55 protein-coding genes and 1 tRNA gene (1 of these 56 only partly in view) are annotated in these 55,711 nt (G+C 72.0%); 20 read left to right on the top strand and 36 right to left on the bottom strand.

Annotated elements, in window-relative coordinates:
* Positions 1-87: 87 nt before the first annotated feature.
* Complete coding sequence (locus ACIA3K_RS10480) at positions 88-627, bottom strand: type 1 glutamine amidotransferase domain-containing protein (protein ID WP_396800395.1); 540 nt, start codon at positions 625-627, stop codon at positions 88-90.
* A 124-nt stretch (positions 628-751) separates the two neighbouring features.
* Here ACIA3K_RS10480 and rfaE2 point away from each other — a divergent pair, with 124 nt between their 5' ends.
* Both rfaE2 and ACIA3K_RS10490 read left to right on the top strand, forming a co-directional pair.
* Complete coding sequence (gene rfaE2, locus ACIA3K_RS10485; RefSeq protein WP_396800397.1) at positions 752-2,548, top strand: D-glycero-beta-D-manno-heptose 1-phosphate adenylyltransferase; 1,797 nt, start codon at positions 752-754, stop codon at positions 2,546-2,548.
* The gene (locus ACIA3K_RS10490) at positions 2,545-3,420 is read left to right on the top strand and encodes a glycosyltransferase (RefSeq protein WP_396800399.1); all 876 of its coding nucleotides are present in this window, start codon (positions 2,545-2,547) and stop codon (positions 3,418-3,420) included. The genes rfaE2 and ACIA3K_RS10490 overlap by 4 nt, the downstream gene beginning before the upstream one ends.
* Here the strand turns inward: ACIA3K_RS10490 and ACIA3K_RS10495 are convergent.
* From ACIA3K_RS10495 to ACIA3K_RS10505, 3 genes are read right to left on the bottom strand one after another with little or no spacing between them, the layout of a single operon-like run.
* On the bottom strand, positions 3,410-4,516 hold the full coding sequence (locus tag ACIA3K_RS10495) for a glycosyltransferase family 9 protein (protein WP_396800400.1): 1,107 nt from the start codon (positions 4,514-4,516) through the stop codon (positions 3,410-3,412). The genes ACIA3K_RS10490 and ACIA3K_RS10495 overlap by 11 nt on opposite strands.
* An 8-nt stretch (positions 4,517-4,524) precedes the next feature.
* On the bottom strand, positions 4,525-5,073 hold the full coding sequence (locus tag ACIA3K_RS10500; protein WP_396800402.1) for an Hsp20/alpha crystallin family protein: 549 nt from the start codon (positions 5,071-5,073) through the stop codon (positions 4,525-4,527).
* Positions 5,070-5,570 carry a DUF2231 domain-containing protein gene (locus ACIA3K_RS10505; RefSeq protein WP_396800404.1) on the bottom strand — a complete coding sequence of 167 codons (501 nt, stop codon included), beginning with the start codon at positions 5,568-5,570 and terminating at the stop codon, positions 5,070-5,072. The genes ACIA3K_RS10500 and ACIA3K_RS10505 overlap by 4 nt, the downstream gene beginning before the upstream one ends.
* 163 nt (positions 5,571-5,733) lie before the next feature.
* Between ACIA3K_RS10505 and ACIA3K_RS10510 the strand changes: the two genes are divergently transcribed.
* From ACIA3K_RS10510 to ACIA3K_RS10550, 9 genes are all read left to right on the top strand, one after another.
* Positions 5,734-6,351 carry a pyridoxamine 5'-phosphate oxidase family protein gene (locus tag ACIA3K_RS10510; RefSeq protein WP_396800406.1) on the top strand — a complete coding sequence of 206 codons (618 nt, stop codon included), beginning with the start codon at positions 5,734-5,736 and terminating at the stop codon, positions 6,349-6,351.
* Positions 6,352-6,360: 9 nt separating this feature from the next.
* Positions 6,361-7,005, top strand: a complete 645-nt coding sequence (locus tag ACIA3K_RS10515) for a class I SAM-dependent methyltransferase (RefSeq protein ID WP_396800407.1) — start codon at positions 6,361-6,363, stop codon at positions 7,003-7,005.
* Between the two features lie 91 nt (positions 7,006-7,096).
* Positions 7,097-7,954, top strand: coding sequence for a patatin-like phospholipase family protein (locus ACIA3K_RS10520; protein ID WP_396800409.1), 858 nt, complete (start codon positions 7,097-7,099; stop codon positions 7,952-7,954).
* Between the two features lie 94 nt (positions 7,955-8,048).
* Positions 8,049-8,303 (top strand): hypothetical protein, encoded by a 255-nt coding sequence (locus ACIA3K_RS10525; protein WP_396800411.1) that lies wholly within the window; start codon positions 8,049-8,051, stop codon positions 8,301-8,303.
* Positions 8,300-9,628: a type VII secretion integral membrane protein EccD gene (gene eccD / locus ACIA3K_RS10530; RefSeq protein ID WP_396800413.1), complete on the top strand. Its 1,329-nt coding sequence runs from the start codon at positions 8,300-8,302 to the stop codon at positions 9,626-9,628. The genes ACIA3K_RS10525 and eccD overlap by 4 nt, the downstream gene beginning before the upstream one ends.
* A 13-nt stretch (positions 9,629-9,641) precedes the next feature.
* A complete protein-coding gene (locus ACIA3K_RS10535) occupies positions 9,642-10,580 on the top strand; it encodes a hypothetical protein (protein ID WP_396800414.1) in 939 nt (312 codons plus the stop codon).
* Positions 10,581-10,592: 12 nt separating this feature from the next.
* Positions 10,593-14,549 (top strand): type VII secretion protein EccCa, encoded by a 3,957-nt coding sequence (gene eccCa, locus ACIA3K_RS10540; RefSeq protein WP_396800416.1) that lies wholly within the window; start codon positions 10,593-10,595, stop codon positions 14,547-14,549.
* Entirely contained in the window at positions 14,549-14,908 is a 360-nt protein-coding gene (locus ACIA3K_RS10545; RefSeq protein ID WP_396800418.1) for a hypothetical protein, read from the top strand. Before eccCa ends, ACIA3K_RS10545 begins: the two co-directional genes overlap by 1 nt.
* The gene (locus ACIA3K_RS10550; protein WP_396800419.1) at positions 14,905-15,858 is read left to right on the top strand and encodes a DUF6177 family protein; all 954 of its coding nucleotides are present in this window, start codon (positions 14,905-14,907) and stop codon (positions 15,856-15,858) included. Before ACIA3K_RS10545 ends, ACIA3K_RS10550 begins: the two co-directional genes overlap by 4 nt.
* Positions 15,859-15,866: 8 nt before the next feature.
* Here ACIA3K_RS10550 and ACIA3K_RS10555 read toward each other — a convergent pair whose 3' ends face one another.
* From ACIA3K_RS10555 to ACIA3K_RS10590, 8 genes are all read right to left on the bottom strand, one after another.
* On the bottom strand, positions 15,867-16,235 hold the full coding sequence (locus ACIA3K_RS10555) for a hypothetical protein (RefSeq protein WP_396800421.1): 369 nt from the start codon (positions 16,233-16,235) through the stop codon (positions 15,867-15,869).
* A gap of 30 nt (positions 16,236-16,265) precedes the next feature.
* On the bottom strand, positions 16,266-16,562 hold the full coding sequence (locus tag ACIA3K_RS10560) for a hypothetical protein (protein ID WP_396800422.1): 297 nt from the start codon (positions 16,560-16,562) through the stop codon (positions 16,266-16,268).
* 16 nt (positions 16,563-16,578) lie between these two features.
* Positions 16,579-17,247: a hypothetical protein gene (locus ACIA3K_RS10565; protein WP_396800423.1), complete on the bottom strand. Its 669-nt coding sequence runs from the start codon at positions 17,245-17,247 to the stop codon at positions 16,579-16,581.
* 198 nt (positions 17,248-17,445) lie between these two features.
* Positions 17,446-18,054, bottom strand: coding sequence for a hypothetical protein (locus ACIA3K_RS10570; protein ID WP_396800424.1), 609 nt, complete (start codon positions 18,052-18,054; stop codon positions 17,446-17,448).
* A 77-nt stretch (positions 18,055-18,131) separates the two neighbouring features.
* Positions 18,132-20,504: a hypothetical protein gene (locus ACIA3K_RS10575; RefSeq protein ID WP_396800426.1), complete on the bottom strand. Its 2,373-nt coding sequence runs from the start codon at positions 20,502-20,504 to the stop codon at positions 18,132-18,134.
* Positions 20,501-20,860 carry a DUF6507 family protein gene (locus ACIA3K_RS10580; RefSeq protein WP_355049251.1) on the bottom strand — a complete coding sequence of 120 codons (360 nt, stop codon included), beginning with the start codon at positions 20,858-20,860 and terminating at the stop codon, positions 20,501-20,503. Before ACIA3K_RS10580 ends, ACIA3K_RS10575 begins: the two co-directional genes overlap by 4 nt.
* Positions 20,861-20,898: 38 nt before the next feature.
* Positions 20,899-21,201 (bottom strand): pore-forming ESAT-6 family protein, encoded by a 303-nt coding sequence (locus ACIA3K_RS10585; RefSeq protein WP_355049252.1) that lies wholly within the window; start codon positions 21,199-21,201, stop codon positions 20,899-20,901.
* Between the two features lie 17 nt (positions 21,202-21,218).
* On the bottom strand, positions 21,219-21,554 hold the full coding sequence (locus tag ACIA3K_RS10590) for a hypothetical protein (RefSeq protein ID WP_396800428.1): 336 nt from the start codon (positions 21,552-21,554) through the stop codon (positions 21,219-21,221).
* Between the two features lie 110 nt (positions 21,555-21,664).
* On the opposite strand from ACIA3K_RS10590, the gene ACIA3K_RS10595 reads away from it, so the two are divergent.
* Positions 21,665-22,237, top strand: coding sequence for a hypothetical protein (locus ACIA3K_RS10595; protein WP_396800429.1), 573 nt, complete (start codon positions 21,665-21,667; stop codon positions 22,235-22,237).
* Between the two features lie 128 nt (positions 22,238-22,365).
* Here the strand turns inward: ACIA3K_RS10595 and ACIA3K_RS10600 are convergent.
* A tRNA-Thr gene (locus tag ACIA3K_RS10600) sits at positions 22,366-22,439 on the bottom strand.
* Positions 22,440-22,583: 144 nt separating this feature from the next.
* Here ACIA3K_RS10600 and ACIA3K_RS10605 point away from each other — a divergent pair.
* Entirely contained in the window at positions 22,584-24,320 is a 1,737-nt protein-coding gene (locus tag ACIA3K_RS10605) for a metallophosphoesterase family protein (RefSeq protein WP_396800431.1), read from the top strand.
* Between the two features lie 104 nt (positions 24,321-24,424).
* On the opposite strand, the gene ACIA3K_RS10610 is transcribed toward ACIA3K_RS10605, so the two are convergent.
* From ACIA3K_RS10610 to tmk, 6 genes are all read right to left on the bottom strand, one after another.
* Complete coding sequence (locus ACIA3K_RS10610) at positions 24,425-25,264, bottom strand: regulatory iron-sulfur-containing complex subunit RicT (RefSeq protein WP_357123709.1); 840 nt, start codon at positions 25,262-25,264, stop codon at positions 24,425-24,427.
* Positions 25,265-25,572: 308 nt separating this feature from the next.
* On the bottom strand, positions 25,573-26,253 hold the full coding sequence (locus ACIA3K_RS10615) for a hypothetical protein (RefSeq protein ID WP_396800432.1): 681 nt from the start codon (positions 26,251-26,253) through the stop codon (positions 25,573-25,575).
* Positions 26,253-26,558: a hypothetical protein gene (locus ACIA3K_RS10620; RefSeq protein WP_355049258.1), complete on the bottom strand. Its 306-nt coding sequence runs from the start codon at positions 26,556-26,558 to the stop codon at positions 26,253-26,255. The genes ACIA3K_RS10615 and ACIA3K_RS10620 overlap by 1 nt, the downstream gene beginning before the upstream one ends.
* Position 26,559: 1 nt before the next feature.
* Positions 26,560-26,889, bottom strand: a complete 330-nt coding sequence (locus ACIA3K_RS10625) for a YbaB/EbfC family nucleoid-associated protein (protein ID WP_355049259.1) — start codon at positions 26,887-26,889, stop codon at positions 26,560-26,562.
* Positions 26,890-27,011: 122 nt separating this feature from the next.
* A complete protein-coding gene (locus tag ACIA3K_RS10630; protein WP_396800434.1) occupies positions 27,012-28,262 on the bottom strand; it encodes a DNA polymerase III subunit delta' in 1,251 nt (416 codons plus the stop codon).
* Complete coding sequence (gene tmk, locus ACIA3K_RS10635; RefSeq protein WP_396800814.1) at positions 28,262-30,352, bottom strand: dTMP kinase; 2,091 nt, start codon at positions 30,350-30,352, stop codon at positions 28,262-28,264. Before tmk ends, ACIA3K_RS10630 begins: the two co-directional genes overlap by 1 nt.
* Positions 30,353-30,669: 317 nt before the next feature.
* Here tmk and ACIA3K_RS10640 point away from each other — a divergent pair, with 317 nt between their 5' ends.
* Positions 30,670-31,875, top strand: a complete 1,206-nt coding sequence (locus ACIA3K_RS10640) for an amino acid deaminase/aldolase (protein ID WP_396800436.1) — start codon at positions 30,670-30,672, stop codon at positions 31,873-31,875.
* Between the two features lie 181 nt (positions 31,876-32,056).
* Here the strand turns inward: ACIA3K_RS10640 and ACIA3K_RS10645 are convergent, their stop codons facing one another.
* A complete protein-coding gene (locus ACIA3K_RS10645) occupies positions 32,057-32,647 on the bottom strand; it encodes a TetR/AcrR family transcriptional regulator (protein ID WP_357124646.1) in 591 nt (196 codons plus the stop codon).
* 226 nt (positions 32,648-32,873) lie between these two features.
* Here ACIA3K_RS10645 and ACIA3K_RS10650 point away from each other — a divergent pair, with 226 nt between their 5' ends.
* Positions 32,874-34,190 (top strand): D-arabinono-1,4-lactone oxidase, encoded by a 1,317-nt coding sequence (locus ACIA3K_RS10650; RefSeq protein ID WP_396800438.1) that lies wholly within the window; start codon positions 32,874-32,876, stop codon positions 34,188-34,190.
* A 70-nt stretch (positions 34,191-34,260) separates the two neighbouring features.
* On the opposite strand, the gene ACIA3K_RS10655 is transcribed toward ACIA3K_RS10650, so the two are convergent.
* The 7 genes from ACIA3K_RS10655 to ACIA3K_RS10685 form a co-directional block, all read right to left on the bottom strand.
* A complete protein-coding gene (locus tag ACIA3K_RS10655) occupies positions 34,261-35,475 on the bottom strand; it encodes a CapA family protein (RefSeq protein WP_396800439.1) in 1,215 nt (404 codons plus the stop codon).
* A gap of 78 nt (positions 35,476-35,553) precedes the next feature.
* Positions 35,554-38,409: a type I DNA topoisomerase gene (topA, locus tag ACIA3K_RS10660; protein ID WP_396800440.1), complete on the bottom strand. Its 2,856-nt coding sequence runs from the start codon at positions 38,407-38,409 to the stop codon at positions 35,554-35,556.
* A 445-nt stretch (positions 38,410-38,854) separates the two neighbouring features.
* Entirely contained in the window at positions 38,855-39,595 is a 741-nt protein-coding gene (locus ACIA3K_RS10665; protein ID WP_396800441.1) for a hypothetical protein, read from the bottom strand.
* Positions 39,586-40,125, bottom strand: a complete 540-nt coding sequence (locus ACIA3K_RS10670; protein ID WP_396800443.1) for a hypothetical protein — start codon at positions 40,123-40,125, stop codon at positions 39,586-39,588. Before ACIA3K_RS10670 ends, ACIA3K_RS10665 begins: the two co-directional genes overlap by 10 nt.
* A gap of 101 nt (positions 40,126-40,226) precedes the next feature.
* On the bottom strand, positions 40,227-42,575 hold the full coding sequence (locus tag ACIA3K_RS10675) for a sodium-translocating pyrophosphatase (RefSeq protein ID WP_396800444.1): 2,349 nt from the start codon (positions 42,573-42,575) through the stop codon (positions 40,227-40,229).
* Between the two features lie 322 nt (positions 42,576-42,897).
* A complete protein-coding gene (locus tag ACIA3K_RS10680; RefSeq protein ID WP_355049271.1) occupies positions 42,898-43,335 on the bottom strand; it encodes an ATP-binding protein in 438 nt (145 codons plus the stop codon).
* Entirely contained in the window at positions 43,332-43,688 is a 357-nt protein-coding gene (locus ACIA3K_RS10685) for an STAS domain-containing protein (protein WP_355049272.1), read from the bottom strand. The genes ACIA3K_RS10680 and ACIA3K_RS10685 overlap by 4 nt, the downstream gene beginning before the upstream one ends.
* Before the next feature lie 132 nt (positions 43,689-43,820).
* On the opposite strand from ACIA3K_RS10685, the gene ACIA3K_RS10690 reads away from it, so the two are divergent.
* The 3 genes from ACIA3K_RS10690 to ACIA3K_RS10700 all read left to right on the top strand — a co-directional run bounded on the left by ACIA3K_RS10690 (position 43,821) and on the right by ACIA3K_RS10700 (position 47,301).
* Complete coding sequence (locus tag ACIA3K_RS10690; protein ID WP_396800446.1) at positions 43,821-46,163, top strand: DEAD/DEAH box helicase; 2,343 nt, start codon at positions 43,821-43,823, stop codon at positions 46,161-46,163.
* A gap of 99 nt (positions 46,164-46,262) precedes the next feature.
* The gene (locus ACIA3K_RS10695) at positions 46,263-46,466 is read left to right on the top strand and encodes a hypothetical protein (protein WP_396800447.1); all 204 of its coding nucleotides are present in this window, start codon (positions 46,263-46,265) and stop codon (positions 46,464-46,466) included.
* A gap of 256 nt (positions 46,467-46,722) precedes the next feature.
* The gene (locus ACIA3K_RS10700; protein WP_396800449.1) at positions 46,723-47,301 is read left to right on the top strand and encodes a hypothetical protein; all 579 of its coding nucleotides are present in this window, start codon (positions 46,723-46,725) and stop codon (positions 47,299-47,301) included.
* A gap of 226 nt (positions 47,302-47,527) precedes the next feature.
* On the opposite strand, the gene ACIA3K_RS10705 is transcribed toward ACIA3K_RS10700, so the two are convergent.
* The 9 genes from ACIA3K_RS10705 to ACIA3K_RS10745 all read right to left on the bottom strand — a co-directional run bounded on the left by ACIA3K_RS10705 (position 47,528) and on the right by ACIA3K_RS10745 (position 54,467).
* Positions 47,528-47,884 (bottom strand): Rv3654c family TadE-like protein, encoded by a 357-nt coding sequence (locus ACIA3K_RS10705; protein WP_396800816.1) that lies wholly within the window; start codon positions 47,882-47,884, stop codon positions 47,528-47,530.
* The gene (locus ACIA3K_RS10710) at positions 47,884-48,315 is read right to left on the bottom strand and encodes a TadE family type IV pilus minor pilin (RefSeq protein WP_396800450.1); all 432 of its coding nucleotides are present in this window, start codon (positions 48,313-48,315) and stop codon (positions 47,884-47,886) included. The genes ACIA3K_RS10705 and ACIA3K_RS10710 overlap by 1 nt, the downstream gene beginning before the upstream one ends.
* A complete protein-coding gene (locus tag ACIA3K_RS10715; protein ID WP_234584142.1) occupies positions 48,312-48,479 on the bottom strand; it encodes a DUF4244 domain-containing protein in 168 nt (55 codons plus the stop codon). The genes ACIA3K_RS10710 and ACIA3K_RS10715 overlap by 4 nt, the downstream gene beginning before the upstream one ends.
* Before the next feature lie 22 nt (positions 48,480-48,501).
* Positions 48,502-49,140 carry a type II secretion system F family protein gene (locus ACIA3K_RS10720; RefSeq protein ID WP_396800451.1) on the bottom strand — a complete coding sequence of 213 codons (639 nt, stop codon included), beginning with the start codon at positions 49,138-49,140 and terminating at the stop codon, positions 48,502-48,504.
* Positions 49,140-50,390 carry a hypothetical protein gene (locus ACIA3K_RS10725; RefSeq protein ID WP_396800452.1) on the bottom strand — a complete coding sequence of 417 codons (1,251 nt, stop codon included), beginning with the start codon at positions 50,388-50,390 and terminating at the stop codon, positions 49,140-49,142. Before ACIA3K_RS10725 ends, ACIA3K_RS10720 begins: the two co-directional genes overlap by 1 nt.
* Positions 50,387-51,598 carry a TadA family conjugal transfer-associated ATPase gene (locus ACIA3K_RS10730; protein WP_396800453.1) on the bottom strand — a complete coding sequence of 404 codons (1,212 nt, stop codon included), beginning with the start codon at positions 51,596-51,598 and terminating at the stop codon, positions 50,387-50,389. Before ACIA3K_RS10730 ends, ACIA3K_RS10725 begins: the two co-directional genes overlap by 4 nt.
* Complete coding sequence (gene ssd, locus ACIA3K_RS10735) at positions 51,595-52,695, bottom strand: septum site-determining protein Ssd (protein ID WP_396800454.1); 1,101 nt, start codon at positions 52,693-52,695, stop codon at positions 51,595-51,597. Before ssd ends, ACIA3K_RS10730 begins: the two co-directional genes overlap by 4 nt.
* Positions 52,696-52,917: 222 nt before the next feature.
* A complete protein-coding gene (locus tag ACIA3K_RS10740; protein ID WP_396800456.1) occupies positions 52,918-53,916 on the bottom strand; it encodes a CU044_5270 family protein in 999 nt (332 codons plus the stop codon).
* On the bottom strand, positions 53,916-54,467 hold the full coding sequence (locus tag ACIA3K_RS10745; RefSeq protein ID WP_396800458.1) for an RNA polymerase sigma factor: 552 nt from the start codon (positions 54,465-54,467) through the stop codon (positions 53,916-53,918). The genes ACIA3K_RS10740 and ACIA3K_RS10745 overlap by 1 nt, the downstream gene beginning before the upstream one ends.
* Positions 54,468-54,571: 104 nt before the next feature.
* Here ACIA3K_RS10745 and ACIA3K_RS10750 point away from each other — a divergent pair, with 104 nt between their 5' ends.
* Entirely contained in the window at positions 54,572-55,180 is a 609-nt protein-coding gene (locus ACIA3K_RS10750) for a DUF4240 domain-containing protein (RefSeq protein ID WP_396800459.1), read from the top strand.
* Positions 55,181-55,528: 348 nt separating this feature from the next.
* Positions 55,529-55,711, top strand: partial view of an HAD-IB family hydrolase gene (locus ACIA3K_RS10755; RefSeq protein ID WP_357123615.1) — the 5' end (the start) only. 621 nt of this gene lie beyond the right edge of the window; the window shows 183 of its 804 coding nt (coding positions 1-183); its start codon is at positions 55,529-55,531; its stop codon lies beyond the right edge, outside the window.

Below are 55,711 nucleotides of genomic sequence, written 5' to 3' on the forward strand. Positions count from 1 at the left end.
TTGCTTTTTAAATTTTATTGTACCCCACCCCCCCCCCCCACCCCAAAAAACAAACCAACCCCCCCCCCCCCGGTGGTGGGGGGTGGATCAGGCGGCGAAGGTCTTGGTGATCTGGGTGCAGAAGGCGGGGAGGTCGTCGGGGTTTCTGCTGCTCGTCAGGTTGCCGTCCGTTACGCACTCCTCGTCTACCCAGGTTGCGCCGGCGTTGGTCAGGTCGGTGCGCAGGCTGGGCCACGAGGTGATCTTCCGGCCGCGGACCACGTCCGCCTCGATCAGCGTCCACGGGCCGTGGCAGATCACCCCGACCGGCTTGCCGGCCTCGAAGAACGCCTTCACGAACCGCACCGCGTCCGGGTCCGACCGCAGGAAGTCCGGGTTCGCCACCCCTCCGGGCAGCACGAGCGCGTCGTACCCGGCGGCGTCCGCCTTGTCCGCGGTGACGTCGACGTCGTACGTCTTGGACTGGTCGAGGTGGTTGAAGGACTGGATGGAACCGGGCTTGAGCGAGACCAGCTCCACGGTCGCACCGGCGTTCTCGACCGCCTCGCGCGGCTGGACGTACTCGACCTCCTCGACACCGTCGGCGGCCAGGAAGGCGATCCTCTTACCCTGCAATGTCGCTGCCATCTCGGTACATCTCCTCTCCGGGGTTCCTCAGGTCCCTTCCCGCACCGTTGCGCCCGAAACACCCCACGAGGGGCGTCACATCGGCCCAGGTTTGGCCCGGGGGCCGCTGGGGACCCGGGGAGGCATGGCAGGAGCAGCAGCGGAACAGCGCAGGCTCGCCACCGTCGTGGAGAGCTGGCTCGGGCGTCCGGTCCTGATCGTCGGTGACGCCATGCTGGACGAGTGGCGGTTCGCCGAGTCCGACCGGCTCTGCCGGGAGGCGCCCGCCCCGGTCCTGACCCTGCGTCGGCGGATCTCCGCCGCCGGTGGGGCCGCGAACACCGCCGTCAACGTCGCCACCCTCGGCGGTCGGGCCGTGCTGGTGGCGCCGGTCGGCGCGGACGTCGCCGGGGACGAACTGCACGACTGTCTGGACCGGGCCGGCGTCTGGGACCGTACCGTCAACCAACCCGGCCGACCCACCCCCGTGAAGCGGCGGATGCTGGCCGGCAACCAGATCCTGCTCCGGGAGGATTCGGGTGACCCCGACGACGCGCTCGACCCGGACGGGGTGATCCGGCTGCTCACGGCGCTGGACTGCGCCACCGAGGAGCTGCGCGCCGCCGCCGGCGGGGAAGCGCCGACCCTGGTGGTCTGCGACTACGGCCTGGGGGCACTGCCCGCGCCGGTCCGCGCGTGGCTGGTCGAGAACCGCGAGCGGTACGCCACGGTCGCGCTGGACGCCCACGACCTCGCCGACTGGCGCGGGCTCGCGCCGACCGTGGTCACCCCGAGCTTCGCCGAGGCGACCCGGTTGCTGGCCCGGGCCGGTGGCGCGACCCGTACGTCGACCGGCACCGACCTGCACCTGGAACACCCGGACATCGACCCGGCCGACGGGCCGTCCGAGCTGAGCGTGGGGGCCGCCCCGGGCGGGGCCCGCGTCGACGACCGTCCCGGCCCGGTCGGCGAACCCACGCCGGGCGAGAGTCGGGTGGCCCTCACCGGCGACGGTCTCAGCGTCACCGGCACAGGCGTCACCGTGAACACCGAGGCCGGAGCGGGTGTGGACCGGGCCGTGCTGGCCGAGTCGCGCCTGGCGGAGTTGCACGCCCACACGGGGGCGGACGTGGTCGCGGTGACCCTGGACACCGACGGCGCGGTGGTCGGCGGGGCGGACGGCGAGCGGCGGCGCAGCCACAGCACCCCGGTCCCGGCGAGCCACGCCGTGGGAGCGGGAGACGCCTACCTGGCAGCGATGACCCTGGCCCTGGCCGCCGCCGCGCCGCTGCCCACCGCCGCGCAGCTCGCCCAGCTCGCGGCCACCATCACGGTCTCCGACACCGGCACCTGCGTGTGCCTGCGCGACGACCTGCTCGCCGCGCTCGACATGCCGCCGGAGGTCAGCGGGCACCCGGCGGTGGTCGGCACCGAGGAGTTGGACGCGATCGTCGCCGAACACCGCGAGGCGGGACGGTCGGTGGTGTTCACCAACGGCTGCTTCGACGTGCTGCACCCCGGGCACGTGCGCTACCTGGAGCAGGCCCGCGCCCTGGGCGACCTGCTCATCGTGGCGGTGAACTCGGACGGCAGCGTACGCCGGCTCAAGGGTCCGGACCGGCCGGTCAACCCGGTCGAGGACCGTGGCGCCCTGCTGGCCGCGCTGTCCTGCGTGGACCACGTGGTGGTCTTCGAGGAGGACTCGCCCGCCGCGCTGATCGAGGCGGTCCGGCCGGACGTCTACGTCAAGGGCGGGGACTACCCGCCCGAGCTGGTGCCGGAAGCGCCACTGGTGCGGCGGCTCGGCGGTCAGGTGCGGACCCTCGGGTACGTGGCGGACCGGTCCACCTCCGCGATCATCGAACGGATCCGGTCCCACGGTCAGGACCCGTCGTCGTACGCCTCCGATCCGTCGTTGAGCACCCGTACCCAGTCGTCGTGAACCGGCCCCTCGCCCTCGGCGTACCGGCGGAGTTCCGCGTCGACCGGCTCGTCGACGTGCTGATCCCGACCCGTAACCGGCCCACCGAGCTGGCCGTCACCCTGGCCGGGCTCGCCGCGCAGGAGGGGGTGCCCGGCTTCGGTGTGGTGGTCAGCGACCAGTCCGACTCCGAGCCGGCGTACGCCCACCCGGCCGCGGCCACCATGGTCCGGGCGCTGCGGCACGCCGGCCACCCGGTGCTACTGACCCGCCGGCTGCCGCGTCGGGGCCTGGCCGAGCACCGCGCGTACCTGCTCGACGCGTCGGCCGCCCGGTACGTGCTCAACCTCGACGACGACGTCTGGTTGGAGCCGGGGGCGCTGCGCCGGCTGGTCACCGCGATCGAGGAGCTGGGCTGCGGGTTCGTGGGCAACGGCGTGCACGGTCTGTCGTACGTCGACGACGTACGACCGGAGGCGCACGGGCACTACGAGGAGTGGGCGGGACCGCCCGCGCCGGAGCGGATCCGCCCGGGCAGCGTCGAATGGGACCGCGCCCGGATCCACTCGGCCGCCAACCTGCTGCACGTCACCGCCGGGGTGGGACTGCCGCCGGGCGCGTGGCGGGCGTACAAGGTGTCCTGGATCGGCGGCTGCGTGCTCTACGACCGGGCCAAGCTCCTCGACTCGGGCGGGTTCGACTTCTGGCGTCGGGTGCAGGAGAGACACCAGGGTGAGGACGTGGCCGCCCAGCTCGCGGTGCTGGCCCGGCACGGCGGGGCGGGCATCCTGCCCAGCGGCGCCTACCACCTGGAGACCCCCACCACGGTCACCGAACGGGACGTGGAGGCGTGGGAGGTCGTCCTCGCCGACGAGGGGCTGATTACGGGTTGAGCAGTTCGCGGGCCGCCTCGCGCACCTCGGCCACCGGCACGTCGGTGACGAACGAGTCGCGGTGCGGGCACTCGCCGTCGCCCGGCCGGTGTGGGTAGATGCCGGGCGTGCAGTCCACCCCGCAGACCGGGCAGTGCACCATCCACGAGGTGATCGGCCGGTGCCGGCCGCGCAGCGGCGTCGCCGTGTTGATCAGGTTGCCGACCCAGAAGATGCCCACCGTGGGCGTACCCACCGCGCCGGCCAGGTGCAGCGGACCGGTGTCATTCGAGACGACCAGCGCGCAACCGGCGTAGCAGCCGGCCAGCCCGCCGAGGCTGAGCGTGCCGACCTGCGGCCGAACCGGCGCCCCGGCCGCCGCGACCACCCGTTCCACGACGTCCCGCTCCGCCGGCGTACCGGTCACCAGCACCTCGTAGCCGTCGTCGTGCAGCGCGTCCGCCACCTCGGCGAACCGCTCGGCCGGCCAGCGCCGTCGCGTGTCGCTGGCACCGGGATGCAACGCCACCCGGAGTCGCTCCGGCGGGCCGAGCACCCGCTCCGCCTCCGCCCGGTCCGCGTCGGTGACCGCCAGCGTCGGCACGATCGTGGTGGCCGGAGCGCCCACCAGCGCCACCGTCTCCAGGTAGCGGATCACCTCGTGCTGGTAGTACACGTAGCGGACCCACCGGTCCAGCGGTGGCGCGTCCTCGGCACGCAACCCGACGGTCACCCGGGCGCCGAGCCGACTGACGAACGGGTTGGAGTTGGCGCCACCACCGTGGAGCTGCACCGCCAGGTCGAAGCCCTCGTCCCGGGCCGCCGCCAGGAAGTCGTCAATCGTCGCGGTCGACTCGTCGGCCACCGGCTCGCGGATGCCCGGTCCCGGCGGCACCACCAGCACCCGGTCCACCGGGCCGGGCCGGTCGCGCCAGAGCGCCACGTGCCACGGCGCTCCGAGCAACACGATCTCCGCCGAGGGGTACGCGGCACGCAGCGCGTCCAACGCCGGGAGGACGAAGATGAAGTCGCCGAGCGCGTTGGCGCGGAGTACGGCGATCCGCCGCACGTCTTCTATTCGCCCGGCCGTCGGGCCGAGCAGGGACGGGGTGACCACCTGACCCGCTACGGCCGGTCGATCTCGCCGACGGCGTCCGGGTGGTGCAGCTCCCGGTCCGCCGCGGGGTCGGCCGGAACCGGCGTACCCCCGGACAGGCCGCCGGAGCGCGGCCCGGTGCGGCCGACGGTGATCGTGCGCGGCGCGGGCCGCGCCGCCCGGGGCAGGCGGACCCGCAGCAGCCCGTGGTCCATCACCGCGTCGATGCCCTCCGGGTCGACCCGCGACGGCAGGTCGACGCGGTACTCGAAACCCCGGGTCTCGAAGCCACCGGGGATGCCCTGGTCGGCGTTGACCTCCGCCTCGGAGCGACCCCGCACGCACAGCTCGCGGTCGTCCAGCTCGACGGCGACCTCCTCCGGCGCGACGCCGGGCAACCGCACGACGACCTGCCAGCCGTCCGCCGTCTCGGTCAGCTCGACGTCGGACGCCCCGGCCCGGCCGCCGACCAACCGGCTCAGCTCGGCGCGCAGCGACTGCAACTCGCCCATCGGGTCCCAGCCCTGCTGCCGGCTACGCCATCCCCGGCCGAACCCACCGGCCTGCTGCTCGCTCATCGCGCGTCTCCGATCCGCTGGGTGGTGGGCCGCAGTGAGCTGGGCGCGTTCAGGTCTGCGTCGGGGTCGACGCCCACACCGAGCCGGTCGACAAGCTCGCCGCCGAGCCAGGCGCTGATGCCGAGGATCGCCACCGCGACCACCTCGATGGCGATCAGCGCGCCACCGGCGGCCCGCGAGTCCGCGTTGAGCCGGACCACCCAGACGGCGGCGAAGAGCAGGATCACCGCGACGTTCGCGCCCGCGTGCAGCAGACCGACCCGCTTGGCGCGGGTGCCGGTCGGGATCGCCAGCAGGTCGAACGAGCCGGCCGCCGCGGCGAGCAGGCCGCCGATCAGACCGACGGTGATGTTCCAGTACGCGACCTCGCCGAGGAAGTCGGGGCCGCCGACCGTGTCGATGATGTCGAAGAGCACCGCCGTGACCAGCAACGCGACCGGGAACATGACAAGCATCGGATGGACTGGGTGACCCAGCACCTTGAGTCGGCTCTCCATGTCCCGGCCTCCACTGGTCGGCGCTTCTGCGGACGGTACGTGCGGCGGGCGTGTCGGGTCAGGCCGTACCCCCGGCGGTCGGGGGCAAACCTCGATGGCCACGCGGGCCTAGGCTGGCTACGGTGGCCCCCGCCACCCTGGTCAACGGCTCAGGGAGGATCACGTGACGGTGGAGATCACCACGCACGAGGAACTACGCGAGCTGCTCGGGACGCCGCACCCCCGGGCCGCCAACAAGGACCGCCCCCGCCTGCACGAACGGGACCGGCAGTGGCTCGCCGCAGCTCCGTTCTGCCTGGTGGCGACGGCCGGCGCGGACGGCAGCTGCGATGTCTCCCCCAAGGGCGACCCGGCCGGGTTCGCGCTAGTGCTCGACGACACGACCATCGCGCTGCCGGAGCGGCCGGGCAACAAGCGCGCGGACGGCTACCAGAACATCCTGGACAACCCGCACGTCGGGCTGCTCTTCCTGATCCCGGGCCGCACCGACACGCTGCGGATCAACGGGCGGGCCCGCCTGGTGCGCGACGCTCCCTGGTTCGACGACATGGTCGTCAAGGGACACCGGCCGGTGCTCGCCGTGGTCGTGGAGATCGAGCAGATCTTCTACCACTGCGCGAAGGCGTTCCTGCGGTCCGCGCTGTGGCAGCCGGAGACCTGGCAGCCCGACGTCCTGCCGTCCCGCGCCCGCCTGATCAAGGAGGTCGAGGCGCCCGTCGAGAGCCTGGAGGAGCTGGAGACGCACTACGGCCCGGAGTACGCCAAGAAGATCTACGTCTAACCTTCCCGAATGGACGCGGACGACTGGCTGACCGACACGCGCACCTCGTACGACACCGTGGCGGTCAGTTACGCCGACCTGGTCCGCGACTTTCTGGCGAGCGCGCCCTACGAGCGGGCCGCGCTGGCGCTGTTCGCCGAACTCGTCCGCGCCACGGGCGGCGGTCCGGTCGCCGACGTGGGCTGCGGCACCGGTCGCATCACCGCCCACCTGCACGAGCTGGGTCTCGACGTGTTCGGTATCGACCTGTCCCCCGGCATGCTGGCGGTGGCCCGCCGAGACAACCCCGACCTGCGGTTCGAGGTGGGCTCGATGACCGACCTCGACCTGGCCGACGGCTCGGTGGCCGGCCTGATCGCCTGGTACTCGCTCATCCACGTTCCGGACGAGCGGCTCGGTCAGGTCCTCGCGCACTTTCACCGGGTGCTGCGCCCGGGCAGCCCGCTCCTGGTCGGCTTCCACGTGGGTGACGAGACGACGCTCAAGACCGAGGGGTACGGCGGTCACCCGATGCGGATCCACGTGCACCGTCGCCGGCCGGCCCAGATGGCGGCCTGGCTGCGCGACAACGGCTTCGCGGTCGAGGCGGAGATGACGGTGACCTCGCCGGAGAGCAAGCTCGGCGGGATCACCTTCGGCCGACGGAAGCCCTGAGCCGCACACCCGTTGTCAGCCCTCCGCGACGCCTGCTAGCGTCAAACTGCGAACGGCGTTAGCAGTAAATCAGCGGGAGGGTGGGCAAGCGATGGCAGACGACACGCGGCCGGTCTGGGTGCTCGGTGGCGGTGGAGTCGCCGGCATCGCCTGGGAGGTGGGCATCCTCGCCGGCCTCGCCGACGAGGGACTGACCGTGGGCTCGGACGCGGTGCTTGTCGGCACGAGCGCCGGCGCCGTGGTGGGCGCCCAGGTCGCCAGCGGCACACCCCTGCCCGAGCTGTACGAGCGCCAGCGTCAGGGCGTACCCCACGAGACCGGGCCCGCGCTGGGCCTGCTCAGTCTCCTGCGGCTGGCCCGGGCACAGCTGTTCGTCCGCAGCCCCGAACAGGCCGCCCGTCGCCTCGGCAAGCTCGCGCTCGCGGCACCCATCGACGACCCGTCGCGGCAGCGCCGGATCGCGGAGGCCCGCCTCCCCGACCACGACTGGAAGGACACTGACCTGCGCGTCACCGCCGTCGACGTCGAGTCCGGCGTCCTGCGCCTCTTCACGCGGCACGACGGCGTACCCCTCGTGGACGCGGTCGCCGCGAGCTGCGCCATGCCGCAGTCCGCCGCTCCGGTGGCGATCGACGGTCGCCGGTACATGGACGGCGGCATGCGGTCCAGCCTCAACCTGGACCTCGCACCCGGGAACGGCCCGGTGATCGCCCTCGCGCCCAGCACCGCCGCCATCGGGCCGTGGGCCCGGATCGAGAAGCAGCGAGCCGCCCTGGACGCGAGCCGCCCGGTCGAACTGCTGCTGCGCGACACGGCCTCCAAGCGGGCGCAGGGTACGAGCGTGACGGACCGGTCCGTCGTACCCGCGCTCGTGGCCGCCGGACGGGACCAGGGCCGACGCGAGGCGGCCCGGGTGGCCGCCGCACTCGCAGCCGCCAGCCCCTCGTAGGGTTGATCAACGTCGACGCGTTGGCGTGGCGGCTCAGCGGCAGCGCGTGATCGTCGCCCCCAATCGAATTAGCGCCCGTGGATAGAATCGAGCCGTGGCGCGGGAATTCGACACCCAGCTCATCGAGTCGGTCGCGGTTCGCCGTGCCCGCATGCGGGAGCTGCTGCTGTGGGGCAGGCAGCGCCGCGTCCGCGCCACGGGTGACGGCTTCCGTTGGCTGCGGGCCGGTCTCGTGCTCGCGGCGGTGGCCTGCGCCGTCTGCGTGGGCTGGTCGTTCCTGCAGAACGTCGTCGCCCAGCAACAGCGGGCACGCAACCCGGCAGCGGTCCAGCCGACAGGCCAGCGATGACCCGTCCGCAGGCCCTCGCGTCCGCCGGCCACCTCAGTCGGGTGACCCTGGCTGGGCCACACCGCCGCATCGACCTCGTGTTGCCCGCCGACGAACCACTCGGCCTGCTGCTGCCCGAGGTCGTCGCCCTCGTGGGCCACCCACCGACGGACGATTCGCGGGGCTACCAGATCAGCACCCTCGACGGCACGGTGCTCGATCCCGCCGGCAGTCTGCGGCAGGCCGCCGTACCCGACGGCGCCCTGCTACGGGTCGATCCCATCTCGGAGGCACCACCGGCGGCGATCGTCCACGACGTCTCCGACGAGGTCGGCGACGATCTCACGCGTCGACGCGGCCGGTGGGGTGACGTCCCTCGGGCGTGGACCGCCACCAGCGCCTGCCTGATGGCCGCCACCGCGGCCGCCCTGTTCTCCGGCCCACGACTCGGTCCCGCCCTGGTCAGCGTCATCGGTGGCGCGGTCGCCCTGGCCGGCCTTGTCCTCGGAATGGCGGGCAGACGGGCCGTCGGGGTGGCGGTGCTGTTGAGCGGCGCCGCGATCGTGACGACCACCGTGCCCGGTTGGACCGACACCGGCGCCGGGCAGCTGGCGCTGTGGGCCGTGGTGATCGGCTGCACCGTCCTGGCCGTGGGCGCGGCGACGGGCAACGGCCGCGCCGGCCTCCTCGGCGGCGGGACAGCACTCCTCCTGGTCGCGGGCTGGGGCACCCCGCTGTTGTTCGGCGTCTCCGACGAGCGGACCGCGGCGGTGATGGCGATCGCGTCGGTGGGCGTGCTGGGGCTGCTACCCCGGTTCGCGCTGATCGCCTCGGGCCTCACCCGTCTCGACGACCGACGCAGCAACGACGAGCCGGTGAGCCGCGTATCCGTACAGGCCGCCGTCGACTCCGCGCATCGAGGACTGGCCGTCGCGGCGATCGCGGCGGCGATTTCGGCGGCGCTCGCCGGGCTCGTCCTGGCGGCCACGCCGGGTCCGTGGCCACTCACGCTGGCAGTCCTCGTGGCCGCCGCCCTGCTGCTGCGGATGCGCGCCTTCCCGCTGGCGGCCGAAGTGGTGGCGCTGGTGACCGGCACGCTGACCGTCGTGGGTGGCCTGCTGCTGAGCTGGATACACCAGCGACCCGACACGTGGTGGGCCACCGCCGTGGCGGCCCTCGGTGTCTGCGCGGTCTCCCTGGCGATCCTGGCGTACCGGCCGCCGCCACACATCCTGGCGCGGGGCCGGCAGCTCGCCGACCGTGTCGAGGCCCTGACCGTGATGGCGCTGGTGCCCGTCGCCGTAGGGGTGTTCGGGCTCTACTCACGACTACTCGACACCTTCTGAGAGAGGGGGTGGCATGAGCGCTCCACCGGTGCCGCGAACCGCACCGCCGGCCGATCCCTCGGTGGCGGAGCCGACCAACCCGCCGATCGCACGCCGTCCCCCCTCCGGCGACTCCGCGCTACGGCGTACCTGGCGCAGCGCCAGCCAGATGTTCGCCAGCGGCCGACAGAACCGGGAACTCGCCGACCTGGCGGCCAAGGTGCAGTCGCCCGTACACACCGGTCGGCGCATCGCGGTGGCCTCCGTGCAGGGTGGCGCCGGGAAGTCCACGGTCGCCGCGCTGCTGGCGTCGGTGTTCGCGGCCCGTCGTGCCGATCCGGTCCTCGCCGCGGACGCCGACCCGTACGAGGGCTCACTGACCTGGCGGCTCGGCGTGCCGAGTGAGCCGTCGCTGCACCAGCTGGCGCCCGGCCTGCTCGCGGCACGAGGCGGCGACCTACGCGAGCTGGCGCCACTCCTACCCCGCACCGGGACGGGCCTCTGGGTGCTGCCGGGGGGCACCACCAACGCGAACCTGTGCACCGCGGTCACCCGCGCGCTGTCGCGCCTCTTCGCCGTCACCGTCACCGACTGCCCACCCGGCCTGGAGGCCCGTACCCCGGCGGGGGTGATGGCCGACGCGCACGCCGTGGTGCTCGTCGCGGCGGCCACACCGGACGGGGTACGGGGCACCTACCAGGCCCTCCGTCGGATCGTCGACGACGGGTACGGGGCGTGGCTGGACCGGGTGATCGTCGTGCTGAGCGCGGGCAACCCGCACGGCCGCTCGACGCTGGACCAGCGCGCGGCACGGGAGCTGATCGGGCAGACCGGCGTACCGGTGGTGGCGCTGCCCTACGACCGCCACCTGGCCGCCGGTGCGCTCATCACGCCGTCGCGGATCGGCGAGGCGACGCTCGTGGAGGTGACCCGCGCCGCCGCGTTGGCCCTGACCCGCGCCCGGCAGATCTGACCGGAGGACCGCATGTCGACGCGCATGGTGCACCGCCCGGCCCGGATGGCCCGCCCGATGTCCACGATGGACCCGCTCGTGCTGGACCCGCCACCGCAACTGCCCGACGGCAAATCCGCGATGGGGCTTCAGGCGCTGCTGCCGATGGCCGGCGCGGGCGTGGCCATGAGCATGATGATGTTCCTGCGTGGCTCCGGATTCGCGGCCCTCGGCGCGGTGGTGATGGTGGCGGCGCTGGGCGCCGCCGGCGCGATGTACCTCACCCAGCTGGGCAAGGCCGGCCGACAGCGCCGCGCGCAGCGCGAGCGCTACCAGGACTACCTGGAGGAACTGCGGGACCAGCTGCGCGAGACCGAGCAGCGGATGCGTGCGGAGGCCAGCCTCCTCGACCCGCCGGTGAACCGGCTGCTCGACGTGATCCGCAGCCCGGCCCGGTTGTGGGAGCGCCGACGCGCCGACATCGACTTCCTGCACGTACGACTGGGTGTGGGCGCGCTGCCGGTGCGACCCATCGAGCTGCGCGAGCAGAGCACGCCCACCAACCCGCTCGATCCGTTCATGCGTCACGAGGCGCGTTCACTGATCCGCCGCTTCGCGCTGACACCAGGGCTGCCCCTGCGGGCGAACCTCGACTGCGCCGGGGACGTCAGCGTGATAGCGCCGAACCACGCGGAGGCGGTGGCCGTCGCCAGGGCGATCCTCGTGCAGGTCGCCACCTTCCACGCCCCGGACGACGTGACGCTCGCGATCATCACCACTCCGGAGCGGGCCCGGGACTGGCGGTGGGCACGATGGCTGCCCCACCTGCTCGACCGGACCTCGATCGGCCCGTCCGGCCCGACCCCGCTGCTGGTCACCACGGCGCAGACGCTCGTGGAACTGCTCCGCGACGACCTGGAGGAGCGGGCCACCAGCGCGCTCAAAGCGTTCCGCCACGGTGGCGGGCGAGCCGAGGCGAAGGCCCGGCCGCGCCTGCTGGTCATCGACGACGCGCACGGTGAGCTGGCTCGCGTGCTGGCCAGCCCCGACCCGACGGTCGGACTGGCCAGCCTCGGCGTCACCGTGGTCCATCTGCTCGCCGACCGGCTGCACGAGCCCGGCGACGTCTCCCGCCGGATCACCATCGACGGCGACTCGGTCACGCTGGAGGACCTCACCGCGTCCCCCGCCATGACCGTACGAGGCACCCTCGACGCGGCGCCGGGCCCGCTCGTGGAGGGACTGGCCCGCACCGTCGCACCGCTGCGACTGTCCGCCGACTCCTACGACGACGGCACCGGCACCCCACCGGCGGACTTCCAGGAGCTGTTGGGCCTGTCCGACCTCACCGACCTCGATCTGACCAGCCTCTGGCGACCGCGCGGGGAACGGGACTTCCTCCGCGTCCCGATCGGGGTCGATCCCGCCGGGCGTCCGGTGCTGCTCGACCTGAAGGAGCCCGCACAGCTCGGCATGGGGCCACACGGGCTGTGTGTCGGGGCGACCGGCTCGGGCAAGAGCGAACTGCTCCGTACGCTCGTGCTCGCCCTGGCGGCGAGTCATCCGCCGGAGCGGATGGCGATGGTCCTCGTGGACTACAAGGGCGGGGCCACCTTCGCGCCGTTCGGCGACCTACCGCACCTGGCCGGGCTGATCACCAACCTGGCGGCCGACGCGGCGCTGGTGGAGCGGATGTACACGAGCCTCGACGGCGAGGTGCAGCGCCGTCAACAGGTACTCGCCGACGCCGGCAAGGTCACCGACATCACCGAGTACCACATGCTCCGCGCCCAGGGTGAGCGCAAAGACCTGCCCCCACTGCCCCACCTCCTCGTGCTCATCGACGAGTTCGGCGAACTGCTCGCCGCCAAGTCGGAGTTCATCGACCTGTTCCTGCGGATCGGTCGGATCGGGCGGTCCATCGGCGTGCACCTGCTGCTGTCCAGCCAGCGCGTCGAGCAGGGCAAGATGCGCGGCCTGGAGAACTATCTCGCCTACCGGATCGGCCTGCGTACGCTCACCGAGATCGAGTCACGCACCGTCCTCGACACGGTCGACGCGTTCCACCTGCCGCCGCTGCCCGGGAACGGGTACCTCAAGGTCGACGTGTCGATCTACCAACGGTTCAAGGCCGCCTACGTGTCCGGCCCGCTCGACGACGGCGCGGACGCCGAACTCGCCCCGATCGTCGGACCGCTGGCGAAACCGATGCCGATGTTCGGAACCGCCCGCGCCGACGTCGACGAGAGCGCGCCGGACGAGCCGACGGCCACCCGGCGCACCACCGGACCGACCCTGCTGTCCACGGTGGTACGGCAGCTGGCGGCGAGCGGGCAGCGCGTCCCGGCGATCTGGCTGCCGCCCCTGCCGTCCCTGCTCACCCTCGACGAGATGGCCGGCGGGGTGAGCACCACACCGGATGGCGTACGCCTGGGGATGAGCCCGCCGCCCGGCGGTGGACTGCCGGTTCCGCTGGGCCGACTCGACGACCCGGCCCGCCAGTGGCAGGGCCCCTGGGTGCTGAACCTGGCGGGGAGCGGCGGCAACCTGCTCATCCTGGGCGGCCCCGGCAGCGGCAAGACGACGGCGCTGCGCACCCTCGCCCTCGGCCTGGCCACCACCCACCGTCCCACCGACGTCGGGATCTACGGCATCGACCTGCTGGGAAACGGCCTGTCGGGGCTCGCCGAGCTGCCCCACGTCGGCGGCGTCGCCGGCCGTGAGGACCGTGAGCGTGTCCGCCGTGTGGTCGACGAGGTGCACGCGATGCTCACCCGCCGGCAGCGCATCTTCAGCCGGCACCAGTTCGACACTGTCGAGGACCTGCGAAACGCCGACGAAGGCGTACGCGCCGAGGTCGGCTGCGTCGACGTGGTGTTGCTGATCGACGGGTACGGACAGCTCAACGCGGAGTTCGAAGGTCTCGAAGCGAAGGTGCACGGCCTGCTCGCCCGGGGCGGTCGCTACGGCATCCACGTGGTCGGCACGGCCCGGCGCTGGAACGAGGTCCGCGCCGCCCAGCAGGTCGCCTTCGCCAACCGCGTCGAGCTGCGGCTCACCGAACCCGCCGAATCCAGCATCGACGGCCGGCAGGCCCGAGCCGTACCACCGGACCAGCCTGGTCGGGCGCTGACCAGCGAGAAGTTGTTCGCCCAGGTGGCGCTTCCCCGACTGGACGGGGTCGCCGACCCGGCGGTCGCCGGTCTGGTCGCGGCTGCCCGATCGGTACGGGCGGCCTGGACGGGCGCGCTGCCGCCGCCGGTGCGGGTCCTGCCCGCCGTGCTTCCCGTGGCCGACCTGGCCGGCGCTCCCTCCGGTCACGGGGTGGTTCCCTTCGGCCGCTACGAGCACGACTTCTCCACCGCCACTCTCGACCTCTTCGGCCGCGACCAGCACCTCCTCGTGCTCGGGGACCCCCGGACGGGCAAGACGAACCTGCTGCGGCTGGTCGCCGAGGAGTTGATGAGCCAGTACGACTCCGAGGAACTCGTCTTCGCTGTGTTCGACCCGCGCCGCGCCCTCGCCGACGTGGTGCCCGACTCCTACTGCGGCGGGTACGCCCCGAACCCGGCGCTCGCCCAGCAACTCTCCAGGGCGGTCTCCGACGAGCTGGCGAAGCGGCAGTCGCCGGAGGCGGCGCGGACCCGGATCGTGCTGCTCATCGACGACTACGACATCCTGGCCGCGTCGGCCACACAGCCGCTCGGCGCGCTGGTGCCGCACGTGGCGGCCGGCCGCGACACCGGGCTGCACGTCGTGATGGCCCGCCGGGTGGCCGGTGCCTCACGCGGCCTGTTCGAGCCGTTCCCGCTGGCCGTACGGGAGGCCGGCTGCCTCAGCCTGCTCATGTCGGGCGACCGGACGGAGGGCCAACTGTTCTCGGGTGTGCGGCCCATGGTCCTGCCGACCGGCCGCGCGCAACTGATCCGCCCCGGCGATGGTCCCCGCATGGTGCAGACCGCGTTCACCGGTGAGACGAAGGAGCACTGATGACGTTCGACACGGTGGCGCTGTGCCGCGCCGAGCCCGACGCGGCCGCGATGCTCGGGGCCCTGCTCGCGGCCGGCTCCGAGCTGAAGATGGACACCGTCGAGGCGGTCGGGCTGGTGCAACTGTTCGACCCCGCCGACGGGCGGCTGCTGCTGAGTGTCGAGGCCGCGCGTCTCGTGCGCGTACCCGGGGAGGCGCGGCGGCTCCTGGGCCTCGCCCCCGCCGACGACGTACCCGAGCCGGCGTGGTGGGTGGAGAGCCGGGCGCCGGGCGCGGACCCGCAGGCCGCGGACGTCGCCCGCCGCTTCACCGCCGCGCTGGTCGAGCTCACCGGAGGGATGACATGGGAGAGCCGATGAGCGGCGCGACCGACACGATCACCGACCGGGCCGTCGTCCTGCACCAGGACCGGGCGGTGGTCGGCCTGGCACCGTGGCTCGCGCAGGCGGCCGTCGACGCGGTACGCGATGGTCTGCTGCTCCAGGTCGTCACGCCAGTGGACGGCGTCATCACGTACCCGTTCGAGACGATGCTCGCCCAGGCGCGGGGCCAGTGGGTGGTGCGGGCGGGCGAGGAGTACCGGGACGGCCTCACCGGGTTGCCGCTGCGCTGGGACGGTCACCGCTTCGCCAGATCCGACGCCGCGCGGACCGCTGGAACACTGCCCACGAGCACACCGTGGACGGGCGGCCTGGAGATCCAGATCGTCACCATGCACCCCGCCACCGAGGCCCTGCGGCTGGGCGCCAGCACCGAGGCCGCCGTCCGCGCCCTCACCGGCGCCGAGCCGACCGGTTGGGGCGTCGCGGAACCGGTCACCGAACCGTGGTCACGCCATGAACTCACCGCGTTCTGTCGAACGCGCGCGCCGGCACCCACCAGCCTGACCGTCGTCGGCGGCGTCGACGGGTCGGCGACGCTCGGGGTCCTGACGGTCGAGCGGGTCGACGTCGGCGTCCGCGAACAACTCCGGTTGGCCGGTCCGCCCCTGTCGGTCGTCGACGCGGCGACGCTCGAAGGTCTCGCCGAGAAGCTGGCGGGTACCGCCCGCAGCGTGATCGTGACCGTGCATCCGGGCCGATCCGGCGGGCTGCGGTCGAGCCGACCGAGCATGCCGGCGCTGCCGTGGGGCATCCTCGTCGGCCACCACGAGAACCCGGTCGAGTCCGAGCCGGAGGTGGTGGTGGGTCGCCCCCTCGGGCGGGGCGCCCGACGCGCGTGGTGGTACCGAGTGGACGGCGGTCCGGGTGCGCCGTACGAGACGCTGGGGGCGGTGGTCCGCCGCTACGGCCTGAACGTCCCCCGCTGATCGTCAGATCAGTCGATGGACGCAAGAATCTCCTGGAGGCCTCTGACCAGGTAGATGGGTCGGTAACCCAGCCTGTCCAACTCGACGAACATCTTCCGCGCGGCCGGTTCGTCCAACTGGCCTCGCCGGAAATCCCGCACCGTCAACACGTACGGCATGTCCTCGAACAGGACCCCCGCGTCGTCCTCCAGCTCGTGGCCCACCTTGAGGTCGATCGCCACGTCCTCGGTCCGGCCCAGGTAATCGGCGTAGGGCTGGTCGGACGGCTCGAACGGAATCCCGAGGGCGGAACCGACCCTGCCGGCCACCCGCTCGCGGTCCTCGGTGGACCCGAAATAGATCTCCACGTAGTTCGGCATCAGCGCGTTGCCTGCCAATCGGGTCTGCTCTGCGGGGCGGTGCCAACTCTAGGATGCTGCGCGCGCGTAGTCCTCGATCGTGATGTCGCCGTACTCGTCCCCGCCGATCTCGCGATAGCCCGCGATCTCCTCGAAGTCCTCGTCGTCGCTGAACTTGACGACCAGTTCGGCACCGGCTGTCTCGGCGAGAAACTTCCAGATCACCTGCGTGAGCTGCGGGTCCTCCGAGGTCAGATGGTTACCGATGGAGAACCCGGTGACCGCGCCACTCTCGTCTCTGAGCCGCTTACCGAGCCCGATCATCAACTGGCGCGACGGACACACCAGATAGCTCGAAACACTCACGAGCCCTCCAGGACAATTAGATCGTTTCGAGTTGGCGGTCGATGAACGAGCTCATACTCTCCGCCTCGGCGCGGGTCTTCTCGTGCAGGCCCGGATCGCTCGCCAGCCGGTCGAAGTAGTCCCTCTCCTCCGAACCGCTGAGATCCAGAATCGCCGGGATGGTGATGATCGTCAGACGCCACTGGAGACGAGGAGTGGCCTTCTTGAGCAGGTCGACGACCCGCGCTCGTTCCGCATCGTCCAGATTATCGGGTCCCACCCGACGAAACCAACGGACCAGGCTCTCCGCCGCCCCCTGCAGGATGAAGAAGACCCATGACCGACCAACGCTGTCGACCACCTCGTCCGGTGGCGTCGTCCAGGTGACCCCGAAGACTTCCTCCGGGTCCAGGTATGCCTCAACCCACTCGCGCACCCGTTCGGGTGTGACGTCGGCAAGGGTCGGCATCGACTGCTTCAGCCGTGCATACAGGACGAACCAGTGGTCGTCGAAGAACGCCTTGGGAAGTCCCCAGTCGGTCTCGTTGCCATGACGGTCCCGGACGTCCACCAGGTAGGCGAGGCAGGTCTCGAACGCAGTCAACGCCTCGGCCCGGTACAGCGGATCGGGCGGCAGCTCGCGCGTCGCCTTTCCACGCTCGACGGGATCCGCCAGCCGCCACGGAACTGGCACGGCGGCCAGCATCTCGGGGGCAACCCAGGGACCAACCACTAAACCAACTCCATAGGGAACCTGTCTAGCTCAACTATCCGCGACGAAGCTTCCGCTGGGAGCCCATCCTCGGCGGACGGATGACAGCTGAGCAGTCTCGGATGAACTGGCCGTTAGGTCGCGACTTCATCGGCTGACGTCGTTGTCTGGGGTATCAGGAGCAGTGACGCGCTAGGCTCGGGCGCTCTCACTGTCGATGAGCCACCGCTTGCTTGCCGCCTCGGCACGCGTCTTCTCGTGCAGGCCCGGATCATTCGCCAACTGGTCGAAGTAGCCACGCTCATCCGGCCCGCCGAGACTCAGAATCACCGGAATGGTCTCGATCGTGTGACGCCACGGCAGGCGCCGGGTGGCCGCCTTGAGGAAGTCGAGCGCCCTGGCGCGCTCTGCGACATCCAGATGATCTCGTGCGACCCACCCCAGCCAACGGAGCAGATCCACCATCAGACCGTTGACGATGAAAGTCGTCCACATCTGGCCGACCGCCTCGATGAGCTCATCCGAGGGCTCGGTCCACGTGGCCTCGAGGATCTCCGCCACGTCGCCCTCCTGCAGCCAGTCACGCACGTTCGTGCGCGTCACGTCGGCGAGGGTCGGCAGCCGCCGCTTGAGCCTTATCTGCAGCAGGAACCAGTCGTCGTTGGAGAACGCCTCGGGCAACCCCCAGTTCGGGTCGTCGCCATAACGAGCGGCGGACTTCACTTGAAAGGCCAGACACGCTTCCAGGGCCGAGAGCGCCAGCGACCGGTGTTCAGGGTCGGCCGGCAGGTCCCTGATCACGGGGTGACGTCGCCCAGACTCCGCCGCCTGCCACGAGGGCGGCAGGGCCAACAGTTCGGGCGGTACCAAAGATTCGCTCACAGGAAGTCAACTCCATAGGGCCTGAGGAAGTCGCGTGCGGCAGCAAGGTTCGGCAGGTGTTCGTCGAACCAGGCCCCCGCCTGGCCCCGCTTCATGGGATGCGCTGGATCCGCCGCCGCCTGCTCCGCCGCCTCACGCAGTTGGCGCAGCTGATCCGGAGTTAACGTGCGCCCGCCAATCTGAAGCGGCACGTCCGCATCGGCGATCCGGTCGAGCGCATACAGCTTCGGCTCAGGGTTGGTCATGCTGAACAGGCCCTTCAACCCCTCGTCGGTCCCGATCCGGTAACCCACTGCCCGCCCTGCGGGATCTGCCGCCTGCCAGTCAAGCATCCGGCGCAGTTGATCGGGCTTCTCATTGATCTTATTGGCCACCGTCTGCGCGGTCGCCTTGACCTCGTCCAAATGCACCTTGCCGTCCCTGGTCTGGTACACCAGATCCGACTCGGGGACGTCACCGGTACGGACCACCGTGCCGGTGCCGAGATCGAGAGGCTCATTCTTGACGCTGATACCGATCTTCGAGCCAGGCATCAGGTCGGGACTGTTGAGAACGTCGTTCGCGGCACGTAGCTCAGCAGCCGCTCCCACTGCGGCGGAACGGTCTCCACCCAACTGTTCCATCATGTCGCGCAGGACCTGGGCCTGCCGATCCGCACTGCCTGCCAGTCGCCCGGAATCCTGTAGGTCGACGAAGTCCCGGACGGCGCGGTTGGCCACACCGTCGGGCAGGTCGCTACGGGCGAGCAACTCCAACGCCTGGGCCCTCGCTGCCGGATTGAGCCGCTCGGCTTGATCGACGAACCGCTGCTGCTCATCCGGCGTGAGGTCCCGTCCGCGATCGGGGTTGCCTCCGCCCGGCGGGTTCCCGTCGGGCGCGTTGCCGTCCGGCAGGTTGCCACCGGGTCCGTTGCCCTCCGGCAGGTTGCCACCAGGGGTATTGCCCTCCGGGAGGTTGCCACCCGGGGTGTTGCCATCCGGGATGTGCCCACCGGGGGCGTTGCCATCCGGGATGTGCCCACCGGGGGCGTTGCCGTCCGGGATGTGCCCACCGGGCGTCAGGTCGCCCGGGACGTGACCGCCCGGCGTGTTCCCGCCAGGCACGTGGCCGCCCGGCCCGTTGCCGCCGTCCATGTGCATCGCGTCGCCACCGCGGACGTTGGGCATCTCGACGTCGAAGCCACGCCCGATCGGCACGTCGCCGGCGATCGCCGGAACCAACCCGAGCTGCGGGATTTTGATGTCGAACTTCCTGGCGAGGTTGATGGCCACCTCGCCGACGGTGGGCAGCTTGTCGAGCCAGTTACCGGTACGGACCAGGGCGGCGCTGACCCGCGCGGCGGTGGCGCTGCCGCGAATGGTGTTGACCGCCGCGCCCGCACCGCGCAGCCCGGAGGCGGCACCCTTGGTGCCCACGACCGCCGAGACGATGTTGAAGGTGGCCATGCCGGCCGCCTTCGACTTGTCCTCGCCCCAGGTGTCGTACGCGATGATGGTCTTGCCTGCGTTGAGCAGGAGGTTTCCCGCCTCGCGCTGCTCGAAGAACGGCATGCCGACCGTCTGGTCGATCACGATCGTCACCGGATTGACGTAGATCGAGACCGCCCACACGAACTTGCCCAGACCCAGCCACGACTGGCCGGCCGTACCCCAGCTCCACTCGCCCGTGGTGGGATCGCGGCCGATCAGCCCGCCCAGGTCTTCGAGCATGGTGACGAAGCTTTCGCCGATGCCGACGAAGTACGCCCCCACGTCGCCCCAGAAGCCACGGTCGTGCTCCTCGTTGCTGCCCCACGGCAGAGCGCCGTCCTCACCGGCGGCGGCGTTCAGCGTGTCGGCGGTGAAGCCGTACTCGCCGTCTTCGGCCTGGCCGTCGGCATTGTCGGCCCGGTACTGGCGGCCGCCGTACAGCGCGTTGATGGTGTTGGCGCACTTGCGCTGCGCCTCGAAGAACGCGGCCACCTGCGTGTTCACGGCGGTGATCAGGCCGTTGTGCTTGTCAACCTTGCCCTGATCCTCGCGCCAGTCCTCGTCGTCCTTGACCGAGCCGACGAACTCCTCCGCCTGGCCCTTGAGGGCGGCGAGTTGAGCCTTGATCTCCTTGACCTCGGTGGCGTACGTGGCCAGAGCGGCCCCGACCGCCTGGATGTCCTCGCCCACCGAGGCCGACACCGTACGCACCGGGCCGGAAGCGGCGAAGAGCTGCGTCGCCTCCGGCGCCTTGTAGACCGCCGCCAGCCCCTGCCAGGTGCTGTCGACCGCCTGGCCGGTATTGGCGAAGTCGACGCCAGCGGTCCGAACCGTCTGGGCGTGGGTGGCCAGCGCATCCATGTTGCCGGGGATCTGCGGGATCTCCCCCGGGTTGATCATCGGGGCACCGCCCCACCGCCCGGCCCCGGCATCGTGGCCGACGGGTCGGGTGCCGCCGCCGCGCTGCGCTGCGCGTTCGCCGCCATCTCCAGGTCACCTTCGACGTAGGCGTTCGTCGCCTGCGCCGCTGCCTGCATGCACGCCCCCGTGCGAGTGAACACGAACTCGAGATCCGTCCGAATCGACTCCACGAAGCCCTGAAGCGCCTGGCCCACGATCTCCGAACTGGACTCGGTGGCGGATCCCTCCAACGCCGAGTTCAAGCTCGTCATCTGCCCCTCGAAGGGCATGGCCGCGGCATGTGTACGAGTCAGGACGTCGCGCACTCCACCGGGGGAGATATCCCACGCGCTCACGCTCGTGCTCCCTCGTCAACAACTCGTCGGATAACGACTCAACCGATCGACTGCACCGCAGAGCGGGCCCGGGACAGCGTGGTGTTCGCCGTCTCGTCGTTCTTCGTCATGGTGGTCTTGACCAGGTCGATGATCGTGCGGACCTCGCCCGCTGCCCGGTTCCACCGGTCCTCGACGGTCCGGTACTCCTCGGACACCCCGTCAGCCTGGAAGTCGGCCATCGCGGCCGCGACGTCGGAGCTGCGCTGCGAGATCAGTGACTCGAGCCGCCCGATGATGCCGGCGAGGTCACCCTGCACCTGCTGCGACGTGCCGGTGTCGAAACTACGTCGGTCTGTCATGACTGTCACTCCCCGTGTCAGCGGCTGCTGGAGAACCTGGCGGCGTCGAAGTTCGCGGTGCCCTCGGAGGACCTGGCATTGTCCGACATCTCGGTGTCACCCTGGCCGAACGAGGAGTCCATTCCACTCTGGCCACCCAGAATCGCGCCCAGGGAGGAGTTCAGTTCGGCGGTGATCGAATCGGCGTTCGCCTTGAACGAATCGAATGCCACCCGTCCGGCCCCGTTGAAGTTGCCCTGCAACGGCTCGGCCGCGGCGATCAGTTGCTTGATCAGAGAACCGAGATCATCGGAGGAACCCTGCGTCTGCTTGGTCAGACTGCCGAGCGTCTGAGCCCCCATGTCGAACTTCATGCCACCACTCCCCGCTCCTCGACCGAACGTCCGCCATCAATGCTACGAGATCCACGCCACTTCATCCTCAGTGGATTTTCCGTGACACGGTGGAGGGCGGGAGGTGCGCGATGGCGAGGTGGTGGGAAATCGTTGTACCGGCCGCAGGGGCGCTGATCGCAGGCCTCTCCGGCGCGTGGCTGCAGGCTCAGTCGTCCGTGAAGGTGCTCAAGCAGCAGGGCCAGGCGGAGCTTGATCGGCTCGTGGCAGCCCAGCGACATGAGGACGAGCGGCGGTGGATCGAGACCCGCAAGTCGATCTACGTCGAGTACCTGTCGATTTATGAGGAATGGGCAAAGAGTCAACGGCGCTGGTTCAGCCAGCCGCTCACGCTCCCCACCGGCACGGCCCTGGACAGCGATCGACCGACCCCTCGCTTCGACTACGCCGGCGCTCTACAGAAGATGAACACGTTGAACGCCGAAATGGAGCTACTGGCCAGCCCCACGACGAAGCAGGCAGCCGATCAGTTGTTCACCGTGCTTTTCGCCAACCAGATCCTCAAGGTCGCAGGCGACCTGCCCACGACACCGAAGGTGCTCGGCCCCGTCGAGGACGCGCTCAAGGCGCTGAAGGCATCAATGCGCTCTGATCTCGGGGTGGTGCTGCCCGGCGAAGACGCGGGCGACCCAGGGGATGGCTGAGGGGCCAGGGCCTCGTACACCTCGTCGGGCGCCTCGTCGTCGGCGGGCATGGCACCCTCCCACACCGCCAGGCATGACGGGCGCGGGAACGGCGGAAGCCCAGGTCGATGACCTGGGCTTCCGTGCCGAGCCGCCTGACGGAATCGAACCGTCGACCTACGCATTACGAGTGCGTCGCTCTAGCCGACTGAGCTAAGGCGGCAACGATCAGCAAGTGTACGGCACCCCGCACCCCTGGGCCGAGCGGGATACCCCCGACGCTCCCGCCGTCACCAAACGGACAAGCACCGCCATCCGGCCAATTACCGGACAGCGCTGCACACTGACCGGTACTACGCTGCGGCGGGTGACTGACGAACGCGACGATCACCAGGCACCGGCGGACGCGCAACCCGACGGAGAGCCGGCTCCTCGCCGCCCACGCTCTACCGACCCGCTGGAACTGGGCTTCACCCCCCGCAAGCCGGTGCCGTGGCTGGCGCCGTTCCTGTTGATCAGCACCGGCATCCGGACCTTGCTGGCGATCCTCTTCGGCGCGTACCTCGACAAGCGCGAGTTGCAGAACGCCTTCGGCGACGACATCTTCCGCCAGGCCGGGCCGGACGGTGGGCTCTGGCTCGACTACGTGGCCGACCTCGGCGACGGTTTCCACGCCACCTACTCCGTCGCGTACCTGCTGGCGCAGCCGGAGCTGACCGTGGACGGGCACCGGCTGCCCCGGGCGCAGACCCTGGTGATGGGCGGCGACCAGGTCTACCCGTCGGCGGCCTACGCGGAGTACGAGAACCGCTGCAAGGGTCCCTACCAGGCGGCGCTGCCGGCGACGCCGCCCGAGGGTCCCACCCTGTTCGCGGTGCCGGGAAACCACGATTGGTACGACGGCCTGACCGCTTTCCTGCGGCTGTTCGTCCGCTCCCGGGACCGTAACTTCGCCGGCTGGCGTACCGGGCAGTCGCGGTCGTACTTCGCCGTGGAGTTGCCGGCCGGCTGGTGGCTGCTCGGCGTGGACGACCAGTCCGGCTCGTACCTCGACGATCCGCAGTTGGCCTACTTCGACGAGGTGGCCCGGCGGCTCACCCCGGAGTCAAAGGTGATCATCGCGACGCCGTCGCCGACGTGGGTCAAGGCCGCCGACGACCCGACGGCGTACGACTCGATCGACTACTTCGTCCGGACGATCATCGACCCGACCGGGGCACGGGTGCGGCTGCTGCTCTCCGGCGACCTGCACCACTACGCCCGCTATGCCGGGCACGACCGGCAGTTGATCACCTGCGGCGGTGGTGGGGCGTACCTGTACCCCACGCACAAGCTGCCCGAGCGCATCGAGGTGCCACCACGCGACACGCTGGCCCGGCGGGCCAGCCGCACCCAGCCGTACGACCTGGTGGCCCGCTACCCGGACGCCGCCCGCTCGCGCCGGTACGGCTGGGGCATCTTCGGGCGTCTGCCGTTCCGCAACCCGGGCTTCGCGACTCTGCTCGGCACCCTGCACACCCTGCTGATGCTTGCCATGGCGGGCGCGACGGCCAACTGGGGCGACAGCACCGACCAACGGCTGTTCAGCGTTCCGCTGGTGCTGATGGTGCTGGTGACGGTGATCGCGGCGATCCTCTTCGCCAAGCCGCCCAGCGCCAGCGGCAAGCGGCACGCCCGGCACTGGCTCCTCGGCGTCGGCCACGGCGTGGCCCATGTGGCGCTGGCCGCCGGCGGCACCTGGGTCTGGTTGGCGCTGCCGTTCTACGACTGGCCGTGGCCGCTGCCGGCGGTCGCCGCCGTGGTGGTGTACGGCCCGATCATCGGGCTGGTGGCGAGTCAGCTGGTCGCGGCGTATCTGCTGGTGGCGGGCGCCTTCGGGGTGAACGTCAACGAACTGTTCGCCGGCCAGGGCATCGAGGACTCCAAGTCGTTCCTGCGGCTGCGCATCGACCCGGACGGCACGCTGACCGTGTACGCCATCGGCGTCGACCGGGTGTCCCGAGACTGGCAGGTCAACCCCGACCAGACCCCCACCGCAAGCTGGCTACTTCCCAAAAGCCCCCTGACCCCCCACCTAACGGAACCCCCGGTAGTCCTCACCTGACGGACCACCCACAGCCCCGTTGATCATGAAGTTATTGCTCCGACACGCCGAGCGCGATGGCAATAACTTCATGATCAACGGGGGTCAAGCGGGGGGTGGGGGGGTTAGGGGGTGTAGTGCTGGTCGTGGGCTTGTCTCGGAGCACACACGGAGGCGCGGGAGCAGGAGCAGCGGGAGCCGTCCGCGTCGAGGCGTACGGTCACCGCGTCGCGGGGCACGCTGTGGCCGACCACTCGACCACTGCCCTCGGGGGTCGTCACCCGACTGCCGACGGCGGGCGCGGTCTCCTGGAAGCGCTGGTACAGCGGGTGTTCGTACTTGAGGCAACACATCAGTCGACCGCAGGCTCCCGAGATCCGCAGTGGGTTGAGCGGCAGGTCCTGGTCCTTGGCCATCCGGATGGTCACCGGCTCGAAATCGGTGAGGAACGTCGCGCAGCACAGGTCACGACCACACGAGCCGATGCCGCCCTGGACCCGGGCCGAGTCGCGCGCCGAGAGCTGGCGCAGCTCGACCCGGCAGTGCAGGGTGGCGCCGAGGTCGCGGACCAGTGACCGGAAGTCCACCCGGTGCGGGGCGGTGAAGTAGACCGTGCTGCGCTCGCCGCCGCCGTCGGCGGAGCCGAGCACATGGTCGACGGCCACCACCTTCATCGGCAGGCCGTGCGCGCGAATCAGCCGTTTGGCCGCCACCTTCGCCTCGGCCTTACGGCGTCGCAGCGCCTCGTCACGGCGCAGGTCGTCGTCGCCGGCCAACCCCACCAGCCGGGGGAAGCCGTCGGTCTCCTCGCTCACCCACTGGGCGGCCCAGACGCACTCGGCGACCTCGGGTCCGTCGTCGGTCGGCACGAGTACCCGGTCGCCCACCTGGGGACGCAGCTCACCCGGGTCCAGGTAGTAGAGGCGCCCGTACCGGTTGAAGCTGACCGCGCAGAGCATGCCCATCCCCCCACCCTACGACGGATCACCGCGGAGAACGCGGCGGGCGCTACCCCCATCTCCATTCATGACCGTCGACTCGACCGATTGCCGGGCCACCCGTCGTGCCGATGATCCTCGCCCGGACGGTTGAATCCGTGCCCGGGAAGGGGACAAACGCTGCCGGACAGCGTTGAGTGGAGGCAGACCTGCGGGGGGTGCAGGGGGAAGACCACGGCGTCGCCGTGTGCGCCGGCTCTGCTCTGGCGTCCGCGAGCGACGCCGTGGCCTGCCCGCGAACCAACACCACCACCAGACCCGGGCGCCGGATGCGGCTACCAGCCGACCCGGGTGTGCTGGTCGTAGCGGGCGCGCTCCTGGGTCGGCGACCGCCAGGTGGACTCGGCCAAGCTCGGTGCCCACTGGCGCAGAAGTGTCTCGGCGCCGTCGTACGCGACGCAGAGCACCGCCAGCACCCGCGCGGCGATCTCGGCAGCGTCGGCGACGCCCGGCCCGACCGGCGTCAAACGGTTCGGTGGGCCGGCGGCGGTGGCGGCGACCACGGCCACCGCCTCGGCCGAGCGCAGCAGGTCGGCCAGCGTGCGGGCGAGGGCGAGACGGCTGCCCTCCACCCAGTCGGCGAGCGCGTCCGCGTACCCGGCGGTGGATTCCATCCGCCCGACCAGGCTCTCCGGCCCCTCGTCCAGGTGGCGCAGCAGCGCGGCACGCTCCTGCCCGTACGCCGAGGCGGCCGGCCCGGACCAGAGCACGGGGTCGGTGAGCGCCGCGCCGACGTCGTCGTACCCCCGGACGAGCCGGCGCACGGCGTGCCCGGCGCTGACCAGCAGCGCCGGGTGCAGGTCGAGGAAGCCCCGGACGGCGTCGCCCGGCAGTACCTGCATCCGGCGGAGCAGGGGCCACACCCGGTGCCCTTCGGGAACACCGGCCGCGAGCAACGCGTCCACCCGGCGCAGCAGGTCGAGGCCGGGTTCGGCGAGCCGGTCCAGTGGGTCCATCACGGTTCTCCGGTGATCCGGCGGCGGGCCGCGCGGTCGACCTCGGCGTACCGGTCGGCGGCCTCGCGGACGGCCGAGGCGGCGGCGGCGAGGCGGCCGGCGGCGGCTCGCGCCTCGCGGGCCCGGTCGTCGGTGGCGGCGGCCCACTGCCGGTGCAGGGCACGACCGATCTCGCCGGGGCGGCCCGGCGCGTCCGCGCCGAACGCGGCCTGGGCCGGATCACTGGCGGTGACGGTGTGGGACAGGGTGGTGAGCGTGGCGCTCGCCTCGTCGAGCCGGGCGGAGAGCGCGCGCAGCGTGTCCATGTCAGGCCCCCGCGAGCGGTCGGTAGGCGGCGAACGTCTCGTTGTGCAGCTTCTCCCGGGCCCACTCGGCCGCGTCCGCCGCGGCGGTGACCGCGGCCTGCACCGAGCCGGCCACGTCGCGCGGGCTGCGGGCGTGCAGTGGCCCCAGGAACCGGACGTCGGTGATGCGCCCGGCGGCGGTGACCACCACCTCGACCAGCCCGTCCGGCGAACGGACGGTGACCTCGACCGTCGACACTGCCTGGTCGAACTCGGCCTGCAACGACTCGATACGGCGGTAGCGCCGCACCGCCTCCTCGATCCAGGCCTCGTCGATCTCCCCCCGCGGCATCGGCGACTCCTCCCGGATGGGTCCTCACTGAGCGTGCCGTCACCGTCACCACGGCACACCGGACCGTACCGCACAGCAATCGCACGTGTCGATGGCTGTGGACAACCGGCGGGAGCTGCTGGTCAGCCCTTCCACAGGGCGAGCATCATCGCCTCGACGGCGATGCGCGGCTTGACGTTCGCCTCGATCGCCGCACGGCAGGCGAGCACGGCCTCCAGCCTGCGCAGCGACCCCTCGGCGTCCCACTTCTGGGCCCCGGCGCCGGCGAGCGCGGCGGTGTCGGTGTGCACCGGATCGACCGGTGCCCGCAGCGCCATGGTGAGCGCGTCACGGTAGAAGCCGGCCAGGTCGACGAGCGCCCGGTCCAGCGCGTCGCGCTGGGCGCGGGTGGCCCGCGACTTCTGCCGCTTCTCCAGCTCCTTGAGCTGACCGGCGGCGCCCCGGATCGCGCCGGCCGCGCCCCGGCCGGTGCCGCCCGCGCCGAGCGCCGTCTCCAAGGCCGCCCGTTCGGCCGTGTCGGCCTCGGCTACCGACGCCTCGGCCTCCGCCTCGGCAGCCTCGATCAGCGCGGACGCCGCGTCGAACGCCGCGCCCACGCCGGTCAGCCGGCGCGGCACGGCGAGCACCGCCTCACGCCGCTTGCGGGCCTCCGGGTCGCGGGCCAACCGGCGGGCCCGACCCACGTGCCCCTGCGCGGCGGCCGCCGCCCACCGCGCCACGTCGGGCGCGATGCCGTCCCGACGGACCAGCACCTCGGCCACCGCGGTGGCCGGCGGCTGCCGCAGGGGTACGACCCGACAGCGCGACCGGATGGTCACCGAGATGTCGTCCGGGTGGGTGGACGGGGCGCAGAGCAGGAAGACCGTCCGCGGTGGCGGCTCCTCGATGGCCTTGAGCAGGGCGTTACCGGCTGCCTCGGTGAGCCGGTCGGCGTCCTCGATGACCACCACCTGCCAGCGCCCGCCGGACGGGGTGCTGGCCGCGCGGAGCACCAGCGCGCGCATCTCGTTGACGCCGATGGAGAGCCCCTCCGGCACCACCAGCCGGACATCGGCGTTGGTCCCGCCCAACGTGGTGTGGCAGCCGGGGCACTCGCCGCAACCGGTGCCGTACGCACACTGCAGGGCCGCGGCGAAGGCGCGCGCGGCGACCGAGCGACCGGACCCGGGTGGCCCGGTGAAGATCCAGGCGTGGGTCATCCCGGTGCCCGGGTCGGGGGCGCCGGCACCGGTCTCGGCCTCGCCCGCCGCGACGAGGGCGGGCGTCCGGTCGGTAGCGGCGGCACGCAGCACGGCCGCCGCCGCGGCGGCGGCTCGGCGCAGCTCGGTCACCGCCTCGTCCTGACCGACCAGGTCGGCGAAGACGTCCGGCATCAGGTCTTGTGCTCCATCGTCACCAGCTCCGAGTCGGATAACTCAGGCTGCACCGAGGTGTCCGGGCCCTGCGCGGGTCGGGGGTGCACGATGCCGCCGGGCTTGCCCAGCATCTCCTCGACGCGCCGGACCACCAGCTGCGTGATCTCGCCGACCGGCCGGGACGCGTCGAGCACCAGGTAGCGCTTCGGATCGGCGGCGGCGAGGTCGAGGAAGGCGTAGCGGACGCGCTCGTGGAAGGCGATCGACTCGGCCTCGAGCCGGTCGGCCTGCCCGCTGCGCGAGGCGACCCGGGACAGGCCCGTGCGCGGCTCGACGTCGAGCAGCACCACCAGGTCGGGCTTGAGGCCGCCGGTGGCCCACGAGGAGAGCCAGGAGACCTCGTCGACCGGGAGCGTGCGCCCGGCCCCCTGGTACGCGAGCGACGAGTCGACGTACCGGTCGCTGATCACCACGTCACCACGGATGAGCGCGGGCCGGACGACGGAGGCCACGTGGTGCGCCCGGTCGGCGGCGTAGAGCAGCGCCTCGGCGCGTGGGGACGGCGCCTCGTTGCCGGAGGTGTCCAGCACCAGCGACCGGATCCGCCGGCCGACGCCGGTGGCCCCCGGTTCGCGGGTCACCAGCACGTCGCGCCCGTCGGTGCGCAGCCGCTCGGCGAGCGCGGCGAGTTGGGTGGACTTGCCGGCGCCCTCGCCGCCCTCGAACACCACGAACAGCCCGGCGGAGACGAACGGCTCCGCCGGCGTCAGCGGACGGCCCCGGATCGAGCCCCAGAGGTCGGCGAGGACCGGGACGCCCTTCTTGTCGTCCATCTGGCCGAAGGCGCTGATGCCGGCGAAGATGCCGGCGGCGCCGGCCGCGAGCAGCAGCAGTCGGGTGGAGGAGACGGAGATGCCGAGGTCGGCGATCTCCAGCTTGCGCGAGCCACCGACGCCGACCAGGACGCTGCTCAGCCCGATGGCCAGGATCAGCACCAGTCGGGTGCCGATCTGCACCACCGCGAACACCCGGCCCCGCACCTCGTCGGCCACCTCACCGCCCAGCAGCGTGGTGCCGGCCAGGAAGGCCATGCCCGCGCCGGCGCCGACCAGCACCGCGCCGACGATCGCCATGGACAGGTGGATGGCGAAGGCGAGGGTCATCACGGCGGCGCTGGCCAGCACGATGCTCATGCCGAACCAGCGACGCCGGGACATCTCCTTGACGACCATCGGGCCGAGCCCGATGCCGAGCGCCAGACCGACGAAGATCGCGCCAAAGAGCAGGGAGAACGCGGCATCGCCGGCGCCCAGTGAGTTGGCGAAGAACTTGGCCGTGCCGACCACGATGCCGCCGCCGGCGAACGCGCCGAAGATGCCCAGCACCAGGCCGCGGACGAGGGGGGTCTGGCCGATGAACTTCCAGCCCTCGGAGAACTGCCGGAACATGCTCTGTTCGGAACGCCCCGCCTCGCCGCGCTGCGCCTCGCTGATCTCCTTGATCCCGAATGCCACCACCAACGCGGTGGCGAGCCGGGAGAAGGCGTTGAACCAGAGTGCGAGTTGAGCCGGTTCGGCCCAGGAGGGTAGATCGCCGCCCACAGCGCCTCTGACCCCACGGTCCAGCACGGCGAGCCCGATGGCCGCGGCCACCGGGGTGAGGCCGTACGTGGTGATCAACGTGAGCTGGTTGGCCGCCTCCAGGCGGGCCCGTGGGATCAGGTTGGGGACCGCGGCCTCCTTGGCCGGGATCCAGAGCAGGGTGAGCGACTCGATCAGGAAGGTGGCGATCAGCGCCCAGCCGACCACCAGGCCGCCGGCGGCACCGCTGAGGGCGTAGAGCGGAATGGACGCGAAGAGCACGAAGCGCAGCAGGTCGCAGATGACCATCGTCCAGCGTCGGTCGAACCGGTCGGCGAAGACGCCGGCCACCGGGCCGAGCACCAGCGCGGGCAGCAGCCGGATCGCGGTCACCCCGCCGAACGCGGCGCCCTGGGCGGTGCTGCCCTGCACCTGCGAGGCGGCGAAGAGGGCGGTGGCGAGCAAGCCGAGCCAGTCACCGAAGGAGGCCGCGCCGAGCACGATCCAGAGCCGGCGGAACGGTCTGATTCGCAGTACCGAGCGGATCGCGGCGTAGCCGGACGCGTCGACCTGACCACCGCTGGACTGGTTGGCGGCGCTGCCCGACTGGTCACCCGCGCGCGACACGCCGGGCGACTCGCCGCTGTTCTGGCTTTCGATGGCCGTACCTCCACGTGCCGGCCCATCGCTGGGCACCCCCGGTGGAACACTCTAGACCCGGTGGGGGCCGCCCCACCGGCGACATTCTCCTGCTCGCTGAGCCTAGGCCGCCGACGGCGTCGACCGCAGCCCGGGACGTATGCGAGGGTATTTCGCATTCATCGTCGGACAGTTAGCGTGCACACGTGGCCATCGAAAGCGACAAACTGCGCGAGCGCCTGGACCGGGCGACCGCCCATCTCGACCCCCCGTACGCCGTGGTGGATCTCACCGCCTACGACGCGAACGCGGCGGCCCTGGCCGACCGCGCCGCCGGCAAGCCGATCCGGCTGGCCAGCAAGTCGGTGCGCAGCCGGGACCTGATCGGCCGGGCGCTCAGCCGGCCCGGTTGGCAGGGTGTCATGGCGTTCACCCTCCCCGAGGCGATCTGGCTGGTCCGGGCCGGTCTGAGCGACGACGTGCTGGTGGCGTACCCGAGCGCCGACCGGGCGGCCCTCACCGAGCTGGCAGCCGACCCGACACTCGCCGCCGCGATCACCCTGATGATCGACGGCACCGGCCAGCTCGACTTCGTCGACGCCGTCCGCGCCCCGGGGCAACGCGCCGAGCTGCGGCTCTGCCTCGACCTGGACGCCTCCTGGCGACCGCTGCGTGGCGTGCACGTCGGCGTCCGCCGCTCGCCGGTGCACAGCGCCCGGGCGGCCGGCGCGCTCGCCGCCACCGTCGCCGGCCGCGCCGGCTTCCGGCTGGTCGGGCTCATGTCGTACGAGGCGCAGATCGCCGGCCTGGGCGACGCGCCGCCGGGGCGGACGCTGCTGGCGGGCGCGATCAGGCTGGCCCAGCGCGGCTCCTACCGCGAGTTGCTGGCCCGCCGTGGCGCCGCGGTGGCGGCGGTACGCGAACACGCCGACCTGGAGTTCGTCAACGGCGGCGGCACCGGCAGCGTGGCCGCGACCAGCGCCGATCCCGCGGTCACCGAGGTCACCGCGGGATCGGGCCTGTACGGGCCGACGCTGTTCGACGCGTACCGCGCCTGGCGGCCCACCCCGGCGGCGTTCTTCGCCTGCGCGGTGGTCCGCCGACCGACGCCGGAGTTGGCGACCGTGCTCGGCGGCGGTTGGATCGCCTCGGGCCAGGCCGCCGACAGCCGGCTGCCCCGACCGTGGCTGCCGGCCGGCCTGAAGCTCGTCGGCACCGAGGGCGCCGGCGAGGTGCAGACTCCGCTCTCCGGCGCGGCGGCGGCCACCCTCCAGGTCGGCGACCGGGTGTGGTTCCGGCACGCCAAGGCGGGTGAGCTGTGCGAACGGGTCAACGAGCTGCACCTCGTCGAGGGGGACGCGGTCGTGGCGACCGTGCCCACCTACCGGGGCGAGGGCCACGCGTTCCTCTAGGGGCTGTTTCCTAAGGGCGGTCGAGCGAGGCGGAGTCCGGGCGGCGATCCGGCAGGGCGCGGTGGCGTTCGGATACCGGTGTCGTATCCGGACGCCACCGCAACGCCGCCGGTCGTCGTCCGGGCCCGCCGCAGGCCGGGCAGTTCTTGTGAAACAGGCCCTGGGTGCTCGCACCGCCAGGTCAGGCGGACTGGGCGGCCTCGGCGCGCTGCTCGCTCTCGCATCCGTCGACCTGGCGGTGCAGGTACTCCCGGATCAGCGCCTTCGCCTCGAGCAGGACCCGCTCGTCGCCATCGGACTTGCGCCGGAACGCGAGCTTGATCAACGCGTCGGCGGCCTCCACGGCGATCTCCAGGACGAAGCGCAGCTTCGGCACGTCGGTCAGGCCGAAGCGCTCGGTGAGCACCCGCGCCAACTGGTCGGCGATGACGCCGTTGTTGTCACGCTGCTCGTCGAGCAGGTGCAGGTCGACCACGTCGCCGAAGTGCAGGGTACGGAAGCCGGGGACGGTGCGGTGCATCGTGATGTACTCGTCGATTCCCGCGTCGACGCCGTCCCACCAGTGGGTCATCTCGTCGGAGGCGAAACGCTCGTCGAGCCGCTGCAGGTAGGACTCCATCGTGCGCAGGGTCAACGCCTGCACGATCGCCCGCTTGTCCGGAAAGAACTGGTAGACCGACCCGATCGCCACTTCGGCGCGCTCCGCGAGCAGGGTCGTGGTCAGCCCCTCGTACCCCACCTCGTCGACGAGTTCGGCGCAGGCGTCCAACATGCGCTGTACCCGCGCGACACTTCGACCCTGCACCGGTACGCGGCGCAGCGGCCCGGTCGTGGCGGCTGGTGTGGACACTCGGCGCCACCCCCCTTCGACGGATGAACATATCTCTTGGTCACGAGTCCGTGACTACCGGTACAACGAGCGGACCGCAATTGCGGTATTTACCAGGGACAACGTTCCTGATATGAAGTCAGTTCATATTCATGAATGAGGAGCGCGCATGGTCGGCACCGCACCGCTCACCGCCGGATGGTCCAACTGGGCCGGCAACCAGCGTGGCAGCGCCACCGCCATCCTGCGCCCCGGCTCGCCGGACGACGTGGCGGAAGCCGTCCGGGACGCCGCCGCCGCCGGAGGCCGCATCCGCGTCGCGGGCAGCGGCCACTCGTTCACCGCCGTCGCCCTCGCCGACGACCGGCGGATGGAGTTGTCCGAGCTGGAGACCGGGGTCAGTGTGGACGTCGCGCGCCGACTGGTCACCGTACCGGCGGGAATGCCCCTGCACGCGCTCAACGGCCTGCTCGCCCGGCACGGCCTCGCGCTGCCCAACCTGGGCGACATCGACGCGCAGACCATCGCCGGCGCCATCTCCACCGGCACCCACGGCACCGGCGCCGGCTACGGCTGCCTCTCCACCTTCGTCGAGGCCCTCACCCTGGTCACCGGTACGGGCGAGGTGCTGCGCTGCTCCCCGGACGAGCACCCGGACGTCTTCGCCGCCGCCCGGGTCTCGCTCGGCGCGCTCGGCGTCCTGGTCGAGGTGACCCTGCGCTGCGTGGACGCCTTCGTCCTGCACGCCCACGAACGCCCCGCCGCCCTCGACGACGTGCTCGGCGACCTGCCCGCGCTGATCGGCCGGCACGACCACGTCGAGTTCTACTGGTTTCCCTACACGTCGCGGGTCCAGGTGAAGGCCAACGACCGGGTACCCGCCAACGACCGGCCGCTGTCCCGCTGGCGCGGCTGGCTGGACGACGACTTCCTGTCCAACCGGGTCTTCGCCGGGGCCTGCCGCCTCGGCCGGGCCGTGCCCGCCCTGGCACCCGGCATCAGCGCCGTCTCCGCCCGCGCGCTCACCGAACGGCGGTACACCGGGCGCTCCGACCGGGTGTTCTGCACCCCGCGCCGGGTCCGCTTCGTGGAGATGGAGTACGGCCTCCCCCGCGCGGCGCTACCCGAGGCGCTCGCCGCGCTGCGACAGATCGTGGACGGGCTCCCGTTCAAGATCCTGTTCCCGGTCGAGGTGCGCTTCACCGCCGCCGACGACATCTGGCTGTCCCACGGCTACGGCCGGGACAACGCGTACATCGCCGTACACCAGTACGTCGGCATGCCGTACGAGCCGTACTTCCAGGCGTTCGAGAAGGTCGCCGCCGCACTGGGAGGCCGCCCGCACTGGGGCAAGCTGCACTACCGCGACGCGGCGTCCCTCGCCGAGGCGTACCCCCGTTTCGCCGACTTCCAGGCCGTCCGCGACCGCCTGGACCCCCACCGCGTCTTCGCCAGCCCGCACCTGACCCACGTCCTCGGCGCGTGACGGATGTGGGTGCAGAGCACCCCTGTCGGAGCCGGGGTGGTAGCCGCGACCCCGTCCTCGGCGGTGGCGCTCAGCCGCCCGACGCCACCACCTGGTCCGGGCCGGCACCCAGGGCCCGGACGTAGCCGAGCACCCGCTGGTACGCCGCCCGATAGTCGCCCCGCCGACCTGGTGGGATGCCCGGGTCGGCAAGCGCTGCGGTCAGGTCGACCAGCCGGAGGGCCGGCGCCAGGTCGGTCCAGGTTGGCAGTGCCTCCATCCGGGTCACCGTCCAGCGCCCCGGAGCCGTCTCGGTGAAGGTCGCCCGGACCATCACACCCTCGCGGTTGTCGTTGATCGGCTCCTCGTGTCGGGCCAGTTCGTTGCCCATGCCGAAGACCACCCACTTGTCGCCGAAGCGCTGGAAGGGCTGCACCGCGTGGGCGTGATGGCCCAGGATGAGGTCCACGTCGGGCGAGGAGATCAACTGCCGGGCCCAGGCCCGCTGGTCGGCGTCCGGCAGGTGCTGATACTCCGTACCCCAGTGCAGGCTGAGCACGACGATGTCGGCGCCGGCGAGCCGCGCCCGGTGGGCGGCGGCGAGGATCTCGGGCGGATCGATCAGGTTGGCCAGCCACGGCTTGCCCGAGGGGCGACTCAGCCCGTTGAAGTTCAGGCTGTACGACAGGTGCGCGACGCGAACCTCGCCGACCTGATAGATCCGGGGCCGGGCCGCTTCGGCGGCGCTGCGGGCACTGCCGGTGTGCCCCAGCCCGGCGGCGTCGAGTGCGCGGATCGTCCGGGCCACCCCGTCGGCACCCTGGTCGAGGGTGTGGTTGGAGGCGGTTGAGCAGCCGTCGAACCCGGTGGCGCGCAGCCCGTCGAGCACCTGCGGGGGCGCATTGAACGACGGATAGCCAGCGAACGGGCCGGCGGGATCGGCCAGTGGCGTCTCGAGGTGGCACAGCGCCAGGTCGGCGTCGCGGACCGCCGGGGCGACCCCGGCGAACATCGGGGCGAAGTCCATGCCTCCGGCGCGGGCACCGTCCCGGCGCGCCTGGTCGGTCACCGCGGGATGAATAAGAACGTCACCCGCGGCGACGAGTCGCAAAGTCCGCGGGTTGGCGGGATCGCGGGTCGGCCCGGGGGCGACCGCCTGCGGTGAAGCGCGCGACAGGGTGGCGCCGGCCGGTGACGGGTCGACCGCGTCCCTCGCCCGGATGCCGACCGTGGCCACGGCGAGCAGCAACGCACCGGCAGCAGCACCGACGAGCACGCGGCGACGCGGGACAGGGACTGCGAACATTCCCTCACGTTAGGCAGTCCGCGCCAGAGCCCCGCCACCAAATTGGACATTTAACCCATTTGGGGCGGAAGCTGGCTGTCATCCCTCGGCAGAACCGGTGGCGGCCTTCTTCGGAGCCGCCTTCTTCGCCGGGGCCGCCTTCCTGGCCGCCGTCGCCTTGGCAGTGGTGGTCTTCTTCGCGGCGGTGGACTTCGCGGCGGCAGCCGTCTTCTTCGTCGCCGTGGCCTTCTTCGCCGCCGTCGCCTTCTTCGCCGGGGCCTTCTTCGCCGCCGCCTTCTTGCGCGGCGCCGGGCCCTTGGCCCGCTTGTCGGCCAGCATCTCGGACGCTTCCTCGATGCTCAGCGCCTCCGGGGTCTGCCCACGCCGCAGGGACGCGTTGACCTCGCCGTCGGTGACGTACGGACCGAACCGCCCGTCCTTGATCACCAACGGCTTCTCGGTCAGCGGGTCGACGCCCATCTCGCGCAGCGGCGGCGCGGCGGCCCGGCGGCCCCGGGTCTTCGGAGCGGCCAGCAGGGCCAGCGCCTCGTCCAGGGTGACTGTGAACATCTGCTCTTCGGATTCGAGCGAGCGGAACTCCTCGCCCTGCTTCACGTACGGGCCGTAGCGACCGTTGTTGGCGAACACCTCCACGCCGTCGGGCGCGACGCCCACCAGCCGGGGCAGGCTGAGCAGCCGCAGCGCCTCGTCGAGGGAGAGCGAATCCGGCGTCTGCGAGCGCAGCAGCGAGGACTTGCGCTCGCCGCTGGAGACGTACGGGCCGAAGCGGCCGGACTTGAGCACGATCGGCTCGCCGGTGGCCGGGTCGTCGCCGAGCTTGCGCTCGCCGCTACCGCCGAGGAACAGCTCGTGCACCTTCTCCGGGGTCAGCTCGTCCGGGGCCAGGCCCTCGGGGATCGGCGCCCGGTCACCCTGGGGGCCGGCCTCCTCGCCCTCGGCCGGCGCGGCCGGTGTCTCGCCAGGGACCGCCCGCTGCAGGTACGGCCCGTACCGGCCGACCCGGACGACGACCTCGCGGCCGTCCTCGTCGGTGAAGAGCGGGATCGAGTTGACGCTGCGCGCGTCGATCTCGCTCAGGTTCTCGGTGACGAGCTTCTTGAGCCCACCCGAGCGGGCGATGTCCTGGTCGCCGGCGCCGTTGGCGCTGCCGAAGTAGAACGCGGTGAGGAAGTCGACCGCGGCGTGGTCACCGCCGGCGATCTCGTCCAGCTCGTTCTCCATGCTGGCGGTGAAGTCGTAGTCGATGAGGCGGGGGTAGTGCCGCTCCATCAGGCCGATCACCGCGAAGGCCAGGAACGTGGGGATCATCGCCTGGCCGCGCTTGGTGACGTACCCCCGGTCCTGGATCGTCTGCATGATCGACGCGTACGTCGACGGGCGGCCGATGCCCAGCTCCTCCAGGGCCTTGACCAGCGACGCCTCGGTGTAGCGCGACGGCGGCTGGGTGTGGTGGCCCTGCGCGGCCAGCTCGTCGGCGGTCAGCGGCTGGTCCTTGACCAGGGTCGGCAGCCGGCGCTCGGCGTCCTCGGCCTCGGCGTTCTCGTCGTCGCTGGACTCGACGTACGCGCGCAGGAAGCCCGGGTCGGTGATGGTCTTGCCGGTCGCGCCGAAGTCGGCCTCCTCCTGGGAGGTGGAGACCGCGCGGATGCGCACCGAGACGCTGGAACCGACCGCGTCGGTCATCTGCGAGGCGATCGTGCGCCGCCAGATCAGTTCGTAGAGCTTGAACTCCTCGGCGGACAGCTCCTTGGCCACCTCGCCCGGGGTACGGAAGTTGTCCCCCGCGGGGCGGATCGCCTCGTGCGCCTCCTGGGCGTTCTTGACCTTGCCGGTGTAGCGGCGGGGCTCCGGCGGAACGCTGCGCTCGCCGTACAGCTCGACGATCTGCCGGCGGGCCGCCGAGATGGCGGTCTCCGACAGGTTTACCGAGTCGGTACGCATATAGGTGATGTAGCCGTTCTCGTAGAGCCGCTGCGCGGTACGCATCGTCTGCTGCGAGGACAGGCGCAGCTTGCGGGCCGCCTCCTGCTGGAGCGTGGAGGTGATGAACGGCGCGTACGGGCGGCGGCGGTACGGCTTCTCCTCGACCCGGGTGACCGTGAACGGCCGCCCGTCGAGCCGGGCGGCCAGACCCCGGGCACCGCCCTCGTCGAGGTGGACGACGCCCGCGCCGGCCCGGACCTTGCCCGTGGTGGGTTCGAAGTCCTTACCGGTGGCGATCCGGTCGCCGTTGAGCGCGATCAGGGTGGCGTTGAAGGTGCGCGGCCCCTCACCGGCGTTCGCCACGGCGAGGGTGGCCAGGATGTCCCAGTACTCGGCGGTGCGGAACGCCATCCGCTGCCGCTCCCGCTCCACCACGATCCGGGTCGCCACGGACTGCACCCGGCCCGCCGAGAGCTTCGGCATGACCTTCTTCCACAGCACCGGGGAGACCTCGTAGCCGTAGAGACGGTCGAGGATGCGCCGGGCCTCCTGGGCGTCGACCAGGTCGCGGTCGATCTCCCGGGGGTTCGCCACGGCGGCCTGGATCGCCGGCTTGGTGATCTCGTGGAAGACCATCCGCTTGACCGGGACCTTGGGCTTGAGGGTCTCGACCAGGTGCCAGGCGATGGCCTCGCCCTCGCGGTCCTCATCCGTGGCCAGGAAGATCTCGTCGACCTCCTTGGCCAGCTTCACCAGCTTGCTGATCTGCTGCCTGCGGTCGGCTGAGACGACGTAGAGGGCGTGGAAGCCGTTGTCCACGTCCACCCCGAGGCGGGCCCAGGACTCGCCCTTGTACTTGGCCGGCACGTCGGCGGCGTTGCGCGGCAGGTCGCGGACGTGACCGAAGCTGGCCTCCACGACGTACCCCGGGCCGAGGTAGCCCGAGATCGTCTTGGCCTTCGCCGGTGACTCGACGATGACCAGACGGGTGGTTCCAGCGTTGCTCGGCACGTCTCTCCCCGACCTCACTCCTGCTCGTGGCCGGCCGGCGCCTTACGACAGCGACCGCTCTCGACCCCGCCGTGGCACCGGCGGTCCGGATGTCCAACGTAACGCGCCGTCCGCGTTTCGGGTTTCGCGGGCGGCAATCCGCTGCGGCGCGGCGGTCGACTCCCGCCCGCCGTGCTCGACACTGCCGGACGGCGCCACCGTACACCGTGGGTAGGCCTCGGAGCGGGTCCCTGTGACGATGAGGGACCCCCAACCAGCCCATCCAAGCCCAGCTGTCCAACACCAGACACCTCACCCCAACCCCCTCCCAACCCCCTCCCACGCCCCTCCCGCTCGCGTCGATCATGGGGTCGTGGTGGGCGTTTAGGCACCGGAGGAGAAGTACGTCCCCACCACAACTTCATGATCGACGCCTGCGGGGGGCGGGGGGGGCGGGGGCGGGCGGTTAGGGCCAGGCGTTGGGTGGGGTTGCGGGCGGTGGGGCGCCGACCAGCTCGGCGAGGCGGGCCAGGCGGCGTCGGCCGGTGATCCGGTAGGCCGGGCCGCCCTCGTCGGGGCCGAGCAGCGTGCCGGCCAGGCCGGCGGCGGCGAGGGCCGTGCCGATCGCGTCCCAGGACCGCTGGTCACCCGCGCCGAGGCGCAGCAGGAAGCCGCCGGGCGGCTCCGGCGTCCCGGCGGCGGCGAGCCACAGCCGCAGCCGCCGGCCGGTCAGGTGGAAGGCCGCCGGAGGACGCTTCGCCGGGCCGTCCAGCCAGGCGACCGCGAGCGGCTTCAACAACCGGGTGTACGACGTCCGCACGGCGTGCCGCTGGTCCTCGGTCGGCTCCCAGCTCGCGGCCAGCCCGCGCAGCGCCAGTTCGGCGACGAGCACGTGCACCCGCCAGGCGGCGTCCACCCGTACCGCGAGTCGGGCGGTGCCGCCCATCCGGACGACCTCGCCCGGCCCGGCGAGCAGACCGGCCAGATCGGCGACCGCCGGTTCGGCGGCGTCCGCGCCGAAGAAGACGAGTTGGCGTCCCGCGTCGTCGGCCCGGGTCGGCCCGGGAGGGGTCGACTCGGAGCGGTCGGAACCGCCGCGCCGCCGGCTCGGCGCCGGGTCGGCCCGCGCCGGGTCGGGCTCGGGTACGGGGAACAGCGCCGGCAGCGACTGCGCGGCCGGCGTGTCACCGAGCCCGTTCAGCGACACTCGGGCACCTCGTCGAAGGCCTGTTTCAGCTCCTCGGAGTTGAGCTTGCTGGTGTCCAGCGCGCTGGCGTCGTACTCCTTGTTCAAGGTGTCCACGGCGGCCCGGACGCCGTCGTAGAAGGCGGCGGGCTCACCGGTGCCCAACCCCTCGATGGTGTCCCGGGCCCGGCCGTAGGCGTCCCGCATCTTCTCCAGCGACCCCCGGAAACCGGCGGAGATGGCCTCACCGTTGTCGGTCTCCGGGACGCCGGCCTGCTCGACCTTGCGGCGCGCGGTCTCGCTGGCCTGTTCCGCGCCGCCGAAGAGCCGCACCAGGTTCTCCTTGGCCTGCGCCGGAGTGGTCTGCGCCGTCATCTGCTGATCGGTGCTGCTGGTCAACTTGCTGATCTCGGAGCGCCACGGGGTGAGCGCGCCGCAGACCGAGGCCGCCCAGGCCCGCGGGCTGGGCCCACCGCAGCCGGTGATGACGACGACGAGCGTGGCCAGGACCACCGTGAGCTTTCCGACGGCAGACGCCCGGCACGTACGCATGCGTTGCAGCGTACGACCTTCGGCCAGGTGTGGCACCGGGCCGGATGGCCGGGGTCCCCGCCCGACGGGTGCGTCGAGCGGGGACCCCGGTGCCGCCGGTGTCAGGCGTTGACGGTCTCCGGACGGTGGTCGGCGCTGCCCGCGCCGGTGTCGGAGTCGTCCATGGCGATGCCCTTGCGCTTGCTGAAGACCACCGATGCCACGATGATCAGCGTCGCGACCAGCGCGATACCGACCCGCAGGCCAACATTGCGTTCGTCACCGACGCTCCAGGCCACCACGGCGGGGGCGATCAGCAGCGAGACCAGGTTCATCACCTTGATCAGCGGGTTGATGGCCGGGCCGGCGGTGTCCTTGAACGGGTCACCGACGGTGTCACCGATGACCGTGGCGGCGTGCGACTCGGAGCCCTTGCCGCCGTACGCGCCGTCCTCGACCAGCTTCTTGGCGTTGTCCCAGGCCCCACCGGAGTTGGACAGGAACACCGCCATCAGGGTGCCGGCTCCGATCGCGCCGGCCAGGTAGGAGGCCAGCGCGCCCGGGCCGAGGCCGAAGCCGACCGCGATCGGCGCCAGGATGGCGAGCAGGCCGGGGGTCATCAGCTCGCGCTGCGCGTCCCGGGTGCAGATGTCGACGACCTTGCCGTACTCCGGGCGCTGGGTGCGGTCCATGATGCCGGGCAGCTCACGGAACTGCCGGCGGACCTCCATCACGACCGCGCCGGCCGAGCGGGACACCGCGTTGATCGCCAACCCGGAGAAGAGGAAGACGACCGCCGCACCGATGATCAGTCCGACCAGGTTGCGCGGGTTGGCCACGTTCAGCGAGTTGAGGATCTCGGTCCCGACGTCGCCCACGCCGGCGTCCGCGTACGCGGTCCGCAGGGTGTCCGTGTACGAGCCGAACAGCGCGGTCGCCGCCAGCACCGCGGTGGCGATCGCGATGCCCTTGGTGATGGCCTTGGTGGTGTTGCCGACCGCGTCCAGCTCGGTGAGGGTGCGCGCGCCGTGCTCGTCGATGTCGCCGGACATCTCCGCCACGCCCTGGGCGTTGTCGGAGATCGGCCCGAAGGTGTCCATGGCGACGATGACGCCGACGGTGGTGAGCAGGCCGGTACCGGCCAGCGCCACCGCGAACAGCGACAGCGTGATGGAGCTGCCGCCGAGCAGGAACGCCCCGAAGACGCCGGCGCCGATCAGCAGCGCCGAGTAGACCGCCGACTCCAGGCCGACGCTGATGCCGGCGAGGATGACGGTGGCCGCGCCGGTCTGCGAGCTCTTGCCGATGTCCTGCACGGGCCGCTTGTTGGTCTCGGTGAAGTAGCCGGTAAGCGCCTGGATCGCGGCGGCCAGCACGATGCCGATCACCACCGCGCCGATGGCCACCAGTCGCGGGTTGCGGTCGACGTCGGTGAGGCCACCCTCCAGGTCGGCGAAGGTCGCCGGCAGGTACGCGTACGCGGCGATCGCCACCAGCACCGCGGAGATCACGGCGGAGATGTAGAAGGCCCGGTTGATCGCGGTGAGACCGTTGCGGTCGGAGGCGCGCAGCCGGGTGATGAAGACGCCGACGATGGCGACCAGCACGCCGATGGTGGAGATGATCAGCGGGAAGACCAGACCGTCCTCGCCGAAGGCGGCCCGGCCGAGGATCAGCGCGGCCACCAACGTCACCGCGTACGACTCGAACAGGTCGGCGGCCATGCCGGCGCAGTCACCGACGTTGTCGCCCACGTTGTCGGCGATGGTGGCGGCGTTGCGCGGGTCGTCCTCGGGGATGCCCTGCTCGACCTTGCCGACCAGGTCGGCGCCGACGTCGGCGGCCTTGGTGAAGATGCCGCCGCCGACCCGCATGAACATCGCCAGCAGGGCGGCGCCGAAGCCGAAGCCCTCCAGCACCGTGGGCGCGTCACCCCGGTAGACCAGGACGACCAGCGCGGCGCCGAAGAGGCCGAGGCCGACGGTGAGGAAGCCGACCACGCCGCCGGTCCGGAAGGCGATCTTCATGGCGGCCTCGCGGCCACCCTGTCGCTCCCGGGCGGCGGCGGCCACGCGCAGGTTCGCGCGGGTCGCCAGCCACATGCCGGCGCCACCGATGGACGCGCTGAACACGGCGCCCACCACGAAGAAGAGCGAGCGGCCGAGCTTCACGGCCATCTCGCTGCCGTCGGTGTCGTGCACCGGCAGCAGGAAGAGCAGCACCACGGCGACGACGACGAAGATCGCCAAGGTGCGGAACTGGCGGAGCAGGTAGGCCGAGGCGCCCTCCTGGACCGCCCCCGAGATCTCCTGCATGTTGGTGGTGCCCTTGCCGGCTGCCAGCACGGTCTTCGTCAACGCGGCGGCGAAGACGAGCGCCACCAGCGCGATGACCGCGGCGATGACGACGTACGTGACATTGCCTCCGGTAAGGGAAAGCCCGCCGCCATCGGCGGCCAAGGTCTCGGACATCTGTGTCCTCCTGTTACCGAACACTCGCGTCGACGGGTGGAGACGCACCGGTCGACGCCTGGATGCGGACTCGCAAGCGCGCGCCAACCCACCCCAGCGGACCAGCGATGACCACCCATACCCGCTGGCTGCGGGTTGGATCACTTGCTGACAACCCGGGTACTGTAGCCCTCCACAGTGTTCGAGGTCACACCGAGGTGGCACCGTGTCTCGATGATCTTCGTCGCTGTGTTATGAAACGAAATCTGATATAGGGCCCGGTCCATGACGACAAGGCCGTATCCCCTGCGGGGACACGGCCTTGTGAGCAGTCGTTCGGAAGTCAGCGCCCGACGGGCCACACCATCCGCACCTCGGTGCCGATGCCCTCGTCGACCGGGCGCACCTGCAGGTCCTCGACGAAGCCCGCGAGCAGAGCGAACCCGACACCCGTGGTCAACGCCTCGTCGGTGAGCGACTCGTCGGCCAACTCGTCCGGCGGCAGCGCCGCCAGACCGATGCTGGCCTCGATCGGCGCGCGGTCCACGACCCGCACCGCGTACGTGCCGCCGTCGGACATCTCCACCAGCACCGGATCGGCCAGGCCGTACTGACGGTGCAGCGCGACCGCCCGGGTGCACGCCTCACCGATGGCCAGGCGCACCTCGTCCAGCAGGTCCTCGCGGACACCGGCCCGTCGGGCGACGGCCACGCCGACCAGTCGGGCGGTACGCACGTGCACCGGGGCCGGAGAGAAGGAGAGCCGGACCGTCGCCATCACGCGTTGGCGCCGCTCGGGCCCGCGCCGGCCGCCGCCTCGACCGTGGCGTGCAGTGGGAACACCTGGTCCAGCGCCGTGATCCGGAAGATCTTGAGCAGCGGCTCCTTGTCGCAGACCAGGGCGAACGAGCCGCCGGCCGTACGCAGCCGCTTGTGCGCGCCCACCAGCACGCCCAGCCCGGTCGAGTCGAGGAAGTCCACCCGCCCGAGGTCCACGATCACGTGCCGGGCGCCACCGTCGATCAGCTCGAGGAGACGTTCGCGGAGCCGGGGCGCGGTGTAGACGTCCACCTCACCGCCGACCTCGAGCACCGTGTGCTCGCCCACGGTGCGCGTCGCCAGCGACAGCTCCATCGGTCCTCCTCGCCAGAGCCGTAAACTCTCCTGGGCATCTAACCACTACCGCCGGGACACCCTGCGGTCACCGGCGGCGGCTCTCCCCTTACCCCGGGGCCCGGCTTTTCATCTCCGAACACCAGTGCGAGAGTGCAGGACGTGACTTCCTCCCCGCCGGTCGACCTGCTGCGCCGGCTGCGCGCACGCGGCGCCGGCGACCCGGTCACCCACGTCGAGCGGGTGCCCGCCCGCGTCGGGGTGCCGGCGCCGTGGCCGGCATGGGCGCCGCCGGAGCTTCGGGCGGCGTTCGCCCGCCGCGGCGTGGTCGCGCCCTGGCAGCACCAGGCCGAGGCGGCCACCCTGGCGTACGAGGGCGGCCACGTGATCGTCGCCACCGGCACCGCGTCCGGCAAGTCCCTGGCGTACCAGCTCCCGGCGCTGGCCACGCTGCTCGCCGACCCCCGGGCCACCGTGCTCTACCTGGCGCCGACCAAGGCCCTCGCCGCCGACCAGCTGCGGGCCGTCGCCGGCCTGGAGCTGGAGGGGGTACGCCCCGCCTGCTACGACGGGGACACGCCGCGCGCGGAACGGGAGTGGATCCGCCGACACTCCCGCTTCGTGCTGACCAATCCGGACATGCTGCACCACGGCATCCTGCCCGGCCACGCCCAGTGGTCGGGGTTCCTGCGCCGACTGGCATACGTGGTGATCGACGAGTGCCACACCTACCGGGGTGTGTTCGGCTCGCACGTGGCGCACGTGCTGCGCCGGTTGCGCCGGCAGTGCGCGCGCTTCGGGGCCAGCCCGGTGTTCGTCCTCGCCTCGGCCACCTCCGGCGACCCGGCGACCGCCGCCGCGCGACTCACCGGCCTGCCGGTGACCGCGGTCACCGAGGACACCTCGCCGCGCGGCGGGGTGACCTTCGCGCTCTGGGAACCGCCACTGCTGCCACCCGACTCGGGCTCTTCTTCGCCGGTCCCCCCGCAGGCGACGGGCGACCACGACGACCTTCGCCAGGTCCGCCGGTCCGCGCTGCGCGAGACCGCGGACCTGCTCGCCGACACGGTCGCCGAGGGGGTACGCACACTCGCGTTCGTCCGCTCCCGCAAGGGCGCCGAGGTGGTGGCGGCCAACGCGCGCCGGGCGCTCGACGACGCCGTGCCCGGGCTCGGCGACCGGGTGGCCGCCTACCGGGGCGGCTACCTGCGCGAGGAGCGCCGCGAGCTGGAACGCGCGCTGCTGCACGGTGACCTGCTCGGCTTGGCCTCCACCAACGCGCTGGAGCTGGGCGTGGACCTGGTGGGGCTGGACGCGGTGCTGATCTGCGGCTATCCGGGCACCCGGGCGTCGCTGTGGCAGCAGGCGGGCCGCGCCGGACGTTCCGGTCAGGAGGCCCTCGCGGTGCTGGTGGCCCGGGACGACCCGCTGGACACCTACCTGGTGCACCACCCGGAGGCGATCTTCGGTGCGCCGGTGGAGGCGACGGTGCTCGACCCGGCCAACCCGTACGTGCTGGCCCCGCAGCTGGCCTGCGCCGCCGCCGAGGCGCCGCTGACGCCGGCCGACCTGGCGCTCTTCGGCGACGGGGCGAAGGAGGCGGTGGACGAGCTGGTGGCAACCGGGGCGCTGCGGCAGCGGCCCACCGGCTGGTACTGGCGACACCGCGAGCGCCCCGAGGTGGACCTGCGCGGCGAGGGCGGCGCACCGGTCTGCGTGGTGGAGTCGGCCACCGGCCGGCTGCTCGGCACCGTCGACGGCGGCTCGTCCCACTTCCTGCTCCACCCCGGCGCGGTCTACCTGCACCAGGGCGTCTCGTACGTGGTCGACGAGCTGGACCTCGCCGACGGCTGCGCGTTGGTGCACGTCGAGGAGCCGGACTGGTCCACCCACGCCCGGGACGTCACCGACCTGTCCGTGGTGTCGGTGCGCTCGTACGTCGACGCCGGGCCGGTCGGGATGTTCCTCGGCGAGGTGGACGTCACCAGCCAGGTGGTGTCGTACCAGCGGCGCAGGATCGCCACCGGCGAGGTGATCGACACGCGGCCACTGGACCTGCCCACCCGGGAGCTGCGGACGGTGGCGGTGTGGTTCACGCTGTCCGAGCGGTCGCTGACGTCCGCCGGGGTGCAGCCGGCCGACGTGCCGGGCGCGCTGCACGCCGCGGAGCACGCGGCGATCGGCCTGCTTCCGCTGATGGCGACGTGCGACAGGTGGGACATCGGTGGTCTCTCCACCGCCCTGCACCCGGACACCGAGGCGCCGACGGTCTTCGTCTACGACGGTCACCCGGGCGGGGCGGGCTTCGCGGAGCGCGCCTACGGGACGGCGTCGGCGTGGCTGCGGGCCACCCGCGACGCGATCGCGGAGTGCGGCTGCGAGACCGGCTGCCCGTCCTGCGTGCAGTCACCGAAGTGTGGCAACGGCAACAACCCTCTCTCGAAGCCGGACGCGATCCGGGTCCTCGACGTGGTGCTGGGCAATCTGCCCTCCTGAGCCACCTTGCATGAATCCCGGTGGCACTGGGCACAATGATGTGGGAGCGCTTCCATCGATGCTTGTGTTGTAGTTCGCCCCCGCGCCCGAGGAGAAGTTGTGGCCGACACGATCGCTGAGACCGTCGACCTGCTCTACACCATCGACCAGGAACACCTCACCCTCGACCAGCAGATCGCGCTCGGGGCCGCGCTGGCCGCGTTGGCTCAGGCCGAACGGCTGGAGCAGATCAACGAGCGACTGCGCGGCATCCACCAGGTGCTCAACACCTGGTCGTTGAAGTCGACGGTGGACAGTCGCTGAACCCGCGCATGACCGGTCCGGCCGGGCGGACCGGTCAGGCTGGGCCAGTCGGGGCGAACCGGTTGGGGGTGGCCGGTTCGGGATGCGCGGGTTCGGGGTGCGCGGGCTCGGGGTGCGCGGGCTCGGGGTGCGCGGGTTCGGGGTGCGCGGGTTCGGGGTGCGCGGGCTGGTCGGGTGGGTGAGTCGGATGGGCGTGGGCCGACGGGGGTTGCGCGGCTGTGCGAGACTCCGGCGCGACACCCCCTGAGGAGATCAGATGCAGCTCGACAACTTGCAGACCCTGCAGCAGTTCCACATCCGCCAGCGGCTGCGGATGATGGTCAACCAGTACGAGGTCCGCGCGGTCGCGCAGGACGGCAGCGAGGGCGAGCTGCTGGCCTTCGCGCAGCAGAAGCGGCTCGCTTTCAAGGAGCAGGTGACGATCTACACCGACGACTCCAAGCAGCAGCCCCTGCTCGGCTTCAAGGCACGCCAGCGCATCGACCTCGGAGCCACGTACGACGTCACCGACGCGGCCGGTAACCCGATCGGCCTGTTCCGTAAGGACTTCGCCCAGTCGCTGCTCCGCTCCACCTGGCACGTCGAGCAGGCCGGCCTGCCGCAGGTGACGGGTCAGGAGCGCAGCCTGCCGGTGGCGCTGCTGCGCCGGTTCGTCGACTCGCTGTCCTGGCTGCCGTACCACTTCGACTTCCTCGCCGGCGGCCAGCCCGTCTTCTCGGTGGTCAAGAAGTGGGGCCTGCGCGACAAGTACGTCGTCGAGGTGCAGAACCCGCAGATCGACCGCCGCCTCGTCATCGCCATGGCCGTCGCCCTCGACGCGCTTCAGGCTCGCTGACGCACCCCGGCTGGCGCTTCCGCCATCTTGCCCGCGATCTTGTACTTTGTGTGCCGACATAGGCCACGAAAGCCACAGTTCGTCGACACAAAGTGCAAGATCGGCGGAGCTGCCCACTCAAGCTCGGCCCGGCGGGGCAGGGCCCACTGCCCCGCCCCGCCGCCGACTGCTGCCCGGTCCAACCCGACCAGGCCCTACCCACTCCGATCCGGCCGGGTTCTGCCGTTCAGCCGCGCACCGGTCCGGCGCGGACCGTCGACGCCGCGACCCGGGTCAGACCCGGAATCGGCGTGAACGCCACCTCGACGGTCACCAGCACGTCGAGCCCGTCGACGACACAGTCCACCATTCGGCCGCCGTTGCGCTGGACGATGTCCACGACGGACGCGCACGCCGCCGCGTCACCGTCGAGCGCCCGGGTAGCACCTGCCAGCGCGCCGAGATCAGCGGCCACCGCCGCGCGCTGGGCCGCCATCCCGGTCGCGGCGACGGCGGCGCCGAATGTCCCGACCAGCACGAAGACGAGCCCCAGCGCGAGCAGCAGGACCGTCGCCCCGCCCCGGTCCGCGCCCGAGCGGCCCATCACCCAGTCCCCTCGTTGACGCCTGGTTCCACCGCTGCGACAGCGGTGGCTACCACGCTGATCCGTGGTAGCCGCTCCCCGAGCGCACGGACCGGCGCACGGACGGTCGCGTGCACCCGGTCCCCTTCGATCGACACCGACACCTCGGCCCCCGGTGGCGCGGCCGGTGCACCGTCCGGGTTGTCGGCGCCCCGGGCTGCGGCGAGCGCGGCTTCCCGGGCGGCGTGCAGGCAACTCGCCTGCGTGCTGACGGCGTTCACCGCCGTCAGGCCGGCGAGGAGGAGCAGGAGAAGCGCCGGCAGGCCGGCCGCCAGTTCGGCGGTGAAGGATCCCCGCTCGCCGCCGACGAGGTGGGCCCACCGGCCGCCGTCGGACGCGCGCCCGGGAGCGCCGGTGTCCCGCGTACGGTCGACCTGCCGGCGCCCGATCACTTGAGTGCCCGGTCGATGACCGCGGTCAGCGCGGACTGGACGTTGCCGGAGGTCAGCACCTTCAACAGGATCCCGGCGAAGGCCACCGCGGCGAGCGTGCCGACGGCGTACTCGGCGGTGTTCATTCCGTCGTCGCCGCGCAGTCGGGCGATGAGTTTGCGCATGGATCTTCCCTTCCTCGATGGGTCAGAGCACGTCGCCGAGAACGGCGACGATCACCGGCACCAGGCCGGCGAGAATGAACGCGGGCAGGAAACAGAGCCCCAGTGGCAGCACGATGAGGACGCCGGCCCGACGTGCCGACGCCTCGGCGGCGGTGGCCCGGTCGGCCCGCAGGTCGTCGGCGAGACGGGTCAGCGCACCGGCCAGCGCCGCGCCGCTGTTGGCTGAGCGGAACGCCGCCGCGGCCATCCGATCCGCCCCTGGCACACCATCCAACGCCGACCACGCCTCCGCTGGGCCGCCGCCGAGGAGCAACGTGCGGCCCACCCGGGCCAGTCGGGTGGCCAGCGGGCCGTCCAACGCCTCGGCGACCGCCAGGACCGAGCGGTCCACCGGCGCACCGGCGCGCATCGCCGCCGCCAGGAGGTCGGCGGCGAGCGGCAGGTCGGCGGCCTCCCGAAGCCGCTGGTTGCGTACGGCGGGAGGCTCGATCCGCCGCAGCGACACATCCAGCAGGACAGCGACCGGAACAGCGCCCAGCAATCCGAACCAGCCCTGCACAACCACTGCCACGGCAAGCCCGGCCATGCCTGCCGCGAGCCGGATCGCATCCGGACGACGGCGTATGCCCGCAGTCCCGCGAGTGCCCAGCGCCGGGGACATCAGGTGGTCCGCCCCGGCCCAGCGCCCAGCCGCTCAGCCCAGAACAGGCCGACGATCTGTAGCGCGACGGCGAGGACCGCGCACACCCCGCCGACCGTGTCGTGCAGGAGCACCGCCAGGGGGTCGACCCCGATCCCGTACCCGAGCCCGATCCCACCGATCGGCAGAGCAGCCAGCAACCAGGCGGTGGCGCGTGCGCCGGCGGCCTGTGCCGCTGCGGCAGCCAGCCCACGGTCCGTCGCACGGGCGTCCGCCTCGATCCGCTCGATCAGCTCCGCCAGCGGCGCGCCGGTCCGATCCGCCAGCCGCACGGCGGCCGAGGTCAGGTCGCGAAGCCGATCGACGCCGGCCATCGATGCTCCCGTGACGGAGGTGATCTCGAGGGTCGACGGCATGGGCGAACCCGCCCGAAGGTCGGCCGCCAGGCCGCACAGCAGGTCCAGGTCGCGCCGTCGAATCAGCTCGACCTGCCGATTCGTTCCCCAGCGCAGCAGGGCGCGGATAGCGAGCGTGCCGTAGCCGGCCATCGCCACGGCGGCCACCGGCCCGCCGGACACGGCTCCGACACCTGCTCCCGCCAGACCGGCCAGGAACAGCACACGACGCGGTGACCGTCGCGCGCGTACCGCAAGCGTCGCAAGCTGCCCACCACCTTCCGGGCCCGCCGGGGCCGCGAACGTCCCGCCGATCTCGTGGCCCGCCTGGCCCGCAGGCTGACCGCCGGCCGCGTGTCCTGCCGACTCCGCGAACAGCCCGCCGGATTCGTGGCCCGCCTGGTCCGCGAACTGCCCGCCAGCCGCGTGGTCCGGAGGCCTGGCTTCCTTGAGGGTTTCGGCCTCCGGCCCGGCGATGGCGGACGGGCGGCGGGAGTCCCGACGGGCCGGCGGGCGAGCCGGACCGGCCGGCCGGGTGGGCCCCACCGGTCCACCGATTGCCCTGGAACGGCCCGGGCTGTCGTCCAGGTCCCGAGTGGACCAGGCGACCGACGTCCGCCCGCTGCTCGACGTTGGCTGCGCGAGTACGCCCGGTTGGGCCGGGGCGACGACACCGTCGAACTCGTCGACGGGTCGGTCCTGCCCGCGAGCGAGGTCCCTGATCCACTCGACCAGGGCGTCGTCCGGGTCGACACCGGTGACACGGGTCGGGGCCAGCACCCGACGTTGGCGGTCTCTGATGCTCTTCGCCCGCCAGATCACCAGGAACGCGGTGGACAGCAGCAGCGCCGCGACCAGCGCCATCGTGGCGTTCATGCCGGACCTGCCGATCCGGGCCACGGCTCGGTGAGGATCGGCGGGACCGCGACGCCCCGGTCCCGCAGCAGCGCGCCGAACGTACGGGCGGCCAGCCCCAGGCCCCGTCCACGTACCCAGGCGGGCACCACGGTGGCCAGGCGTTCCGGCCCTTCGGGGAGCAACAGGCAGATCGATTCGAGGACGCGGCCCTGATCGCCGCGACGTACCTGGAGCAGCACCTGAAGCGCGGCGACCACCTGGGCGTGCATCGCGGCGCGGGGCAGACCACCGAGCATGCCGAGCGCCTCCAGCCGGGCCGGCACGTCGGACGGGGTGTTGGCGTGCAGCGTGCCGGCACCGCCGTCGTGACCCGTGTTCAACGCGGCCAGCAGGTCGACCACCTCTGCGCCCCGGCACTCCCCGACGACCAGGCGGTCCGGACGCATCCGCAGCGCCTGCCGGACCAGGTCTCCGAGGCTGACCACGCCCGTCCCCTCGACATTGGCGGTACGGGCCTGGAGCCCGACCACGTGCGGATGCCCCGGTTGCAGCTCTGCGGCGTCCTCGACCAGGACGATCCGTTCGGTGGCCGGCACCAACCCGAGCAGAGTGTTGAGCAGGGTCGTCTTGCCCGAGCCCGTGCCGCCGGTGACCAGGTACGCCAATCGGGCCGCGACGACCGCGGCGAGCAGCGGTGCCACCGGTCGCGGCACCGTCCCCTGGCTCACCAGCTCGTCGAGCGTGTACGGACGATGCCGGAACGTCCGCAGGGACAGGTAGGGGCCCTCGGTCGCCACCGGAGGCAGTACGGCGTGCAGGCGGGTGCCGTCGGGCAGGCGGGCGTCCGCGTACGGGGAGCCGTCGTCGAGCCGCCGACCCGCGCTGGCGATGAGCCGCTGCGCCAACCGGCGGACGTCGTCGACGGAGCCGACCGGGATCGCCACCTGGTGCAGCCCCGCGCCCCGGTCCACCCAGACGCGTACGCCGTTGACCAGGACGTCGGTGACGTCCGGATCGGCCAGCAGCGGGGCGAGTGGTCCGGCGCCGACGAGGTCGTCGTGCACCCGGTCGGCGATCCGCAGGACGGCGGTGTCGCCCAGCACGGCAGCGGTGGGTTCGGCGCGTACGGCGGACACGATCGCCGCCGGGGTGACCGGCTCGGTGGCGGCGACGATCCGCTGCCGCACCCGGGCCGCGAAGGAGGTGTCCTCCGGCTGACCGCTCATGCCGCACCGTTCGTGGCGCCGGTGAGGTCCGCGACGATCCGCTGGCACAGGGCGGCGAGCGGACCCTTGCCCGCCGCCGCCGGGGCCTCGCCGCGTTCGAGGCCCCGGCAGAGGCCGGGCTCGGGGCGCAGCGTGCCGGCGAGGGGAAGCCCGAGGGCCCGTGCCACTTCAGTGGCGCGCAGACGGCCGGGGGCGGGCCCGCGCACCACCACCGAGAGCGCATCGCAGTGTGGTGCGGCCACGGCCACCACCCGGGCGGCGGCCGCGGTGGCACGCAACTCCGCCGGTACGACGACGAACGCCTGGTCGGCCGCCTGCAACGCGACCACGGCGGCGTCGTCGAACTGCCGGGGCAGGTCGATCACCACGAAGTCCCGGCCCCGGTGGGCGGCGTCGACGGTCGCCGCCATGGCCGCGGCGGGCAGCGCCAGCATCTCGCCGCGGTCCCAGGAGAGCACCACCAGGTCACCCCGACTGGGCAGGGCCTGGACCAGCGCGGGTGCGTCCACCCGCCCGTCCGCGCTGGTGAGCGACGGCCAGCGCAGCCCCTCCAACTGCTCCCAGCCGAGGACGAGATCGAGGCCACCGCCGAGCGGATCGGCGTCGATGAGCAGGGTGCGCAGTCGGGCCCGCGCGGCGGTCACGGCGAGCCCGCCGGCGAGCACGCTCGCCCCGGCGCCACCTCGGCCCCCGAACAGCGCGACGATCCGCGCGCCCGGGCCGCCCGGCTGGTCGGGGCCGTGCTCGGCCAGGCGGTCCACGAGCCACGGCTCGGCGGCGGGCAGCGCGGCGACGTGTTCGGCCCCGATCAGCTCGGCGATCTGCCAGCCGGGGTCGATCTGACCGGTCCGGCCGACGAGCACCAACCGGGGCCGCTTCGGTAGCCGGGCCCGCAGGCACGCCTGCGACTGGTCGACACCGAGCAGCACCAGCGGCGCGGAGGCCCAGCGGGTGCGTGCCGCGGCCGGGTCGGCGGCGAGTTCCACCTCGGCACCGCCGGCGGCGGCGAGCCGGAGCAGGTCGTCGAGCAGGTCGCCGTCCCCCGTGACGACCAGCGGGAGCCGTCGGATCGGCGGAACGGAGGTACGGGGTGCCATCGCGGCCTCCAGCGGTCGGGATCGGATGCACCGCCGACCCTGCTCGCGCTGGACCCCGAACGACGCCCTCGACCCGGCCGCCTGTGGACAACTCAGGGGCCTGTGGACAACGCCCGCCGAGACGGTTGATCTGCTACGCGCGCCGGCGTTCGTGCAGCTGGCGGCGCTGCCGCAAAAACACCGCAGGGCCGCTCCCGAGAGAGCGGCCCCTGAAATCGGTGGTCAGCCGACGCGGTCGGTCCAGGCGGTGTCGATGATCATCTGGTACGCGTTGATCCGTACCGGCGCGAGCGTCAGCATCTCGTGGGCGAGCAGGCCACCCGTGTTCGCGTCGAAGATCAGAAGGGATTGGACGTCGTGTTCCCGGTCGTCGTAGGTGACCGCGACACCGGCCCGACCGGCGCGATCGGTCACCTGCCCCCGCCAGCGCAGGCCGGGCAGGTCGGCGAGCGCCCGCAGGATCTCCGCCCGGGTGGCGCGCGGTATGACGTACCGCGCGTAGAGCGTGCCGACCTCCTTGCTCGCCGCCCCCGGGCCGTACTCAATCTTGAGCAGTTCCCGCAGTCGCACCGGATCGGCCGGCGGTGGCGTCAGCTCCATCGGCGGCAGCGGAATCAGCGAAGGATCGTCAACCGCCGGGCCCTGCGGGAGCTTGCGCTGCCAGTACGCCTGGGACTTCTCGTCGGGGTACTGCGGCTCCAGTTGGGTGTTGGCCTGGCTGCCGGTCCCGTCCGCGGCCTGCCACACCTTCGTCTCCCCGACAAAGGCGACGTGGTAACGGTCGTCGGGTGAACTCATCACCGGGTCACCCCACACCTTCGTGTGGTGGTACATGTAGCGCCCGCCGCGGTTGTCGTACCCCGCGTCCTTGATCTTGCTGGCCAGCGTGCGCAGCCGGGGGCCGGCAGCCGGCGGGTCGGCGTCGAACTGGTACGCGACCGGCACGAGCACCAGCCCCGCCGCGTCCCCGGGCCCACCCGGGACGTCCGGCGTGGTCTCGCCGGACGGCCGCAGCGCGGCCGCCGCGCCGGCCGCCACCGCGAGCGTCCCGGCCGTCAGGACGAGCCGGCGAGTCGGGCGTACGCGACGATGCGCCGCCGCCTCGGCGACGCCGGCACGATCGATCAACTCGTGGGCCGCGACCGAGGGCGGTGCGACGGTCGCGCTCCGAGCCGGGTCGGCCGGGCCGATGAGGGTACGGGTACGTCCCACTGAAAACATCACAGCTCCTCTCGCGTGGTCGCCAACAGTGGGCGGCGGGGACGGACCGGCCGGCTCGACATCGCCACGGTCAGTCGACGGCGAGCGCGGTGCAGGCGCACCGCCGCGGTCGTCCGGGTGCAGCCGAGGACCTGCGCGGCCTCGGACACCGTCAACTCCTCCCAGCCGACGAGCCGCAGGATCTCCTGGTCGAGGTCGTTGAGGGTCGCCAGCGCGGCCCGGATGTCGGCGACGCCCACGGTCGTGTCCGCACCGGTCGGGTCGGCCACCCGCGTCAGGTCGGCATCCGCGATCGGCAGAAGATCCGGGGCGGCCCGCCGGGAGCGCCACTGGTTGGCCAACAGGCGCCGGGCCACCCCGTACAGCCAGGGCAGGCTGTGGTCCGGCACCTCCGGACGACGCCGCCACGCGACGACGAACACCTCCTGGGCGAGTTCCGCCGACGCGTCGGCGTCGCCGAGGCGGCGCAGGCCGTACCGGACGATGTGCGCGTACTCGGCGGCGTAGAGGCTGGTGAACCAGACCTCGTCGCGCTTTCCCGGTGGACCCACCCGAACCCCCATCACGACGGCGACCCTCACCCTGGCTTGTGTCGCGAAAGGCCCGTCGATTACCGCGCCGCAATTTGTCGGAGCTGTCGGGCACACTCCCGGCCGTGAATGTGGATGAGTTCTGGAGCGTCGTGGAGAGGGCACGGGCCGCGGCCGGCGTGGCGGCGGGCCAACCGCAACGCGACGGTCAGCCGAGTGCGGTCGCCGACGCCCTGGTGACGGAGCTGACGCGACTTCCGTTGTCGCACATCGTGGCGTTCGACCAGGTGTTCGGCGAGGTGGCCGATCGGGCGGACAACTGGGATCTCTGCGCGGCCTGCTGGATCATCGAGTACGGCTTCCTCTCCGACGACGGATTCTCCGACTTCCAGGCGGGGTTGGTCGGTCTGGGCAGAGATGCGTTCGAGTCGACAGTGCGTGCTCCCGACTCGCTCGCCGACCATCCCGCAGTACGGCTGATCAGCGCATCGGAGGGTAGCCATCTGTGGATCGGCGACGAGGCACTCCTGTTCGCCCCGGAAGCGGCGTACGAACGACTGGCGGGCGACTCGGAGGCTTTCTGGGAAGCCGTCGCGGCAGCGCAACCCGCGGCTGACGTTGCATCGGCCGAGCCTGCCGAGGAGCGCTGGGACCTCACCGACGAAAACGAGTGGCGGAGGCGACTGCCCCGGCTCTTCGAGCTGTTCCGCGCCCGCCGATTCGCGGCCGAGTAGGAGCAGCGGGAGCGCTCCCCCGAAAGGGACGACCCCCGTCGGGGGGAGACGGGGGTCGTCAACGGTTCGGCTCCGGGGGGGTCGAGCCGAACCACTCAGCGGTCACGGGGGGTGCAACCGCCGAGGGCCTGTCTGTTTCGGGTATGTGAAAGCACGTCGTGCGGACAAGTCTGCCTGAGCGGGCCCGTCACGTCGAGTGGTGTTCACTCCACTCAGCGCGAAAATCTCCTCGCTGAATGTGAGCACGGTCACGCTGAGCGGTGGTGGGGGTGCCCGTCCGCAGGTCCAAGGGGTGGCCTGACCCCGGGCACCCGCCGACGATAGACCATCCGGCTAGACTTTCGCGCCGTGGGCCGAAGTGCCGCTTTCTTCGATCTGGACAAGACCGTCATCGCCAAGTCGAGCGCCCTGGCGTTCGGTCGGCCATTCTACCGGGATGGGCTGATCACTCGGCGTGACGTGGTCAAGTCGGCGTACGCGCAGCTGATGTTCCGGCTGGGCGGCACCGACGAGCAGACCATGGCCCGAACA

Origin of the sequence: Micromonospora sp. NPDC051543 (assembly GCF_044454415.1) — a bacterium.
Classification (GTDB): Bacteria; Actinomycetota; Actinomycetes; order Mycobacteriales; family Micromonosporaceae; genus Micromonospora.

What these genes read in the sequence shown, in the direction of transcription:
- ACIA3K_RS10535 (WP_396800414.1), top strand. Translation starts at nt 9,642, where the DNA reads ATGAGCGCTCCACCGGTGCCGCGAACCGCACCGCCGGCCGATCCCTCG.
- ACIA3K_RS10685 (WP_355049272.1), bottom strand. Translation starts at nt 43,688, where the DNA reads ATGGAGCTGTCGCTGGCGACGCGCACCGTGGGCGAGCACACGGTGCTC.
- ACIA3K_RS10740 (WP_396800456.1), bottom strand. Translation starts at nt 53,916, where the DNA reads ATGTTTTCAGTGGGACGTACCCGTACCCTCATCGGCCCGGCCGACCCG.
- ACIA3K_RS10730 (WP_396800453.1), bottom strand. Translation starts at nt 51,598, where the DNA reads ATGAGCGGTCAGCCGGAGGACACCTCCTTCGCGGCCCGGGTGCGGCAG.
- ACIA3K_RS10720 (WP_396800451.1), bottom strand. Translation starts at nt 49,140, where the DNA reads ATGTCCCCGGCGCTGGGCACTCGCGGGACTGCGGGCATACGCCGTCGT.
- eccCa (WP_396800416.1), top strand. Translation starts at nt 10,593, where the DNA reads ATGTCGACGCGCATGGTGCACCGCCCGGCCCGGATGGCCCGCCCGATG.
- ACIA3K_RS10670 (WP_396800443.1), bottom strand. Translation starts at nt 40,125, where the DNA reads ATGCGTACGTGCCGGGCGTCTGCCGTCGGAAAGCTCACGGTGGTCCTG.
- ACIA3K_RS10545 (WP_396800418.1), top strand. Translation starts at nt 14,549, where the DNA reads ATGACGTTCGACACGGTGGCGCTGTGCCGCGCCGAGCCCGACGCGGCC.
- ACIA3K_RS10505 (WP_396800404.1), bottom strand. Translation starts at nt 5,570, where the DNA reads ATGGAGAGCCGACTCAAGGTGCTGGGTCACCCAGTCCATCCGATGCTT.
- ACIA3K_RS10615 (WP_396800432.1), bottom strand. Translation starts at nt 26,253, where the DNA reads ATGGACCCACTGGACCGGCTCGCCGAACCCGGCCTCGACCTGCTGCGC.
- ACIA3K_RS10650 (WP_396800438.1), top strand. Translation starts at nt 32,874, where the DNA reads ATGGTCGGCACCGCACCGCTCACCGCCGGATGGTCCAACTGGGCCGGC.
- ACIA3K_RS10565 (WP_396800423.1), bottom strand. Translation starts at nt 17,247, where the DNA reads ATGCTGGCCGCCGTGCCAGTTCCGTGGCGGCTGGCGGATCCCGTCGAG.
- ACIA3K_RS10625 (WP_355049259.1), bottom strand. Translation starts at nt 26,889, where the DNA reads ATGCCGCGGGGGGAGATCGACGAGGCCTGGATCGAGGAGGCGGTGCGG.
- ACIA3K_RS10620 (WP_355049258.1), bottom strand. Translation starts at nt 26,558, where the DNA reads ATGGACACGCTGCGCGCGCTCTCCGCCCGGCTCGACGAGGCGAGCGCC.
- ACIA3K_RS10675 (WP_396800444.1), bottom strand. Translation starts at nt 42,575, where the DNA reads ATGTCCGAGACCTTGGCCGCCGATGGCGGCGGGCTTTCCCTTACCGGA.
- ACIA3K_RS10515 (WP_396800407.1), top strand. Translation starts at nt 6,361, where the DNA reads ATGGACGCGGACGACTGGCTGACCGACACGCGCACCTCGTACGACACC.
- ACIA3K_RS10550 (WP_396800419.1), top strand. Translation starts at nt 14,905, where the DNA reads ATGAGCGGCGCGACCGACACGATCACCGACCGGGCCGTCGTCCTGCAC.
- ACIA3K_RS10480 (WP_396800395.1), bottom strand. Translation starts at nt 627, where the DNA reads ATGGCAGCGACATTGCAGGGTAAGAGGATCGCCTTCCTGGCCGCCGAC.
- ssd (WP_396800454.1), bottom strand. Translation starts at nt 52,695, where the DNA reads ATGGCACCCCGTACCTCCGTTCCGCCGATCCGACGGCTCCCGCTGGTC.
- ACIA3K_RS10595 (WP_396800429.1), top strand. Translation starts at nt 21,665, where the DNA reads ATGGCGAGGTGGTGGGAAATCGTTGTACCGGCCGCAGGGGCGCTGATC.
- ACIA3K_RS10575 (WP_396800426.1), bottom strand. Translation starts at nt 20,504, where the DNA reads ATGATCAACCCGGGGGAGATCCCGCAGATCCCCGGCAACATGGATGCG.
- eccD (WP_396800413.1), top strand. Translation starts at nt 8,300, where the DNA reads ATGACCCGTCCGCAGGCCCTCGCGTCCGCCGGCCACCTCAGTCGGGTG.
- ACIA3K_RS10715 (WP_234584142.1), bottom strand. Translation starts at nt 48,479, where the DNA reads ATGCGCAAACTCATCGCCCGACTGCGCGGCGACGACGGAATGAACACC.
- ACIA3K_RS10705 (WP_396800816.1), bottom strand. Translation starts at nt 47,884, where the DNA reads ATGGGCCGCTCGGGCGCGGACCGGGGCGGGGCGACGGTCCTGCTGCTC.
- ACIA3K_RS10610 (WP_357123709.1), bottom strand. Translation starts at nt 25,264, where the DNA reads ATGGGCATGCTCTGCGCGGTCAGCTTCAACCGGTACGGGCGCCTCTAC.
- ACIA3K_RS10630 (WP_396800434.1), bottom strand. Translation starts at nt 28,262, where the DNA reads ATGCCGGACGTCTTCGCCGACCTGGTCGGTCAGGACGAGGCGGTGACC.
- ACIA3K_RS10500 (WP_396800402.1), bottom strand. Translation starts at nt 5,073, where the DNA reads ATGAGCGAGCAGCAGGCCGGTGGGTTCGGCCGGGGATGGCGTAGCCGG.
- ACIA3K_RS10520 (WP_396800409.1), top strand. Translation starts at nt 7,097, where the DNA reads ATGGCAGACGACACGCGGCCGGTCTGGGTGCTCGGTGGCGGTGGAGTC.
- ACIA3K_RS10645 (WP_357124646.1), bottom strand. Translation starts at nt 32,647, where the DNA reads ATGTTGGACGCCTGCGCCGAACTCGTCGACGAGGTGGGGTACGAGGGG.
- ACIA3K_RS10590 (WP_396800428.1), bottom strand. Translation starts at nt 21,554, where the DNA reads ATGAAGTTCGACATGGGGGCTCAGACGCTCGGCAGTCTGACCAAGCAG.
- ACIA3K_RS10655 (WP_396800439.1), bottom strand. Translation starts at nt 35,475, where the DNA reads ATGTTCGCAGTCCCTGTCCCGCGTCGCCGCGTGCTCGTCGGTGCTGCT.
- ACIA3K_RS10585 (WP_355049252.1), bottom strand. Translation starts at nt 21,201, where the DNA reads ATGACAGACCGACGTAGTTTCGACACCGGCACGTCGCAGCAGGTGCAG.
- rfaE2 (WP_396800397.1), top strand. Translation starts at nt 752, where the DNA reads ATGGCAGGAGCAGCAGCGGAACAGCGCAGGCTCGCCACCGTCGTGGAG.
- ACIA3K_RS10725 (WP_396800452.1), bottom strand. Translation starts at nt 50,390, where the DNA reads ATGAACGCCACGATGGCGCTGGTCGCGGCGCTGCTGCTGTCCACCGCG.
- ACIA3K_RS10700 (WP_396800449.1), top strand. Translation starts at nt 46,723, where the DNA reads ATGCAGCTCGACAACTTGCAGACCCTGCAGCAGTTCCACATCCGCCAG.